We start from the raw sequence: 56713 nt of genomic DNA, 5'->3' as shown, positions 1-56713 counted from the left end.
GGACCTTCTGGGTTGAAGCCATAATGAACGGTTTCTTCCTCGATCTCTTCCTCATATAATGGGAATTCTGGTGTTACTTCTAATAGATCAGCTGTCGCATTCAGCAACGCATCTAATCCTTTACGAGTCACGCCAGAGATTGGGAATACTGGTATGTCGTCCGCAAATTCATCTTCTTTGTTTTTATTTAATTGCTCTTTGAACTTCACTAAGTTTTCTTCTGCATCTGGCATATCCATTTTATTGGCAACGATGATTTGTGGGCGTTCCAACAAGCGCAAGTTATGTGAAGACAATTCGTGGTTGATCGCCAAGTAATCTTCATAAGGGTCGCGGCCTTCCATGCCACTCATATCAATGACATGCAAAATCACGCGGGTACGCTCGATATGGCGTAAAAATTGTGTACCTAAGCCGACACCTTGAGAAGCGCCTTCGATCAAACCAGGAAGATCCGCCGCAGCAAAACTCCGTCCGTCACTTGTTGTGACCATCCCTAAATTGGGTACTAGTGTCGTAAAATGATACGCACCGATTTTTGGTCTGGCAGAAGAAATCACTGAAAGTAAGGTTGATTTTCCTACTGAAGGAAAGCCAACTAGACCTACGTCTGCTAAAACTTTTAATTCTAATTCGATTTTACGCTCTTGTCCCGGTTCTCCATTTTCTGCAATCTCTGGTGCAGGGTTTCTTGGAGAAGCAAAGCGGATATTTCCACGTCCGCCACGTCCACCTTTGGCAACTACTAACGTTTGGCCATCTTCAATCAGATCACCTAATAACGCACCTGTTTCGGCATCACGGACTGTTGTTCCTTGAGGCACTTTGACATACGTATCATCTGACCCACGTCCGTGCATCCCTTTACTCATACCATTTTCTCCTGGTTGAGCCTTAAAGTGACGGTTGAAACGGAAGTCCATCAACGTACGTAATCCTTCGTCAACGACTAAGATCACATCGCCGCCTTGACCACCATCGCCACCTGCAGGACCACCGTCAGGTACATATTTTTCTCTACGAAAGGCAACCATCCCGTCGCCGCCTTTACCAGCCTTCACGTCGATCGTTACTTGATCTAAAAACATGGACATATTTTCGTCCTCCTATTTCATTTATCTATTCTTACTATATGACTACCTGAATCTCCACAATAAACACAAGTCCTGTCTATTTTATCGGTGAATGGACCGTTTGTCCATCATTAAACTGAAAGTTTCACGGAAATTCCTGACTCTTTCTTTATTTTACTGCAAGAATGAATCAAGACAAAATAAAACGTTGTGACCAAACGTTTCAAAAAAGTTCTTTAAGAAACACTTTGGTCACAACCGCTATTTTACATATTTTTCTAAAAAACTGCTTACAGTTTGCTGATACTTCTCAGGATCAACCGAATATGCTTTGGCATGTTCTGCTCCTGGAACGACATATTTTTCTTTCGGTCCATTTGTCGCTTGATAAACTTTGTCTAACATTTCGTATGGAACGAATGTATCTGCATCGCCATGGATAAACAGCATTGGTAATTTATTTTTTTCTAGTTGTTTGATTGAATCAGCTTCTCCAAAGAAATAGCCTGCTCTGATTTTTGTCATCAGGCTAGTAACTTGGATCAATGGAAATGGCGGTAAACCAAACAGTTCATTCAGCTGATAGCTCAACTCTTCATTGACTGATGAATATCCGCAATCTTCGATGATCGCCTTAACATTTGCAGGCAGCGTTTCCCCACTAGTCATCATGACAGTTGCAGCCCCCATACTGATACCATAAAGGACGATCTCCTCCGATTGCCCATTTGTTTCGATCACTTGATCGATCCACTTCACGTAATCTTTACGTTCGTGCCAACCGAAACCGATATAATCTCCTTCGCTTTTCCCATGTCCACGCGCATCGGGTACTAATACATTGTAGCCAAGATCATGGAACATCTTCGCATAGTTTGCCATTGTTTCCGCATCCCCCATATACCCGTGAGCGACGATTGCTGTTTTGTGGCTGTATGAAGCGGGCAGATAAATTGCGGATAGCTCCAAACCATCTGCAGATGTCTGGTGCCACTCTTTACGATTTTCAGGGTTTGCAAACCACGATTGCGCCGCTGATTCTTCATTTGTTTTAGTTGTTCCTGGCGTATCGCCTTCCAAAAAATCTTTTTCTGAAGGAACAACAGCATAATTATAAAAATAATTTCCCGCAAAGACTAATACGACTGTTACGAGTAATGCTGCACCGATTAAAATCTTGATCCAAAGTTTCATTTTATACCTTCCTTGCTTTTACATTAACGTACTATCTGGAATTAGTATAAACAAAGAGTCCGTGTGATGCAATGTGGAATAAATAATAATTGTGATTGAAAAGAAGAGACCTGTTAAGCGATTGCGGCTTTACAGGTCTCTTTTGACTGACTATTTTAATCGTTCTAAACGTATTTATTTGCTTTCGATCAACTTGAAGTTTGACCATGGTTTTAAGAAATCAAGTAAGAACAACTCGTCATCTGAGATACGCCCCACTACATTCACTCGTCCATCATTCTTCATTTCTTTTAAAGCGATTTGCGTTTCGCCTTTGTATTGCCCGTAACCAACGTTATCGATCAATACATCCCCACGCGTCATATCTTTCGTGTTATGCGCTGGGAAAGGTTTGTCTTTGTAGTAGATACGTGTCATTGTTGAACGCAAGATATACTCTGAGCGGTCGCCACGATAACTATGAAGATTATCAAATAAACAAATGCGCTCGTCTTCTGTGATATCGTCTGCGACATCTACTTTCAATGTTGGATAGCTTGCAAAGAAGGCTTCTGACATCGCGCGCAACTCTTCTTCACTTGCGTAGGCATTCCCTACCGAAATATCATCGATCAAACCAGTTAACATCAAGTGTTTGACTTGTGTTGCGATTTCTAGATCGCGATGATCTTCTAATGAGCAAAGCCCGTCTTGTGTTGGCCATGGACCAAAATCCGCCGTTTGCGAATTGACGAAAGCCATTGTATTTAAATTATATTTACGGAATTTCTCCGAGCAAGCGACAAAATGATCGTATCCTAATCCAGAATAGCGATGAGGATAGAAGTTATGCGAACCTAACAAATTATCAGTATTTGGAGAATAGCTCATGATATTGTCTACATAATTCGTGCCAGAACTCATATTGATCTCGATTTTGATGTTATAAGGATTACGAGTCATTTTTGCTTCTTCTGCTCCAGTGAAACCAATATCAAGACGAATGCCATCAGCACCCATCTCCTCAAAGAAAGATAGATCATCATACGAGATTTCTAACTGTTCAAATAACGCCGGATTGATATCGACCATGACTTCCATCTCTAATTCATTAGCGTAATCAACTACTTTTTTAAATTCTGCCAGAACTTTTTCTTTGTCATCGGCAATTTGTAATAAACTTGTGAACACACGTTTGAATCCATATTTATGTGCTAAATCTAAATATTCTTTGTCCTTTTCAAATGTTGAACGTTCTGGATAAATTGAAATCCCTAATTTTCCCATGTAATGTTACCCTCCTGGATGTGCGTTTTTGTATCCACTTACATTATAACAAACCGCTTTCAAATGGTCTACACCTTTTAATGTTTATTAAATAATTTCGTTTATTATAAGAAAAAGTGTAGGTATTTATCTTATAATTTGCTATCATTAAAGATAACAACGAACAAAATCAGAAAGGAATTACTTATGAAACACAAAAAATTATTTTTAAGCATGAGTATGGCTGCAACGCTATTATTTGCAGCAGGTTGTACTTCGAATGGTTCAGATAACGCATCTTCAAGTACGAACGAAACAACAGAAAAAACAACAGAGACGAGCACTGTAGAAAGTATTGATCTAAATTCATTAGAATTACCTCAATTGAATACAGAAGTTGCTGATAACGAAGATCTAGTTGAAATGGTCACAAGTAAAGGAACGATCAAGATCAAATTGTTCCCAGAGCTTGCACCAAAAGCAGTAGAGAACTTTATGACTCACGCCAAAGATGGTTACTATGAAGGCGTTACTTTCCATCGTGTGATCCAAGACTTTATGATCCAAGGTGGCGACCCTGAAGGAAACGGTACTGGCGGAGAAAGTATTTGGGGAGAAGGCTTTGAAACAGAGATCTCAAACCAACTTTACAACATTCGCGGAGCTCTCTCAATGGCTCGTACACAAGATCCAAACAGTAACGGCAGTCAGTTCTTCATCGTCCAAAATTCAGATGATATGCATGATGGCCTATTAAAAGATGATTACCCACAAGCAATCATCGACGCTTATAAAGACGGTGGCTACCCTAGCTTAGATGGTGAATACACTGTCTTTGGGCAAGTAGTTGAAGGCATGGATGTCGTTGATGCGATTGCAGCTGTCGAAACAGATAGCTCAGACAAACCAACAGAAGATGTGAAGATTGAAAAAATCAATATCTTACAAGAAGCAAAATAGCAGTCGATTGTACGTTGACAGCTGAACTAAAAAAGAGATGCCTTAAAAGTAGATTACTTTTTGGGCGTCTCTTTTTTAGATTTCCCTGAATTTTCGAGATAAGACTATTTTTTATTTTTTTACGAAAAAAAGATTTATTATCATTTAAGTTTAAAAAAACTTAAACTTTTGTAGCAACCTTTAGAAAAGCGCAAAAAAGAATCATCCGCGAATAGAAACCTATCCGCAAGATGATTCTTTTTTTAAGGAAAATGATGGTCCACTTTCCTATCTTCATTTATTTTTTTCTTGAGGAAGCGATCTCTGCCTCCTTAAAGCGCAATACTGTCCTTAGGCTTGTTCGTTGACGATAAATGTAAACTCGCATTCACATACTTTTTTGTCATCGACAAAGGCTTCAGAAATAGCAGTCCCTACTGGACCTTTCATTTTGATGATCTCAAAATGACATTTCATCACATCACCAGGAACGACTTTTTGGCGGAATTTTGCTTTGTTGATCCCCCCGATATACGCACGTTTACCTAAGAACTCTTCTGATTTCAAGATCAAGATAGAGCCTGCTTGTGCAAGGGTTTCTAAGATCAAAGCCCCCGGCATGACAGGGTTGTCAGGAAAATGACCTTGGAAAAAATCTTCATTGATCGTTACATTTTTCGTTGCAATGATCTTCTTTCCAGAATCGATCGAATCAACGTAATCGATATAACAAATTGGATAACGGTTTGGAATAAGATCCATTACTTCCGTTGCTGATAGTGCGTATGACATAGTTTACTCCTTCTTTCAGGCAATTGCCGTAATCAATACTTTGATTATCAAAGTATCATATTCTTGATTATTTGGCAATCATTTTTTATTCATCAAAAAAATAGTTTGACAATCAAAGCATTTTACTTAATAATAAGAAATCAAGAAGTTATTTTTTTGCACTTATATTTTCGTCACACAAAACTTTTATTGAATCAAAGGAGTGTCTATATGTCTTTTTTAGAAGGAAAAAAAATCGTGATCATGGGCGTTGCGAATAAACGTAGTATTGCTTGGGGTTGTGCAGAAGCAATGATGCAACAAGGCGCGGAGATCATCTATACGTATCAAAATGAACGCATGAAGAAATCACTAGTCAAATTAGTCGGTGAAGATGCTTTCACAGTGGAATGCGATGTAGCAAGCGACGAGAGCATCGAAAAAGCAATGGATGCGATCGGTGAATATGCGGGCGAGATCCATGGCTTAGTCCACGCGATCGCCTATGCCAACAAAGAAGAGCTTTCAGGTAATGTGTCTGATATCTCTCGAGACGGCTATCAATTAGCGCAAGATATCAGCAGCTATTCTTTGATCGCTGTATCAAAATATGCACAAAAATACTTAGCACCTAACAGTGGGATCGTAAGTATGTCTTATCTTGGCTCACAACGAGCAATCCCTAACTACAACATGATGGGGATCGCAAAAGCATCACTAGAAGCAGCTATTCGCTACTTAGCTTCAGAATTTTCACCTAAAGGAATCCGTGTCAATGGAATTTCAGCTGGTGCGATCAAAACGTTAGCAGTAACTGGTGTGAAAGACTACCAAAAATTGATCGAACTATCTGAGTCACGTACACCTGATCAACAAGGAGTAACGATCGAAGAAGTCGGTAATACTTGTGCGTTCTTGATCAGCCCGTTATCAAGTGGGATCATCGGTGACATCATTTATGTCGATAAAGGTGTTCACTTGTCTTAATCAACGAACAAAAAATCAGCCCTCTATGATGAGAGCTGATTTTTTTATTGTATAAATCAAGTTGTTATTCAACCACTTCGATCCAACCTTCTGGTGCTTCGATATCACCGAACTGGATACCTGTCAATTCGTCATACAAGCGTTTAGTTACAGGTCCTACTTCTGTCTCGCTATAAAAGACATGTAAGTTGTTCTTATAATAGATTCCACCGATCGGCGAAATCACCGCTGCCGTGCCACACGCGCCAGCTTCAGAAAACTGATCGAGTTGATCGACATAGATGTCCCCTTCCACTGCTTTTAAGCCTAAACGTTCTTCAGCGATCTGTAACAAAGAATACTTCGTGATACTTGGTAAAATCGAAGGCGATTGTGGTGTGATAAACTGGTTATCTTTCGTAATACCAAAGAAATTCGCTGCCCCCACTTCTTCGATTTTTGTGTGAGTGGCTGGATCAAGGTAGACACAATCCGAATAGTTCAATTCCTTCGCTTCTGTTCCAGGCAATAGACTCGCTGCGTAGTTTCCTCCGACTTTCGCAGCGCCGGTTCCGTTAGGTGCTGCTCGATCATACTCAGATACAATAAAGTTCGTTGGTTTTAAGCCACCTTTGAAATAGGCACCAACTGGCGTACAGAAAACGACAAACAGATACTCAGGTGCTGGATGAACACCGATGTTTTCTCCTACACCGATCAAAAATGGACGTAGATACAAGGTTGCTCCAGAACCATACGGAGGAACAAATGCTTCATTTGCTTTTACGACTTCTTTCACTGCATCAATAAACATATTTTCTGGAACCATTGGCATCAATAAACGTCTCGCACTTTGATTCAAGCGACGACTATTTTGCTCTGGACGGAATAAATTGACTTTCCCATCTTTTCTGCGGTAAGCTTTTAATCCTTCAAAACACTGTTGACCATAATGAAGCGCAGGTGAGCCTTCATGAAGAGATAAATGATTATCCTCAGTCAGTTCGCCTTTTTCCCATTCTCCATCCTTCCATTTGGCAACAAAGCGCCAAGGTGTTTTGATGTAAGAAAATCCTAAGTTATCCCAATCTATTTGCATGTTCATACCACCAATCGTCAGTTTTGAAATATTTTAGCACTATCTCTCTCATTTGTCATCGTTTATTTTACTCCGTTGTTATTGCAAGTGTTCCTATGGACTTATGTAATGATTTATTTTGATTTTTGCGCTGTTCTTGTTACAATACAAAAAAGAAGATTTAGAAAAGGGGATTTTATGTTTTCATTCATTGCTACAGCAGAAACAACCAGCTCAACCGGAGAAACCTTGACAGATCAAGCAGTTAATCAAGTCAATGCTTTCCAACGGTTTTGGAATGATATTGATTGGGATGGCATCTTTTCTACGATGATCCAAAAAGGATTATATCTGATTTTTTTGGTTCTCCTATTTGGTCTTATCAATCGCATCGGTAAATACTTGATCGATAAGTCTTTTAAACAGTATTCAAAAAAAGCCGTCCTTAACGGCAGCCGTTTAAAGACATTACAAAGTCTTTTAAATACCATCTTCAATTATACGATTGGTTTCTTCTTTATTTACGCGATTCTTTCCGTCATCGGTGTGCCGATTGGTTCATTGTTAGCCGGTGCAGGGATTGCAGGTGTCGCGATTGGTTTAGGTGCACAAGGGTTTATGAGTGATGTGATCACTGGCTTCTTTATCATCATGGAACAACAAATGGACGTTGGCGATTACGTCAAGTTAACGAATTTGACCATTGAAGGAACAGTTGTATCAGTTGGTATCCGTACCTTGCAATTAAAAGGTGTCGATGGCACAGTCCACTTTATCCCAAACCGTAGCATCACAACGATCAGTAACCTTTCTCGTTCGAATATGCAAGTCGTTCTTGATATCCGTATCGTTCCAGAAGAAGGTTATGATAAGATCTATGAGATCATTCAAAAAGTCAATGAAACATTAGCTGTGAAATACGAAGAGGAATTACAAACAGAGCCAACGATTTTTGGTCTTGTCGATATCGGAAACAGTAACTTTGCGATCCGTACGATTTGTTACGTCTTGAACGGTAAGCAATTTGAGCTAAAAGAAGAATTTTTAAGTTCTTACGTCAAAGAACTGACAGCTGCTGGTTACAGCATTCCGAATACACCGATCGTGTTGAAATAGTTTTTATATCATTTTTGAAATAAAGATATATTAAAAAAAATAGTACCACTGTATTATTTGATCAGCTCCATCCATCTTTAAAAACCAAGCAACCTCCAAAATGATCATAAAGATCTAGCTTTTGGAGGTTGCTTAGTTTTTATTTAGTTAGTAAAATCGACTACTCTTTAACTAACAATATCGATTCTTTCTCTCAATTCATCTATTTTAGGTGACACGATATTTTGACGTTCTAATTCGTGTACCATATAATTGACTGCTTTCAATAATTCTTTTCGTGTGATGATTCCTTTGAAAACTTTATCCTCAGTGACAACTGGTAAGAATGACGCATCAACCAATAGATGAAGTACTTCTTCTAGGTCCCAATGCTCATCGATCGTTGGTACATCTGTTTCCATCACGTCAGCTACCGTCAAACCTTCTAATGGCTCCATACTGATTGTTTGCAAATCCATCATTTTGTTGACGACGTTCGACAGGCTGACTAAGCCGACAAAGCGATCATCTTTTCCTAAAACAGGGATTTTGGTATATCCCACTTTCGATAAAACTAATAATCCATGTGATAACGGATGTTGATACATAACATTTGCCACGTTTTCTGCTGGAACCAAAAAGGTCTCTTGATTTTGCAGTAATAATTCTCTTACGATTGGTCCAATCATTACACATTGGCCTCCATTTCAATTTCTTTCAACATCTCTATTTTACCGAAAACGGATGCAAAATCCAGACAAACATTTCTATTTTTAGCAAAAATTAGAGTTTGTTTCTCAACGTTTATACTCAAACGCCATGTTATCGATCTTTTGGTGTGATCGATTATAATATTGTACTGCAATTTTGTCTTTCGTACTATCGATCAGTGCATACGCAGGAATTTGGATCATGCCTCGCGGTTGAGAAATACTTCCCGGATTCAAGAACAAGACCCCTTGTTCAAATTCACAACCTAATTGATGCGTATGACCAAAAAGAGCGATCGTTGCTTGTTGTTCTTTTGCTTCAAGCGCTAACTGTGTCAGACCAAAGCGGACATTTGATAAATGTCCGTGTGTCATATATACGCGGTCGAGCCCTGTATCGACTACTCGTTTCGTTTCAAAATCGGTACCAAAATCACAATTTCCTTGAACGCCGATATAAGTTTCCCAAACTTCATCTTTTGCGTCAAGTTCTGAATCCCCGCAATGAAAGAAATAATCGACTTCATTTTGATAACGGGTAAGCAGTTCTTGCACGATTGCTCGATCCCCGTGATTGTCACTAACTACTAAATAACGCATCTACTCCACTCCTTCCAACCATGCTTGCCATTCTTGACTTAGTTTTGCCATTGCTAACCCTCGGTGACTATGCTCATTTTTTTCTTCACTTGAGATCTCTGCGGCTGTTTTATCGTAGCCGTCTGGAATGAATAATGGATCGTAACCAAAGCCATTTTCACCTTTAGGGATTCGCCCGATTCGACCAGGCCAGTCTGCTTCTACTACTAGACTTTCTTTGTCTGGCGCCGCAAAGACTAATGTACAGTGGAATTGTGCGGTGCGTTCTTCATCAGGTACATCTGTTAGCTCAAAAAGTAATTTCGCGTTATTGCCGGCATCACTTTTATGTTCCCCGGCAAAACGCGCAGAATAAACTCCTGGTCTGCCGCCTAAGGCATCGACTTTTAAGCCAGAGTCATCCGCCAGCACTGGCTGATTCAATACTCGTGCAATCGTTTCTGCTTTCAAACGCGCATTTTCTTCAAATGTCGTGCCTGTCTCTTCGACATCTGGTATCTCAGGATAGTCAAATAATGTTTTGACTGTATACCCTTCTTTTGCAAATAACGTGCGGAATTCTTCTGCCTTACCTGCGTTTCGAGTGGCAATGACGATCGTTTTCTCTTGTTGTACCTCCGTCGCCTCGGCAAATTCACTCAATAAAACATTTTTTTGTTCTAATATCAAGGATTCGATAGCTGTTTTTCCGTACACAAGCATTTCATTCAACTGTTCGCCATCAAAGGTTGCTTCTTCCCCAGTTCCTTGGATCTCTACAAATCTACCTGATTCAGTCATCACTAAGTTCATATCGACTGCTGCCGCAACATCTTCGTGATAATCTAAATCAGTGACACATGTCCCGTCTGCTAAAATACCGACGCTGATTGCAGCTAAATGTTCTTTGATTGGATCATTTGGCAACACTTTTGCTTGCAATAACTTCTCGATCGCTAATCTTAAAGCTACAAATGCACCTGTTATACTTGCTGTTCGGGTTCCACCATCTGCTTGGATCACATCACAATCAACGATGATACTCCGTTCACCCAATTTTTCTAAATCGACGACTGCCCGCAAGGAACGGCCGATCAGGCGTTGGATCTCCATCGTACGGCCACTTAGTTTTCCTTTACTGCTTTCACGACGATTTCTCGTGTTCGTTGCTCGTGGTAACATGCTGTATTCTGCTGTAACCCAGCCTTTGCCACTTCCTTTTAAAAAAGGTGGTACGGAATCTTCGATGGTTGCTGCACATATCACTTTTGTTTCGCCAAAGCTGATCAACACCGAACCTTCCGGATGTTTCAGCACGTTCGTTTCAATGGTGATTTCTCGTAAGTCTTGGACATTCCTTCCGTCGTGACGCATCATTGCACTTTCCCTCCTAAGTCGATCGATTCAACGATCAGTTCTTTTAATCCCAACCAATCTTGGGCAATCTCATGGAACATTTTAGCTGAGCCTGTTGTATAAAACCGGCATAACGTGCGACCATTTTTTGGTGAATTACTGATTTCAAAATAATCAAGCAACATGGACACCTCACCGATCGTTTCAGCACCTGAGTCGATCAGGGTGACTTTATCCCCCATGACATTTTGGATGATGGGGCGAAGTAACGGATAATGTGTACAGCCTAAAATCAATGTATCGATTCCTCTTAACTCTAACGGAGCCAATGTTTGAGCGACGATTTTTTTGGCGACTGATGAACGATATTCTTTGCTTTCGACAACAGAAACAAATTTTGGACAGGCTAAGCTCGTGACTTTTAGGTCAGGTGCTTTGTCCAACAAGGCTGTTTCATAGGCTGCGCTTTTGACTGTACCGAGCGTGCCGATCACACCGACTCGCTGATTTTTTGTTTGTTTTACTGCGGCTCTCGTCCCTGGCAAAATGACACCGATCACCGGGATCGATAGAGTTGCTTTGATTTCTTCTAAGGCCACGGCTGTTGCCGTGTTACAGGCAATCACGAGCATCTTGATGCCTTTTTCAACTAAATAATTCGTCATTTCCCATGTATAGGCGATCACTTGCTCTGCTGGTCTTGGACCATATGGACAACGTGCTGTGTCGCCAACGTATAATATGTTTTCATTCGGTAATTGCTTCAGTGCTTCTTTGACGACCGTTAGACCACCAACTCCTGAATCAATAAAACCGATCGGACGTTTATCTGTCAATCGAATCATCCTTTTTCAAAAAATTCTATCTTCTATATTGTGGACTTTTTGTGGTGATTTATCAAGTACTATCACCTTCTTTCCACGTCTTTTCCGACAATTCATTCGAACGTTTGCCCTGGAAAAATTTGTTTACTAACTCAAGAAGGAATCCACAAAAAATTTGAAGACCAAATTTCGTGGATTCCCTCTTACGAAGCGTTCACTATTCGATTTTTATGCTTTCCTGTTAATAACTGTACTTTCTTCTTTCCAAATATGAGGATAGTAGAGAAAGTGCGTAACATACGACAAAATACATGAAAGTCATCATTACGAACATCGGTAAGACGTAATTGGTATTTTGACCATAGACGATACGTGCTTGGTGCGTCAACTCTGGTAAAGAAATGATCACTGCTAACGATGTATCCTTGATCAATGAGATCAATTGACTCACAATGGCAGGGATCATCGACTTGAATGCTTGAGGTAAGATGATGGTCCGCATCGTCTCTACATAAGTAAGTCCTGTAGAGAGACCGGCTTCCATTTGCCCTTTAGGCAAAGCATTCAGACCGGCACGGAAAATCTCTGATAACATTGCAGATTCAAAAATAGTCAATGCCGCAACCGCGGACCAAAAAATATTCATTTGGATACCAATTTGCGGTAAAGCAAAATAGGTGAAAAAGATAATAAGCAATAAAGGCAGATTACGAATGATATCGATGATCAGACCTAGTATTTTTGATAAATACGGAATACTCGCGAAACGAAGAACACCTGTCAATCCACCGATCAGAAAACTGAAGATAATTGAGAATAACGAAACTTCGATCGTTACTTTTAAGCCTTCTAACAAAAAGCGAATATTCATCCATGAAAATGCACCACTAAAATCCATTGAGATTCTCCTTTCTATGAACGAACTGCCCATTTTTTCTCAAGATAAACCATCAAGTAAGACAATGGTAAGGTAATGATCAAATAAAACAACCCGACAATGATATACGTGTCAAAAGTGTTGAACGTTTCACTAGCGATCAAATCGCCTTGATACATTAGATCCAATCCAGCAACGATAGCTAAAATCGATGAATTTTTGACTAAATTGATGAATTGATTGCCTAATGGCGGGATCACGATTTTAAATGCTTGCGGCAACACGATGTAACGCATGGTTTCTGAGTACGTAAATCCTGAAGAAAGCCCTGCTTCCATCTGTCCTTTTGGCACGGTTTGGATTCCCGAACGAACCGTTTCTGCAATAAATGCTGAAGTATAGATCGTAAGACCAATCGTCCCTGCCTGAAATCCGTCAAAACTGATCCAGTAAAGCGGTAATACAACATAGAAGAACATCACGATGATCAGTAATGGGATATTTCTAAAAAACTCAACATAGGCTTTCGCAAAGCCTCTTATCCAACGATTGTGTGACAATTGAAAAATCGCCATCAACGTTCCGATGATCAAACTGAATAAAAGCGCCAAGACACTTGATAGGATCGTTACTTTGAATCCATCAAGGAAGGCTGGCCCATAAGTTTGTATCAAATCACTCATTGTATTCCCTCCTTAATCAATTTTTCCCTGAGTCGTATCTGGGAACCATTTTTCATAAATCTTATCATACGTACCGTCTTCAACCATTTCTTCTAATGCTTGATTGACGGCATTCAAAAAGTCTTCTTGTCCTTTATTGATGGCGATCCCATAAGGTTCTTCTGTAAAAGTCCCACCTGCTAATTCATAGTCAGGATTTTCTGCTGCCATCCCAAGTAAAATTGCATTATCCGTCGTCATGGCATCGCCTTGACCAGATTGTAAAGCAGTAAATGCTTCTGCATAGTTCTCTAATTCCAAGATTTGAGCATCCGGCGCATGTTTTCTGATATTTACGGCTGAAGTTGATCCTTTTACTGCTAGAATGGTCGTTTCGGCATTTAAGTCCTCTACGCTTTTGATCGGGCTTCCTTTTTTCACTAACAATGATTGCCCCGCATCAAAATAGACGGATGAGAAATCAACTTGCTTTTTACGTTCTTCAGTAATCGTCATCGTTGCGATGATGGCGTCGATATTTCCATTTTTCAATAATGGGATTCTTGTTTTTGAAGTAACTTCGACAAAGGATGCTTTTCCGTCATCACCTAAGATTTTTTTCGTGATTGCTTTGGCGATATCGATATCAAATCCTTGGACTGTTCGGCTTTCGATATCCATCATGCCGAACAAACGAGTATCATACTTGACGCCCCAAACGATCTCATTCGTTTCTTTACTGCGAGTCAAGATATCTTTTTCTGCTAAGCTACTGCCTTTACAGCCACTTAACACTAGAAATACTAGTCCAAAAAGAAAGAATAAACGAGTGAATGTTGTCTTTCGCATATTATGCCTCCTATCAATGGTTGATTACTTTACTGATAAATTGTTTTGCACGTTCTTCTTTTGGATCATCAAAGAAATTTCGTACATCGCGACTATCTTCTAATACTTGACCGTCAGCCATAAAGATGACACGATCAGCCACTTCTTTGGCAAAGCCCATCTCATGGGTCACGACGATCATTGACATCCCATCTCTTGCCAGTTTTTTCATTACGTCCAAAACATCACCGATCATTTCTGGGTCTAACGCAGATGTTGGCTCGTCAAATAACAGCATTTCAGGATTCATCGCTAAGCCGCGAGCAATCGCCACACGCTGTTGTTGTCCTCCAGATAACATTGATGGATACGAATCTTTTTTGTCTAACATGTTGACCGTTTTTAAAAATTTCTCTGCATTTTTCACAGCAGTCGCTTCATCTTGTTTTAACACTTTGATCGGTGCTAGGGTGATATTTTCCAGAACCGTTTTATTTGGGTAAAGATTGAAATGTTGAAATACCATCCCAACATTTTTTCTGATCTCCGTCAGTTTCGTTTTCTTGTCACGAATATCGACATCATTGATCAAAAGTTTTCCTGAAGTAATTGTTTCTAAGCCGTTGATACAGCGTAGCATCGTACTTTTCCCTGATCCTGATGGACCAATGACAACGACGACTTCTCCTTTTTCAAATTCAAGATTGATGTTTTTCAAAGCATGGAATTTGCCGTAATACTTTTCCACACTGTCAAATTTAATCATTGTCATATCATTACACTCCCATTATTATTTAGTAAGATTTCTTTTAAAGTAATATAATAGAACACATTATATCTGAAACTTTGGCAACTTGTAAAGTTTCCAAGAAAATTACCCATCCCTTTTCTTTTATAATTGGTATAAATAACGATTTTTCAGCTACTTTTTTCGATGATTTCCGTCTGGACTGTTGTCTATTCGGTAAAAAAACGGTAAGATATTAAGTATTAGTCTGACAAATTAAAAAGAGGTGTTCTTTTTTGAAAAATATTATTTTAACAGGAGACCGTCCTACTGGCAAACTACACTTAGGCCATTATGTCGGGTCATTAAAAAAACGTGTAGAAATGCAAGCAGATGAAGCGAATCAGTTATTTGTGATGATCGCGGATATGCAAGCATTGACTGATAATGCCAAAAATCCGGAAAAAGTATCTTCCAATGTATTAGAAGTTGCTTTAGATTACTTAGCGGTCGGGTTAGATCCTGCCAAATCAACATTGTTCATCCAATCGCAGATCCCTGAATTAGCAGAGTTGACAATGTATTACTTAAACTTAGTGAGTGTGGGTCGTGTCCGTCGTAACCCTACTGTAAAAACGGAGATCGAGCAAAAGAAATTTGGTGAAAGTGTCCCAACAGGTTTCTTCATCTACCCTGTCTCACAAGCTGCTGACATTACTGCGTTCAAAGCAAACCTCGTGCCAGTTGGTGAAGATCAAAAACCAATGTTAGAACAAACACAAGAAATCGTCCAAAGTTTCAATCATACGTATGGTGAAGTACTCGTTGAGCCTAAAGGCGTCTTTCCTCCTAAAGGAATGGGACGTTTACCAGGCATCGATGGTAACGGAAAAATGAGTAAATCATTAGGTAACGGCATCTACATTTCTGATCCTGCTGATGTCTTGCAGAAAAAAGTCATGAGTATGTATACCGACCCAAATCACATCCATGTCCAAGATCCAGGACAAGTGGAAGGCAATATGGTCTTTACTTACTTAGATGTTTTTGGTACAGATAAAGAAGCGATCGAAGAAATGAAAGCTCATTATCGTCGTGGCGGTCTAGGTGATGTGAAAATCAAACGTTACTTGATTGATGTGTTGGAGGCTGAGTTCGCGCCGATCCGCGCACGTCGTGAAGAGTTGGCGAAGGACCCACAAGCGGTGATGGATATCTTACGTCATGGTAGTGGAGAAGCTGCCAAAGTTGCCGCAGCTACACTTTCGGAAGTGAAAGCAGCAATGGGCATCAATTACTTCAACAAATAAAAAAATTGGAACAAGGTCATTCAATGACCTTGTTCCAATTTTTTTGTCGATTTAATATTAACGAATACTTGCATTGACTGTTTCTGCCAACGCCTTCTCAACTTTGCTCATCGCTTGATTGATTTCTTCGTCCGTTAGTGTTGCTTCTGGGTTTTCAAAACTTAATGTATACGCAACTGATTTGTGTCCTGCTTCGATGTTTGCACCTTGATATACATCGAATAGTTCAACATTTGTCAAGAAACGGCCAGCAGCTGATTGGATTGTGCGAACGATTTCTTGGTTCGTCACATTTTCAGCAACTAACATCGCAATGTCACGCGTCACACTTGGGAATTTTGTCACCGGTCGGAATGTGATCCCTTTTTGAGCTGCTTCAACGACGGTCGCTAAATCAAACTCAGCAACATATGTTTCTGGAATATCGTAAGCTTTTGCGGTCATCGGATGGACTTGACCAACAAAGCCGATCATTGTCTCCCCTAAATAAATTGCCGCAGTACGACCTGGATGAAGTTCTTTGATTGTTGTCAATGCTTGGTAACTGATGTCATCAGCCAATGAAAGCTGTTCAAAAACATTTGCCAAGATCCCTTTGACAGTAAAGAAGTCAACTGCTTGCGGCTTACTTTGCCAACTTTTCTCTGCCCATGTACCAGTTACTGCAAGAGCTACGTGAGTGACTTCTTGTGGTAGATGAGTCAATGGATCGTTTTCTTGATAGAATACGCGACCCACTTCATAAAATGCGATATCCGCATTTTTACGTGCCGTGTTATATTGGACGTTATCTAATAGACCACTGATCAAGTTCATGCGTAAGACAGAACGGTCTTCACTCATTGGCCAATCCAAGCGAGTGATTGCTGTTTCTTTCAACGCGAATTGACGAGATTTTTCTTCTGTGGTCAGCGCATAACTGATTGCTTCACTTAATCCGCTACCTTCCAGTAACGTACGGATCTTACGCGTAGTCGCTTGTTCTTGTGTCAAGCTTCCTGCAACTGTTTCGCCACTTGGTAACGTTGAAGGCAGACGATCGTAGCCATAGATACGTGCTACTTCTTCAATAATATCTGCTTCGATCTGGATATCCCAACGTCTTGGCGGCACGATGACTGTATATGCTTCACCTTCGACTTGATAGCCGAATCCTAATGCTTCAAAAATCTCACTGACTTCAGATACAGTCAATGCTGTACCTAAATAATGGTTGATACGATCCAATGTGATTTGCACTTTTACTTCTTCTGCTTGATACTCAGAGCCTTTGACAGCACCTTGTAACACTTCTCCGCCTGCTAAAGCAACGATCATTGCCGCAGCCACATCACTTGCTTCGCCTACAGTTGCTTTATTGATGCCTTTTTCAAAACGCGCAGATGATTCACTACGAAGATTGAAACGTTTCGCTGTTCGGCGAATCGAGATTGGGTCGAATAAAGCAGATTCTAATGCCACAGTTGTGGTTGTTTCTGTGATCTCTGAATCAAGTCCGCCCATGACACCAGCTAAAGCCACTGGTACTTGACCGTTCGTGATGACTAGATCTTCTGCTGTCAATGTGCGAGTTTCGCCATCCAACGTCACAAGGTTTTCTTCTTCTGCTGCGTGACGCACCACGATTTCTTCTGTGCCTAACTTATCATAGTCAAACGCATGTAATGGTTGGCCGAACAATAATAAGATATAGTTTGTGATATCCACGACATTGTTGATTGGGCGGATTCCTTCATTCATCAAAATATTTTGCAGCCATTGTGGACTCGATTGGATCTTGACGTTTTCAATGATGCGGATTTGATAAGCTGGTACCAATTCCTTGTCTTCCACTGTTACCGCAATTTTTTCTAAAGCTTTACGATCGACTTCTACTAATTCTTCCTCATTGAATGTCGGTGTTTGGCGATAGATTGCGCCGACTTCATAAGCCACACCTCTCATTGATAAGGCATCCGCACGGTTTGGTGTGATCGATAATTCGATGATCGCATCATCCATATCTAAATAAGAAAAGACTGGTTCACCGTTGACCGCTTCTTGTGGTAAATAGTAGATACCTTCTGAATATTCTTTAGGTACGACACTGTCAGAATAACCAATTTCTTGTAACGCACAGATCATCCCATTAGAGACTTGTCCGCGCATTTTTCCTTTTTTGATTTTGACATTGCCTGCAATCCGTGAATTTGGTAAAGCCACAATGACTTTGATTCCTGCTTTGACATTCGGCGCACCACAAACGATTTGTGATAATTCTTCCTCACCGATGTCTACTTGACAGATCGATAGGTGATCAGAATCAGGATGTGGGACACATTCCTTCACTTCTCCCACAACGATTTTCTTCAAGCCTTCTTCAGGTACAGTGACCCCTTCGACTTCGATTCCTGTGACCGACATTTTATCCGCAAGTTCTTGCGGTGTCACATTTGATAAATCAATGTATTGATTCAACCATTTATATGATACTAACATTCTTTTACTCCCCCTTGAACTGACTTAAGAAGCGCAAGTCATTTTGATAGAAATTACGAATATCGTTGACACCATAGCGTAACATTGCGACACGATCTGGTCCCAGTCCAAAAGCAAAACCGGAGTATTCTTCAGGATCGATCCCTGACATTTCCAAAACATTCGGATGAACCATCCCAGCGCCTAAAATTTCGATCCAGCCGGTGTGTTTGCAGACGTTACAGCCTGATCCACCGCATTTGAAACAGCTGACATCGACTTCAACAGAAGGCTCTGTGAACGGGAAATAACTTGGTCGTAAACGGATTTGGCGATCTTCACCGAACATCTTCTTCATCACGACTTCCAATGTGCCTTTCAGATCTCCCATCGTGACATTCTTATCGATCACTAATCCTTCGATCTGATGGAATTGATGACTATGCGTTGCATCATCTGTATCACGTCGGAAAACTTTCCCAGGTGAGATCATACGTAGCGCGCCTTTTGAAAAGTCATGTTTTTCCATTGTCCGTGCTTGGACAGGCGACGTATGCGTACGGATCAAAATTTCTTCTGAAATATAGAAGGTATCTTGCATATCACGAGCTGGATGATCTTTTGGTAAATTCATTCGTTCGAAGTTATAATGATCTGACTCCACTTCATAGCCTTCAACGATTTGATAGCCCATACCAACAAAAATATCTTCGATTTCTTCCATGATCTGTGTCAAGATGTGGCGTGTGCCTTGTTTGACTGAACGACCTGGCAGTGTCACGTCGATGGTTTCTTTTTCTAATGCTGCATTCATGGCAGCAGTTTCTAAGACTGCTTTTCTTTCCTCGATCTCTTGTGTCAATAGATCACGGATCTCATTGGCAAAGCTTCCCACTTTTGGACGCTCTTCCGGACTTAAATCTTTCATTCCTCGCAAGACCTCAGTGATTGGTCCTTTTTTTCCTAGTGTTTCGACACGGATCTGATTTAATTCTTTTAGATCCTGTACTTGCTTGATCTTGACGATCGTTGCTTCCTTCAAGCTTTCGAGTTGTGCTTGTAAAGACATGCGCAATTTCCTCCTTTAAAATTCAAATGCAAAAAAGACCTCATTCCTATCAAGGAACGAGGTCTTCGCGTTACCATCCTAATTTACGATCCAAACGACCGTACACTCATTTTATTAACGACAGACGTTCTGCCGGTCTGAAAAAAATCCAGACGAACTCGGAAAGTGAACTTCATTTTTCAAACACAGGATCTGCTTTCAGTCTATGACAGATCTCCCTTGACTGGTTCAACCAAACTACTCTTTTTCGTCATCGTTCTTTTTTGTTTATTCAACTAAAAACCAGTGTACAAGATTTTTGAGACAAAATCAACTGCATTCTTCGGGTGTGACCCATTTCTCACTCCAAAGTTGTAACTGGACCATCGCTTTTTGTAAATCTGCCCCTTTTTCAGTCAGCATATATTCAGAACGACTCGATTCATTGCATGAAAAATTACGCGTTACGATTTTTTCTTTTTCTAATTCTTTTAATCGTTCGACCAAGACACGGTCACTGACCATTGGGATTTTTGCAGAGAGATCAACAAAGCGCTGCGGACCATTTTCGAGTAATACATCGATAATCAATCCATTCCATTTTTTTCCTAAAATCGAGAATGTTTTTTCAAATTTGGGACACAGAATGAATTCTGTCTGTGTTAGCTCCATCTTACTCACCTCTTTTTATGAGTATAGCATATTACTTACAAAGTGTAAGTCCAGTTTGCTCAATTCTTATTCTTTATTAAGATTTATTATTTTCTTCGCTTGTAATAACACTAGAAAGACATCTTGTACGGGTTTATTCAACGCTTCGCTCAATGCTCGTTGGTAGAGGTTCAATTGACCACGGTATTTGCTGATGACCTTTTCTATTTCCTCAGGATCTTCTGGGTGCAAGATAAAATCGGTCTTGAAATCATAAAGCTGTACATACTCATCAAAGTCGAGATACCCGTCCACGATCCCATGGACTAATAATTCGTCTTGATCATTTGGATATTCTTTGAATACTTTTTCTGCTTGGAGAAGCATTGAAAATGGTTGTTCTCGTTTGACTTTTTCTGAATGTTCGATCAATGATTGGCCAAGAAATGATTCATAGAACCAAAGAATAGCTGCAATCGGTACTCTTTTATCAACTTTCTCATCCACCAAGCGTTTTTTGACCAGTATCGCTAATTCTTTTTCGACTCGCTCTTTCGTCAAGTTTTCCAATGGTAATAACTGTAACAGAAAGTGTGTCGCAGTCCCCACTGCTGCGGCAGAAACTTTACGCTCTTTTTGTAAAAAACGGGGTTCTGCCAACTGATCTTGTGTATACCTGAACGGTTGTGCAAATGCTTTTTTATCACTTCTTTCCCAGGTCAATCGTGCATCTGGTGAATCATCCGGGTCTTCAAAAAGACGTTTGATCTCAGAAACAGATTGATAACTAGTCGTTTGCGAAGAAGCTTCATAAGGATAAGCAAACGCTAAACGAGTTTTTAGATCTGCGGACAATGGTGTTTGATCGCTTACCTGCTCTTCTGCTTGTTCTTCTTTTGTTGCTAACGCTTGGCGTTGTGCGATGACCTCTTCTTGATTCATCCAAGTGATCGTAAAGTCTCCAGGCGAAGCTTTTAGTTGTGGCAACGGTGTAGCTTCTGGGAAGTATTCAGTCATTTTCGGATGGCGGATCAAACTATAGCCGATCCAATTCATCAAACTACTCATACTTTTCAGACGAATCACTGGATCTAGCACTAAGTCAGGTTGTTCGCTTGCTTCTGACCAAGCTTTGAACGTGTCTTCTTTGCTTTTATAGGAACCGACAATAAACAATTTTTGCTCTGCTCGTGTCAAGCCCACGTATAATTTACGCATTTCTTCCGAGAGCAGTTTTTTCTGTTTCGCTAATTTGATGGCTTGATAAGGCAAGGTATCATATAAGACCCGAGTATCTGGCTCCATATAGCGGACCCCTGCACCGAGTTTTTCTTCAAAAGCATAGCGGTTTTTTAAGTCTTGCAAATTGAATTGCTTCGTCATATCTAATAAAAAGACGATTGGGAACTCTAATCCTTTACTGGCATGGATAGTCATGACACGAACGGCATTGTCACTGGAAGCAAGGACAGGTTCAGCTAAATCTTTGTCTTTTTCCTGCATTTTTTCAATAAAGCGGACAAACTGGTAAAGTCCGCGAAAAGAGCTTTGTTCGTAAGCTTTCGCACGATCCACTAACGCATAAAGATTCGCTTGACGCTGCGCACCAGCTGATAACCCTACGACGTATTCCAAATAGCCCGTTTGGTAATAGATTTCCCATAACAGATCAGTGATTGAAGAACGACGTGCTAACTCCCGCCATTGTTGTAATTGCTCGTTAAAATGAAGGAGTTTAGCCGACAACTCGTCTTCGTTATTATTTTGATAAGCTAGCACTGCATCATAGTAAGTATGCGCCTGATCTGCTAAGCGAATACGCGCTAATTCTGGTTCGATCAAGCCGACGATCGGCGAACGAAGGACAGAAGCCAACGGGATATCCTGATAAGGATTGTCGATCAGTTGCAGCAAGGAGATCATCGTGCGGATCTCGGTTGCTTGGAAATAATTTTGAGCATCATTTAACTCTAAGGGAATATCAAAGGTTTTGAACACTTCTAAGATTGTCAGATTGTTTTTCTTCGTCGGCGTCAGCAAAACGATATCTTTGTATTCGATTGGCCGTTCTTCTTGCCTTTTTTTATCGTAGATCATGAACTGTGAATCGATCAGCTGACGGATCTTTAATCCTGTCATAAACAATTCGCCTTCTGTTTTATCTTCCAATACTTCATCCATGGGTAGTTCGATTTCTGATGTTTCTTGGGCTTTTTCATAAATCAGAATCTCTGGTGAAAATCGCTCATTCTCTGGGAAACCAGAAAAACCAAGGACAAGTCTAGCCGCTTCATCGTAGGCGATCTGTCCGACTGTCGGGTCCATCAATTGTTCAAAGATCAAATTGGTAAATGCCAAAACTTCTTGCCGTGAGCGGAAATTTTCAGCTAAGACGATCCGTCGTCCGCCTCTTTCTTCCGAAAATTTCTCATATTTATTGATAAAAAGGGTGGGATCAGCTAAACGGAACGAATAGATCGACTGTTTGACATCCCCTACCATAAAGAGATTGCCTTTTTCTTCATCCGGTTCTCTGACCCAATAAAGTAATTCTTCTTGTAGCTGGTTGACGTCTTGGTATTCATCGACCATCACTTCTTTGAACTTCCTGCGATAATAATCCGAGGCTTCACTTGGTTGCCACGCTTCTTCTTGCTGTTTCGTCAGTATTTGTAGCGCTAAGTGTTCCAAATCGTTAAAATCCAGTACGCCTTTTTCGCGTTTGCGCGCACTGAATCCTTCCATGAAAAGTTTAGTGACTTCCGTCATTTGTTCAACGAGAGGTAACGCTTTTTGGCTTAACTCTTCGATTTGTGCGGGTGAAACTGGGAAATAGCTTTTACCGATTTGTTGCAAGATTTTTTTGGCACGATCTCTTAACGCCTTGACTTCAGCCGAACGCTCTTTCAACTCCGCTTTGCGACTGCTTTTGAATGTTGAGAAGGTCAAATTTTCTAATCCTTGATAAGCATTCTCTAATTCATCACTGACGAATCCTTCATAGATTTGTTGGATACTTGCCTGCTCTTGGGCAACTTGTTCCAACATTTTTTCTAGCCCTTCCTCTTGTGCCAAAACAACCATTTCTTCATAGAGTTGTGTGCAATGAAGTAAGTCAGCTAAAACCAATGGCCGGATCTGTTCTTGATACAACGTAGAAGCTGCTAACCCACCTTCTAAGCGATAGGCTTCAGATAAACGGTCCAACCAAGCGATAGGATCAGGATTTGCACGGGCAAAATCATAGAGAGAAAACACGAGATTCGTCAACCCATCATCTGAACGATCATTTGAGAAGTTCATCGTCAAGCGAAAGAAGTTTTCTTGGTTTTCAGCGTACAGCTGTTCTCTGATTTCATCCCACACATCTTCTTTCATCAAGATCGTCTCTGTTTCATCTGTCAACATTCGAAACACTGGATCGATATCGATCAAATAATAATATTTACGGATGACAGTCAAACAAAACGCATGGAGTGTTGAGATGTTTGCTGTTGGGAGCAACACAAGCTGTTTCGTAAAATGTTTTTGCCAAACCGGATCACTTTCACTATTGACTGCTTCTTGTAACGCAGACTGGATGCGTTCTTTCATTTCTCTTGCAGCGGCTTCCGTAAACGTGACGATCAACAGCTCATCGATGTTGACCCCCATTTTTAGTTTCTCGATCACTCGGCGAACTAAAACAGTTGTTTTACCTGAACCAGCCGATGCCGAAACAAGAAGATTATCTCCTTGATCAAAAATAGCTTGCCACTGTTCATCGGTAAAGCGCTCATTTTCTGGTTTTAAAGGAATTGAGGTCACTCTTCTTCACTCCTTTTCAATATTCTGCGTAGTGCTTCTTCTTTATCAAGCTTTTCTAAACGATGGTAATTGTTTTCTTTCAGCATGACATCGAACGTACAGATACTTCGGAACGGGCAATATTCACAAGCGATTCTTTGTTTGTCTTTATAGGCTGGATTCAGTTTGATCTCTCCGGATGTGATTGCCTCACCAGCTAAACGCATATTCTCGCGATTATGATTCATGAACAATTGCAGTTCTTCTTCTGTATAAAATTTTTCTTTGCTATAACTGCCTTTTTGCAGCTCGTCTTTGGCATTTTTCTTCACCGGATAGATCAGTGAACTTTCTTTCGCTTCCAATGAATGATCGAGTACTTCTAATAAGCCTGGATCATCGACAAAAACCCCATCATAGCTGAATTTCTTTAACGTGTTTTTCTCGACATTTGTCGTATCCGTCAGCACTGGATTATGCACATGCAAGTAATAAGAGCCTGCCGGTTTGACTGCTGCCTTGCCGGTTAAACGTACGGCATCCATCAACGCCACATCAAGATAGGTCAATAGCTGCATCGCCATCCCATAATATGCTTCTGTCACGTCAAAGGAACGGCCACTTGATTTATAGTCCACGACACTCAACCACGTATCACTTTGTTCAGTTGCGACATCGATCCGATCGATTTTTCCACGTACATGGAGCTTCCCGCCCTTATCCAAAGGGATCTCAAGCCCAGGAATCCCTCGAGCACCAGCAATCTGTCCAAATAAAATCTCTGTTTGTAAGGGTTTCATACCAGTGTTCTTACTTTGTTTTTGTAACGCCCACGCCACTTTTTGAATCGTTTGTCCTAATTGGTAACGGATATAGTTCATTCGTGCAGAACTATCTAAAATCTCAAAACGCAATTCACCGAACACTTCTTGTAACACTTTTTCAGTAAATTCTTGACGCTCTTTCTCAGACATTGCTACGAGTGAAAGTTGATTGGAGAATAACAACTTGAAAAAACGATCGAGTGACTCATGATAAAAATCACCGGTAGCAGCTGGTGTCAAACCATAAATATTACGTTCTTTCAGCTTCAAGCCAAATTGAACAAAATACTTATATTCACAATTATAGAAGTTTTCCATCCGTGAGATCGACGTATAGATTTCTTTACCGTATAAAGCCTCTGCCATCTCTTCTGACAAAGATACAGGAACATTCAGGTGATCTTGACTTTCAAAGATCGTCAACGCAAAATTCCGTTCGTTAGAACGAAGCACCAAATCTTTTAATTGTTGCCAATAAAGCGGCACAGCCTGTTTTGCTTCTTTTGCTAAACGGTAGACGCGATTGATCGTATTGATGCCACTACGGTATGTTCCCACGTAGCAATCGGGTTCACTCGTCAACTGCAACTGGCATTTTGCTTCGACCGGAATACCCAGATAATCGACGACTCGTTTCAAATAAGGAGACATTTTCAAGCGATTTGTATCATAGCTTTGCGCATAGCTCAAGTACAACCGTTCAGTTCCCGAGGCAAACACTAAATAAGCTTGAAAAGGTTCAAATGACATACTCTCCTTTGCGGGATCAAATAAAAATTGATCATCAGCCAGCCCTTGATTCAACGCTTCTCGTTCTTCGCTAGATAATAAGCCTTTCGTTTCATGGCGATCTGGGAACACCTGATCATTCAAGCCAACTGCAAATGTGACCTTCGCTTGATTCGCACGTACAAGTTCCAAACGGTTGATCCGTACTTGATCGATTGCCGTAGGGATCTTCCCATAGCTAAGATTTTCTAAGCCACTAGTGATGATCTCTTGAAACAAGGACCAGTCAAATGGTGTTTCTCCATAGATCAATGAATATTCATCCAAAAGATCCATCAAAGCACCCCAGGTTTGTTCATGGTTTCTAGCCGCAGCTAAGTTTCCTCTGGCTACTTCTTGGTCACGCCAGAAAAGTAATTGTTGTTGCACGCCACTTTCGATCAAGAACTGATAAAACAACGTGACTGCTTCTTGTCCTGTTTGACATTTCTTGATTTCCCCAATAAATACAGGCACCAGCGCACGAAATAGTCTGCGGATTGTATTTGATTGCTCTTCCAACTGTTTGACGTCTTCTAGCTGTTCTGCTTCAAAATCATAGGCGACAAACTGCCAATCTTTTTCTCGAAGCCAATAATTGCCTTGATAGTTGTATGCTAAAGCAACATTTTCTGTGATATCCAGATCCGTGCGAAACTGGTTTCTGGCCGTCTGCCACGTATCAAGATCTAGTTCATCGGTTGGTGTACCGATCGTTAACTCAGTTTTAAAGAAACGCATGATATCGTTTAAACGATACTGGTAACGATCCAAAGCAAATAGGCTATTGATCCATTCGATCAATGGATGGTTTTCCATCAGTTGTTCTTCGTCCAAATAAAAAGGGATCGCCATTTCTTGGAAAATCGGTCGCAATAGATTTCCGTATAGCGTCATATCCTTTGTCAATACTTGGATGTCTTTATAACGAAACCCTTCTTGGCTGACCAAACGCCGGATCTCCACCGCTAATTGGCGAACTTCTTCCGTTGGATTTTCTGCTTCCCATAGATGTAGTGTCTCTTGCGCACCAATCTTTGTTGGTGTGCTTTTCTGGTGACTGGAAGTTTCTTCCCACATTTGTTGTAACGATTGAAGTTCATTTTTATATGCTCGTGCCGGTGCATAATGATCGACTCCCACAGGGACACTTTGTTCTCGTGCAGCGTTCAGTAGTTGAAAATAAACCTTACCTGTGTTGTAAAACAAGGTCAATGGATCAGGCAAGTCGGATTTATAAGGACGATCCAATAAGAGATCAACGACAAGCTGACCCTTTTCCATCATTTTTTGCATCAATTGGAATTCTTGCGCATTGATTCGCGCAAATCCACTGACTAAAAATTTTATGTTTCGATAATCCTGAGTTGCCATATAATTTGCTAATACGGTTAACGCATCTTCCGATTGGAGCGCTCGTTGAAGCAACTCCTCTTCAAAAGCGGTGAAGATCAATTGCAGATCCTTCATTTTTAATTGACGATCCTCATCTCTTGGTGACTCGCCTGTCACAGATGTCAGCAAGTCAGTTGGTGCTATCTTCCCTACCTGTAATTCGCTATATAATTCTTGCAACTGACGAATGAAGCCTTTTTTTCTGATTTCTCCTCGAAAAATCGTCAGTTCCTCTTGTTTCTTTTCTAAAATCTGACGTAGGATCATCGCTGAACCAGCTTCCGTCAATTCATTTCCTGAAAGCAACGTGGTTTGTTGCAGTAAGTACCAAGCTAAACGATAGAAACTGAATACTTGCATATTCGTTGTGCTAAAAGAGCTTTTTCCGCTTTTTTTACGCATCTCGGCTAATAATTCCTGCTCTTGCTCAAATTTATTATAGTTAGGTACAAGGAAAAATACCTGATGTGTTTCATCTTTTTCAAGCCAAGCGGCTGCTTCATCAATTAGTGCTTTACGGTGGTCTTTTTGACCATTCCCCAAGATAAATTGTAACGACACCTTGCTTCCTCCTTTTTTCCCAATTGATATACGTCATCATTATAACAAAAACAACTGAACATTTGTTCTATTATCGCCTAAATTTCGGAAATAAAAAAAGCCGGAGATGGACAATCGTCCTCTCCGACAAAAACATGGCTTAATGGATCGAACCCATTAATTTTTTGATTGGTTCTTTGATTGCAAACAAGATCACTGCACCTACGATCGCCACGACCCCAATGATCCCGAAGTAAGCTGATTCGGTACCCGGTGTGTAAAAACGAGCGATTTGTGCGTTGATGGCTTGTGAAGAAGCATCCGCTAAGAACCAGATCGCAATCGTTTGTGACTCAAAAGCTCTTGGTGCTAATTTCGTCGTCACAGATAGTCCAACTGGTGACAAGCAAAGTTCAGCAAGCACAATAATGAAGAAGCTTCCGATCAACCAAAGCGGACTTACTTTGCCAGCTGTTCCATATAACATACCTGGTAACATCAATAATAGATAAGATAGCCCTGCAAATAGTAAACCTAGCGAGAATTTCACTACTGTCGAAGGTTGACGTTTGCCTAAGCGAGTCCACAATGTCACGAATACCGGTGTCAAAATAAAGATAAAAATCGGATTCAATGATTGATACCAGCTAGCTTGGATCGGTATGCCCATCAAAGTCGATCGTGTCCGTTCACTTGCAAATAAAGCAAGGATCGATGAGCCTTGTTCTTGTAATGACCAAAAGATGATTGCTGCTAAGAATAACGGGATATATGCCCATACTCTTGGTTTTTCTTCCGTCGATACATCTTTTGATGTCAACATTTTAATAAAGTAATAAAGTGGTAAAACGATCCCCAAGACACTGATTGTATTGACGAAGAAATCGATCGTCAAATGTCCAGTTAGTTGTGCCCCGCCAAAAATAATGGCAAATACGATCAAAGCGATCACAACATTGCGGATAAATCCTTTACGTTCTTGTTGTGTCAATGGATTAGGTGCTGTCATCCCTACACCATCCAACGTCTTACGTCCTTGGATCACATACTGCAACAATCCGAAGAACATACCAATCGCTGCTAATGAGAACCCTAAATGATAGTTATACTCTTGCCCAATCGTGCCGACGATCAACGGTGCGAGTAATGCCCCAAGATTGACCCCCATATAAAAGATTGAAAATCCTGCATCTCTTCGTAGATCGGTTTTAGTGTACAAATGTCCAACCATGCCAGAAACATTCGGTTTTAAAAAGGCGGTACCAATGATGATCAATGCCATCGAGATAAATAAAGTTGAGACACCAAACGGCAATGCTAGAACGATATGTCCAATCATGATGAAGACCCCACCAATAAAGACAGTCCGTTTTGCTCCTAACACCCGGTCAGAAAACCAACCGCCGACGATACTTGACATGTAGATCAACGAACCATAGATCGACATGATCGACAAGGCTGTTGCTCGAGGTAAGCCAAGACCTCCATTCGCTACTGTATCGTACATATAGTAGATCAGTAAGGCGCGCATTCCATAATAGCTGAATCGTTCCCACATTTCTGTAAAGAACAATGTAGACAATCCCTTCGGCTGACCGAAGAACCCTTTGTCTTGTTTTTCCATTTTCCATACCCCAATTCTTTTTAATTTTCAGAAAATAATACACACATTTACCGAAAATTCGTGTGAAAATATATATCTAAGAAATATATACCTATTTTCTATAAATACAACAAAATTTCAATGGGAAAACGATAAGAAAAAACATAGGTTATTTTTAATAATTATATAGTTCGTTTCTCGCAACTTCTAAGAAATATCGCTAGATCCGTCATGTAAACGGTCTTATATCAAGGCCTTTAAATCATATCTAAAATTATTATATTTAAAAAAGTTTTTTTGAGCATTTCATTTTACTTACTTTTTGTAAGGTGATATACTTCATTTTGTCATCAAGAAAAAAACGCAGAAAAGCGATTTAAAGGAGAACTGATTTATGACTGAATTTACAAATAGCTTAAAAAACCGCCGTTCGATTTATGATTTAGGACGCAACGTTTCACAATCAAATGAAGAACTAACTGCTTTGATCCAAGAAGCAATCAAAGAAAGCCCTACTGCTTTCAATGCGCAATCAACACGTGCTGTGATCCTATTCGGCGATGCACACGAAAAATTATGGGAAATGACAGAAGAAGCATTACGTCCATTGACTCCTGCTGAAGCTTTCCCTAATACACAAAACAAATTAGCAAGCTTTAAAAAAGGCTATGGTACTGTCTTATTCTTTAAAGACACAGATATTATCAAAAACTTGCAAGAACAATTTGCATTGTATGCAGACAATTTCCCAGATTGGTCAGAACAATCAAATGGGATCGCAACAGCAAACACTTGGGTAGCATTAAGCGAAGAAGGCTTAGGCGCCAACTTACAACACTACAACCCAGTAATCGATGAAGCTGTAGCAAACGAATGGTCAATTCCTGCAAACTGGAAATTGCGTGCACAATTAGTCTTTGGTTCACCTGAATCTCCAGCTGGCGAAAAAGAATATATGAACGATGCAGATCGTTTCCGTGTCTTTGGTGCATAGTTCGTCAATGACAAAAAACAGCTCCCTATTCTAAAATAGGGAGCTGTTTTTCATTTTAGTATTTATTCGTCTTCATGCTCAATCATGATATCAAGTTCTGCATCATCATTTAAATGCTTCGCTAAAAAAGGAATCAGTTCTTCTAATGAAACAGAAAACTTCAATAACGGTCCACGCCAACCATTTCGGAAAAAATTCATTTTGACTTCTTTCGAATCTTTCGGTTGGTAAAGAACAATTTTATTTATTTCAGAAAAAGGCACGCCTCGACGGTCAAAACTATTCAGTACTAACCCTTCTGTTGTCAGACCTCGACTGTCTAGTAAGAAACTCAATAAGACAAGCGAAGCTAAGACCCCTTTCACTAACTCATCTAAAGTTGGTTGACTAACCAATGTATACCATAGAACAAGTATAGCTAGAAAAGGAACAACTAAATAGACCCAGCGATTCCGCACCGTTTTATACACGATTTCTCGGCGCACCAGCCAAAGAAATAAACACATGACGATGACAAATAGAAAAAGAACTATTGCTAAAAAGGAAACCATCTTATCGATCCACACCTCTATTTTCAACTCTTAGAAAATCCAAGGGGTAAATCCTGTCCCCTTCTTTAACTAAACGATCGGTGATCCAAAAGTTGACCTGCAATGCTAAGATCAGATCACTTTTTTCACGACCTAGATAATCGGTATTCAAGGAGCAACACTTCGGTCATAGGACGTGTTAAACGCTTCTTTCATAACCTTAAAAGGACCTGCAACATTACTTATTCGATGTTGCATGTCCAGATCTTCTTATTCAAATGTATCATACTTAGCTACTACCATGCTAGCTTTTTCTTCTAATAATTCTTGATCTTCTATAGCGCATTGGGCAACTTTGACTACGGCGCAATTTGTCATTTTTGAAACAACTTCTCCAACAACTGCTTTGGTAAAACCAATGGGCCTACATGAATATTGTTCTCCTAAATTAATCATTTCTTCCGTCATCAAAATCCTCCTAAACTACTCAAACAGTTTGCCACAGAAAATCATCGATTATTTATCTGTGTGTGTCGTTAGTGATGATTTGATCAAAAACTTATTTGATCTATCCGCATTATAGCGTACTGTTTTCGTTTTCACAAATTTAAACAGCTGAATCTGTCAAAAAGTAGTTTTTTTGGATAATTTTCGTTTTTTTATACGCATCAAAAAAGTTTACAGTAGTTTTTTACAGAAAAACAATTATAATAGAAAACAGTCTGGGGGAGAATTCCATGTCAAAACAAAAAGGTAAAAAACGATTCTTACTCGTTGGGACAGCACTCGTGTTGATTTCAAGCGTCTTTTACTTTACTCATAAACAAATAGAAGATAAAAAATCGTTATCCTCATCTGCTGAAAAAGTTGAGCAAACGATCAAAAGCGAAGAAAAACAAGTACTTCTCGATGTGCCAATTGAAAATCAGTTCGATGAACCTGCCCTGGAGAACGGTTGCGAAGTGACTGCATTATCGATGTTGTTACGCTTCTATGGCTATGAAACTACAAAAAATCAATTAGCCGAACAGTTGAATTATGTTCTAGTTTTCAATGAGGATGGTACTCATGGCGATCCAAACGAAGGTTTCGTCGGTGAGATCTGGGGTGGCGATTGGGCAATGGGCGTCTATGTGCCACCTATCGCTACATTAGCTCAAGAAATCGTGCAAACCGATTACCATACCGAACCGCAAACAGATGCTCGTTTGGCAGATATCAAATCTGCGCTCAGAGATGGCAAACCGGTCTGGACTTCTGTCACGATCGACTTTCAAGTGCCAACAGAATATGACTTCATGACTTGGGCGACTGCAAACGGTGAAGTACAAGTCACTCCATTAGTCCACGCCTGTGTCGTCACTGGCTTTGATGAGCAGTCGATCTATGTCAACGATCCTTACGGTGAAAAAAATCGGGCGGTACCCATCGATGACTTCGAGCAAGTGTTTGAAGCAATGGGTGGTCAAATGCTCACTTTAGAAAAGAACTAGTAATTCCTAGAAAAATAGCTTATACTCAAGCTAACAACGCATGGAAGGAGTGAGATGCTGTGGAACGATTTATTCATAAAAAGGCTGATCCGAATGAGATCCCAATCATTTTCGTCCGTGATACTTCAGGGAACATCCAAAAAAAAGTGTCAGTCAATGAATGGACAAATCGATACAGCCCTGCTTCCCTTGATTTACTAGAAATCAAACTATATCGGCAAGCACTAGCTTATTATTCTGAGCAAGACTATGAAAAAGCGATCGATTTGTTAAAATTTTTGATCATTCAAACTGGTTATACCCATTTTGAATACATTGAGCGCCTAGCGACTATCTACCGTAAAATCCATGCAGAAGCACTTGAATATCAATTGCTTTCTTCTGTCTTAGCATCAGCAGAAATCATCGGCTTACCTAGTGGATTGATCAAAAAAATCGAACGGCGGATCGACCAATTGAAACTGAATATTGAGAAAAACGAAGAAAAATAAAATAAGCCTAAGAACGAAAGATTACGTAACGAATCGATCATTCTTAGGCTTGTTTTTTTGAGTATGGTGCCGTTTTATTTCGTAGTTTACATAATAAAAATATAATTAACCAATAACTGATAATACTTTTTCAGGAACCGCTTCTCTTGAAACTTCTTCGTACGTTTCAACATGGGCGCCTTTATTTGTTAGTTTCAAGTAACGATCTTCTTTTAAAACGGAGATACCATTAAACTCGATCTCACGTTCATTTCCATTCGCATCAACTGCTTTTTGAATGTATTTTGCTGTACCATATGAATTGACTTCATCTGGTTGTTTTGTTTTCACATAAACTTCTCCCTTTGTGACCAATGGATTTAACTGATCAATCACTGCTGGCAATTCTCCACTTGCCCCTTGCGTGTAAAACTTTAAACCAAATAACGCCAAACCACTAAATACTGCAATACTTACTAAAACTTTGATTATTTTCATTTTCCTACCTCCTATTTACTCTTTGAGTATATCCTGTGGGTAAATTTCTAACATCCGTCTGTGGATTGAGTTTTTTATCAGACTTTCGCACAGAAGTTATTTTTACAAAATCTCTTTTATTTCTGCTATTATTATAAGAAAGAAAGGATGTGTTTCATTATGAATAAAGAAGAAATACTTCAGAAAATCAAAGATCTGGTCCAAAGTGGAAATTTTACTGAAGCCAAAACATTTTTCGAAGAGCATAAAGAACAACTAGGTCCTTATAAAGAAAAAGTCCAAGAATTTTTGCAAAATGTCGACTTTCAAGGAATAACTGACAAATTTAAAAATCTATTCAAATAAAGTTGTGTCGCTATCTCATGATTAAAGTTCACACGACAGAAGCTAAAAAAAAACCTCAACAATCAATGATTGTTGAGGTTTTTTTAGAGTTTCTTTGACTTTTTTTGCGAAAAGTCGATGTTCAAAAAAGGCATCCTTCTGCCCTATCCTACTATCAAAATAGTCTTGTAGGGTCATAGTGATAAGTCACAGAGCCATTCAATTGGGCTTTACCGACCACAAACTTGCGATTTTCAAGCTTTAACCACGCCTCGCGAAAAGCCATGACTTCCTCACGCTTGACCTCTATTTTATCGATTTTTCCATCAATTAAATCTTGGATCATTTGCTCATAGGGATTCATCTCAGATAACCTCCAGCTTCTTTCAGTATTCAGTGAATATCGGTGCATGTACTTCTTTCGTGTCTAGATCTTTGCGCACATTCACTTTTGTATAAATCACTTTTTCAACCGGAATGCTGTAGTAACTCTCTTCCCCATCTGTAAATTGATGAAAATCCGTTTTTGACAAAATACCATCGATTTTGTTCATCAAAACGCGCGGTTCCACACTATTGCTAACTATATAGTAGTAAATACGGATATTATTCACTAAATGTAGATCTACTTCTAAAATTACTTGGTCCATGAAACATTACACCCTTTCCTTAAAAGGATTATAACAATAAGTGAACTAAGAATCAAAAAAACGACTTTTTTATAAAATCAAGAAATTTTATAACATCTACCCTTGTGTAAAAACATACAAAATGTTATTTTTAATTATGGATTTCATTTCCTTGGAGGCGTATATAATATGGACACTTTGGGACAATTAGTCTTTTATGTTCCTTTTTTTCTAATGACAGCTTTAGCGATCTACTACACAAAGTGGACCAAACGTAAGGTTACCGTTTTGATTGCACTTCTTCCTGTAGCGTATTTCTCTTACAGGATCTTTTCCTTGCGGCATTGGGAGTCCACTCGAAAATTGCTCTCTCATGAATTTGGTTTGATTGTTTCAATGATTCTATTGATCTTATGGATCTTTTATCTTTACAAACATCCGAAGTAAACTATCTAGCTGTTTACACTAAAAAAGCCACGTTGAATTTGAACAACGCAGCTTTCATTCTTACTATTTATTTTACTACTAATACATTACATGGCGCATGTGTCACTACATAAGAAGCTGTTGATCCTACCAATGCTTGTTGGATCGATCCTTTACCAGTTGCACCCATCACGATCAAATCGATCGACTCTTGTTTTGGCAATACTGTAGCGATCAATGTTCTCGGATCACCAGTTTCGACGATTGCATGGATCGTTTCGATACCAAATTCTTTTGCATCATTGATTCTCTTCAATAATTCTACTTCCGTTTTTTGCTTTTCTTCTGCATAGATTTTTGAGAATGCATAGGCGCTATGCGTCAATTCAATTTTATTGATGATCGAAACGATCAATAACTCCGCCTGGTTATCCCTCGCTAACTCTAAAGCTTCAGCAAAAGCCTTCTCTGCTTTCGCTGAACCATCAATTGCCACCATTATTTTATTATACATTTTACCCATTAGTACCGCCTCCTTATATCTTTTAGTGTATCATTTTGTACGAATTTTATAAAAAATTCACTTTTTTCTTGGTTCGTGAAAAATAATTTGCGTCTTTTTCGTTTTTTCATTTTTGAATCTTTCTAATAAAAAACAAATGTCAGAAGCGCATGATTATCCATTTATGATTTTTTTCTAATTAAAACGCACATTATTTAAACATACATTTGTTACATAAAATGCACTTTTGTCACAAACTGTCACGTATCTTTCACCTATGAAATATGATCGCGTGTTAAAGTATTACTCGTTAGCGAAACAGCTAATCAAATAACTTTTTAAAACACGAAGGAGATCTTTCATGAAATCACTTAAAACAATTCTTTTTGGAACAACTTTGGCTGCCGGCGCTGCTTTATTTATGGGTACTTCTGCACATGCAGACGAAGCCTACACTGTTCAATCAGGTGATACTTTATCAACGATTTCTCAAAAATACGTTGGTGACAACTCCTTGATCCAAACAATTGCCGAAGCAAACTCAATCTCAAACATTCACCTGATCTTTTCAGGTCAAGAACTAACAATTCCTACTGGCGAACAAAAAACAGCTCCTGTAGCTACTCAAGCTCCTGCTGCTCCTGTTCAAGAAACTACTCCAGTTGTGGAAACACCTGTAGTGGAACAAACTCCAGTAGTCGAACAAGCACCAGTTGTTGAACAAGCTCCTGCTGCTGAAGTGGCAGTTTCGACTGGTACAAACGATGCGAAAGAATGGATCGCACAAAAAGAATCTAGCGGTTCTTACACAGCAACAAACGGACGCTACATCGGCCGTTACCAATTAGACTCTTCTTACTTGAATGGTGACTACTCAGCTGCCAACCAAGAAAGAGTTGCAGAACAATATGTTGCCTCTCGTTATGGCTCTTGGGACGCAGCAAAAGCTTTCTGGTTAGCTAACGGTTGGTACTAAAAAGAGCGAGTTTGAAAAATGGGAATCTTATAGATTCCTATTTTTTTTGCTCTTTTTCTGCGTTAACTGCCTTTGTTTTTTGCTTCTGCTTTTGACTTTGTTTGATTTTTTTGATTGCCCAATCATAGTGACTCGATGTAGAAGATACAAAATAACTGCCTAGCGTCGTATTCCCCACCCAAGGATATTGATTTTTTTGGAATAGCTGATCATTATCGAAGCTTTGAACCAATCGCATCACTTCTTCATGACTATTCTTGAACCAGTCAGTCGCTTGTTCTAAGGTAGTAGACTTATGCTTTTTAGTAAACCCACGATTCATTTCAGGAATCGTTCGCCAATTATATGGTTCTGGTATAAAAGAAATTGCTTCGTCTAGTTGATTATGTGTCACCCATTTCAATAGCAAACAATGCCATTCATAGAGATGGATCAACACATCTTTGATCGTTTGATCCCTTCGCCAATGCGTTTCTTTTTTCTTTTCTAGAAATGCTTCATCGAAATCGAAGGTTGCTTCTCTTTGTTCAATCGGTACTGACTCAATCAACTGATTTAACTTCTCATAATTTTCAGCTGCGAGTGTCAATAATTCCTCTCTTGACTTTGGTCTCATAAACTTCTCCTTATCAAAAAATCACATTCGTTTTAAAACGTTTCCAATCAAACTATAATTCTAGTATGCCTGATTTCTCAAAAAAAGACGAGTAATATCCTAGAATGAACTACCATTCTCTGATACTACTCGTTTGATTCAACGATTTGTATTCTGTTTTGTGACAGCGATCCACACTTCACTATAGGCCTCTTCTTGATCAAGCCATTTGGTAAATGAGATCTCGGGTGCTTCAACCAACTCATATCCAGAGGTTGGCAGCCATTCTGAGAAAATATTTGCCATCGTCGTCTGTAAGACTTCTGGAAAAGGTCCTTGATTTGGAAAAATAGCCCATGTGTGTGCAGGAATGATCCGTTGCTGTAAACTTTCACAATGGTCGATTTTTGAGGTTAAGAAACCGATCATGTGTGTCAAATCGCCCTTTTCTTCCAAGCGTCTTTCATCGAATTGAAAGGAAGCATTCACCACTTGATAAGGTGCGAGATCACCCAACGCGTGCATTTCCTCTTTTTGTTCTTCTGTGATTGATTTTGCTAATTCGATAATTGCTTGGTTGACTCCTTCAAATTGGATCGGTACACGTTTTGATACTCCGACAATTGCAAAGGCATCTTTTTCTTCAATTCGGTAATCCATTGAGTTTCCTCCCTTGATTTCTAAGTGAAAGGCAAGTTTAGGATAAGATTTATAAACTCCTGCTTTTTTGACTTCTGAAGGCAAGTAGCCTGTCCAGTCACGAAACGCTCTCGAAAAACCTTCTAACGTTTGATAGCCATATTTAAAAGCTGTAACTGTTGCACTTTCACCTTTAGCAAGATCTTCATTGGCACAAGCAAGTCGCCGATTCTTGATATACTCCGACAAAGATATCCCCGCAACAAACGAGAAAGTCCGTTTCAAATGATATTCTGAAATACCCAATCGTCGTGCCACTTCTTCTAACTTGATCTCACTTGTTAAGCGTTCTTCGATGTAAGCGATCAGTTCGTTCAATTCTTTCATCCTCTCACCTCACTACTTAGTTTACAAGGTTCGTACAATCATCACTTGATTTTTCTTAGACCACAATAATCAATACACCCTAGGCTTTGTTAGCAACAGCCTTGATCTTGTCTTTGATGATTTCGCGAGTTTTTCTAAATTCAGCGATAATCTCTTCTTCTGTCCCAGTAGCTTTCGCTGGATCTTCTAGATCCCAATGTTCATGGCGAATATGAGCAGGAATCACCGGGCATTTATCCAACGCATCTCCGCACAGTGTGATAATTAAATCTGCATCGTTAAAATAATCCGGATCAATCAAGTCGGATGTTTGACTTGTAATATCGACTCCATCTTCTGCCATCACTTTGACTGCTCGTGGATTCAAGCCGTGTGTCTCCACTCCAGCACTCCGAACTTCAAATTGATCCGTCAAATATTCATGCCCGTACCCTTCGGCAATCTGACTTCTGCAAGAATTACCTGTACATAAAAAATAGAGTTTCTTTTTCACATCTGTTGTTTTGTCCAAAACCATTCCTCCATTCCGCTTTTCCTTTAAGGATTAAGTTTATGATATCATAAACTTAGACGCAGATTGCTCTTAACGACAAAAAAGAGACAGTTCACGAAAAAAATAGTCATAATCTTACATAAAATTAGAAAACGAAAAAGATTGATTTATCAGCATTTACAAACATGTCAAAGACTTTTTACACGTTGATTTCGCCAATGACAAAAACCTTTGATCGTTGATTTTTGCCTTTTCATTTATGCTGAGATCAGAAGGAGCGGATACGATGGACTTAAGTCATCAAATCAAAAAATATCGTAAACAGTTAGCTTTCTCCCAAGAAGAATTAGCAGAAAAGTTATATGTTTCAAGACAAACGATTTCAAACTGGGAGAATGAGCGCAGCTATCCCGATATTCATAATCTACTATTGATGAGTGTCTTATTTGACGTTTCTTTAGATGAATTAGTCAAAGGAGATGTAGAAAAGATGAAAGAAAATATACCACTTTCTGAAATAAACAAATATACCAAGGTCATGTTAGGCTTTATGCTTCTCACCTTGATTTCAGTAGGACCATCCTTGTTTTTACCTGGGATTTGGCGACTTATGCTTCCCTTGCTTTTTTGGACCATCAGCATGTACGGTGCAATAAAAGTCGATCGACTCAAAAAACAAGAAAATATCAAAACCTACAAAGAAATCGTTGCTTTCATGGAGAACAAAGATGTCGAACCTCTTCGTAAACAAAGATACAAGACCAGAAGTCTAATTGAAAAGGCAGGAATCGTCATTTTGTTTGCGCTCGTCTGTGGAGTGATCGCATTACTCGCAAGTTTGCCATTTATACTTTTCAATCGCTAGTAATCAAGCAAAAAAACAAGATCTGCCTTCAAGGATGGATCTTGTTTTTTTACTATTTGGAATCGGAGCAAGCGATTTTTGTACTCATTAAATCTGTTCAGTTCTCTCCCAGACCATGAGATATTCCTTTTCATTCGTTGATTCATCGATTTGTTCAGCCACTTTTCTAAAGCCATTTCTATCGTAAAAGCGTATCGCTCGTTGATTCTTATGATAAACATGTAAGGCTATTCGTTCCTTTTCTTTTTTCGCTGCTTCAATCAATTTTTGGCCGATTTTTTTATTCTGAAACATTGAATCGACAAAAATACCAGCTAAATAAGATTCATCTATGATTCCCATAAAACCAACGATCTGACCTTCAATTTCATAATAATAGATTTCTGCTTTCGGCAACTCTTTTTTTAGCAAAACTTTTTTCTCATGCCAATAGGTCGCATCAATAAAATCATGTGTTTCGACATTGGTCTTTAACCAAATAGTAAGTAGTCGATCCATCATCTGTTGGTCTAGCTTTTGCACTTTTTTGATCATACCATTGCTCCTAAACTTTTAGTTATTCTTCATACTTCTTCAGACGATCAGCTAAATTCCCCGCATGAAGTTCAAACAAATGATCATCGTCATCATAAAAATAAATCGATTCCCCTTCTCCTGATACGCGCGAACGACCTTCTTCAATTTTGAGATCCAGCTGATAAAGTTTTTCTTTATACAATGGAATTTGTTCAGGAGCAATCTCAAAAGCGATATGGTTATAAGTTTTCGGAAGTTTCACTTGCTGATCTTCCATCAGTGCGACCCATAGATCATCGATCAAAAAGAATTTTTCTGGAAATAAAGAATATTGCTTTTCCTTACTTGAATACACTTCTTTTGCAGCAAAAATCTCCGTAAATATTTCCGTCGAACGACTTAGATCACGTACGATAAATGTCATATGTGAGAGTTTCATCTTTGTCCCCTTTTCTAGTTAAGACTTTTGATCATTACCAAGCATGGATTCCATGCATCCCATAGCGTAGGGAATACTTCTAATTCAACAAAGCCCATTGTTCGGTAAAATCGAATCGTTTGATCATAAGTATCATATGTTCCTTCAGCGACTGTTTTTACTTGTAAGAACTTATAATGTTCCTTGGCATACGATTGTAGTTCCTGTAGCAATCGCTTTCCTATTCCTTGATGATGATAGGCCTTTTTGACACCCATACAATAGACCTCACCGGTGGCTTTGCTTGTTTCTTTCAAACTGATAAACCCAATCGATTGACCATTTTCTTTAAGAACCCACAACAGGAACTTCTGGCATTCCTCGACATATTCTTTTATTGAATCAGGTAAACCAAACCATTCTGGCAAGTCATCCAAGATTTCTTGAACGATTTTTTTCTTTTCTACTACTTCTTCTACTAAATAAATTCGCATTTATCTCTCCTTACTCATTCGGCTGATATCGATCAACTAGTCTGAATCGTTCAAAGACGATTTTCGTTTCTTCATTGAGCAAGAGTCCATGTTCTTCATAATAAGGTTTGAAATACTTGTAATGCCCCTTTTGCCAATAAGCAAGAGATAGATCGCCTTCCCCCTCCGTAGCTGCCTGTTCTTCGGTGATTTCTTTCCAAGGTACGATCGCTACTTCGACCGTTTGAATAATCCCCATCGGTACATCAGACCCATTCACAACTACAGAGTAATCACCAACTTTAGGTAGTGGTTCATTATCTATCTGGTACAATTCATAACCCGAGCTTGTCCCCGTTTTCTTTCCAGCTAAAACCAGATCAGCTAATTCATCTGCGTGTTCTTTCGTATTGCCAAAAGCAAGAATTTCATAGAGTGACGCGTGCGCCACACCGTTTTTTGAGCAAAAATGTTCCCAATATTCTTGTGCTTTTAGATTCATACAGTCACCTTCTTTCTGATAGATCGTAAATCAAGTGTAACAAATAATAAGAGTCTAAGCGAACCAAGATCAAACGCTTGCAAAGCGTACATTTGGATTGATGCAGTATCATTTTTTTAGAGAAAAGAAAAACCAGCTCCTCTTTTTGTTAGAAGCTGGTTTTAGTCTCAGGATTCAATTGGAGATTAGACGTACAATACAATCAATCATAAAAAAGGAGACCATCCATGGAACTTCATTTCAAAGAATTTTTATTGATCACTCAAAAACTAAACGAGCACCAGATCACTCCATTATTACTAGGTTCTTTAGGTTTATCGTATCGACTGGCAAGCAAAAGATATCGATATCCACGTTCCTGGAGACCCACGTGGTTGGGTTGGGCTGCGCCTGATAAAGATCGCTTATATAATTGGCAAACCAACAAGTTTTATGTAATCAAAAAAATTCGTCTACAAGAAAGAACCTATCATAAAAATGCTATACTCTTAATTAATTTATTTCCAAGCGTTCTCTTATCAATCTAATGAGTTAGGCATTGAAAGCACCATCAACTGTAGCTCTTGTCCAATTTGTGATGTAAATGTTTCTCCAATTTCACGGAATCCAAATTGTTTATATAAATCCATCACCTTTGGAATACAAATACTATCAAGTATGATTAATTTTCCACCAATTGATTTTCTAACATCGTCAACAATTAATAAAGCTTCTTCAATGATTTTTTCTCCTGAAAATTCTTGAGAAAAATAATCATTCTTTGCGACATGAGCAATTAGATAAGAGGGTGCAACGCCCACTTTACTCGGTGATTTCCCGTTAAAAACTAATTTCTTTTTCTCTTTTATCTCAAGCTTGCTAATATCTAAATCTTTGATTGCTAACGTAAAAAAACCTAAGAGATGTTCTTGTATTTCATCTTTAAAAATCAAATACGTCCTTGTCGCATGATAAAGCTCTTTTTGTATGGCATCATGTTTTAAAAATTCAGTCATTTCTGAATTATTTTCACAAAAAAAGAAGCTTCTACAAAGTTCGAAAAGCGTTCTCTTACCTTTTTTCTAAGAGCTTTATTTCCAATCTCAGTTTCCTCTTCTTTAATAACTTCAACCAGCATTTTGATCTGTCTACTTAATGAAATCACAGTATAGTCCATATTATTTTTTTCTCATCCAATTAGGCACTTGATCCTTGTTGCTACTATGATCACTAGATTTCTTTTCTAATAAGTCATAGTATTTTTTTGTGGGGTGCGTATTTTCAATAATTTTGACATCTTCTTTAGATAAAATAATTGGACGTTCTAAACTTATGTTTGCCATAAATACCGACTCCTTATTATTATTAACTACATGATAGATTATATCATTTCTTCGCAGTAATTTAAATACGTTACATAGAAAGTACACACGTTATCCCTAACGATACTTAAAATTTTAAACTAAAATCAAGATTTATGATTGTTCTATTGATTTTAATATATTTAGCAATTTCCAGCCTGTTCTTAATATAGCTCACTCATATCGAATGTTTAAATTTATAGTTGTATTTAAACAAAGTACTCCCAGTATTGTAGCGGATCAATAAGAATCAGTTTCACTCTTTCTGCATACCTCTCTTTCAAAGAATACAAAGTTTCATTGAGCGAGTAGCCATTTCTGTCATCTTACGTTCAAAATTTGGTTGTCTCCAAGCTAAAAAGCATCGCATGACTACAAAAAAAGCAAAAAGATTTTTATTTGAACTGTTTTATTCACTTTCATCCATATAGTAGCGCTGTCTAAGATAAAAAAAACTCCCCTATCAACTTTTCAAAAAAAGTTAATAAAAGAGTTCAACGTTTACTTCATCATTAGTTATACTACAGGTTTGATCTACCTTCTAAAGAACCTATTACCTAACGAATCCCTAGCGCAATTCGTGCATAACGACTCATCTTATCAGTCGTCCATGCGGGATACCAAACTAGTTTGACTTCTGCCTTAGTTACTTCTGGCACTTCTTTTAAGGCATCGTGGATTGATTCGGTCAAGATGTCGGCTAATGGACAGCCCATTGTTGTTAGGGTCATTTTAACGACAGTATCTCCAGTTTCAGGGTCAAATTCGATTTCATAGATCAAGCCTAGGTTCACGATATCGATTCCTAGTTCGGGGTCAATCACCATTTCTAACGCGGTGAGAATTCGCTCTTTGATTTCATCTACTTCTTCAGCAGACCATTTTGATTCACTCATTCTTCGGATTCTCCTTCTCACAAGTTTTGTTTATCATACCTTTTTTTAAGGTATTTGTAAATATTCATTTCCGGTCTCTCTCTTGAGACAGAAATTTTGTTTATTTAGTTTTTACCTTTTTTGAAGTTTGTTTGATTTCAGGAAAAACGCCCGTTGAACGATACATTCTTTGTTCATTTTCATTGGCAAAACGACCGAAGACGGAGTGTGTTGGTAAAATATTGATAAATGCATCTTCGTCGATCTCATGGACGATCTGATCAAGGTCATACATTTCATAGCGTGTGATAACCATCATGATCATTTTTCCTTCACGTTTGGAATATCCACCTACTGAAGGTAACAAAGTCATTCCACGCACCATCCGTTGCGAAATTGCAGCTGTGACTTCTTCTGGTTTTACTGTCACGATCATGGCAGTCACTTTTTGATGACTCGTATGGATCGCATCGATGACTTGGGTCATCGCATAGATCGAGATGATCGTATATAAGGCACTTTCCCAATTAAAGAGGAAACCTGCTGCGACGACGATGATCCCATTTAAAATCAGCATGTAGTTTCCTACAGTTTTTCCTGTTGTTTGAGAAAGAACTAATGAAATGATATCCATCCCACCAGTCGTAAAACCCATTTTTAGTGAAATACCGACACCCACACCAAGTAAAACACCACCGACTAATGCGTTCATCAAAATATTATCTGTCACTTGTCCTGTCGGTAACACCGTTGTCATGACTGACACACAAACAACGTTGATGAAACTAAGTACAGTTGCACGTTTTCCGACTTTTAAAAAGCCTAATATAAATACAGGAATATTCAATAGAAAAATAAATGTTCCAGTATCGACATCTATATGAACCCATTCAGATAATAGTGAAGCAATGATTTGGGCGATCCCGTTCATTCCTGCAGAAAAGACGTTGGCTGGAATCAGAAAATAATTCAATGCCACCGCTGCAGTCAAACCGGTCATCAAGATAACCACTATTTTCTTAAGATTTTCGTTTCTTTGATAGACAGTCATGAATCTGCTCACAAGCACCTCTCCTTTTCAAGTTTATTTCAAATGTAAGAATAACAGTTTATTCCAGAAAATAAAATAGTCCCTACTTAAATGAGAAGAATTTTAGTAAAGAGGTCACAAAAAAATAAGCCTATGCTACAATAAAAGAAAACGAATGTACGAGGAGGACCTTATGGCAAAAGATGCAAGCTTTGATATCATTTCAGAAGTATCTGTCGAAGAAGTAAAAAATGCAATCCAACAAACAACTAAAGAATTGACTAATCGCTTTGATTTCAAAGATTCAACAGTTGAGATCAAGTTAGAGAATACAAATAAACTGGTCGTACTAAGTGACGATGAATTTAAAATCGAGCAAATCAAAGATGTTTTGTTTGGAAAATTGAATAAACGCAATGTACCGATCAAAAATATCCACTTTTCTGAAACGGAACATGCTTTAGGTGGGAAAGCACGTCAATCCGCTGATCTAGTCAATGGGATCGACCGAGATAACGGTAAAAAGATCACCACAGCGATCAAAAATGAAAAACTGAAAGTAAAAACACAGATCCAAGAAGATCAAATCCGCGTGACTGGTAAAAGTCGTGACGACCTACAAGCAGTGATCGCACTTTTAAGAAAATTAGACTTGCCGATCGAATTGCAATTTACAAACTACCGTTAGTCAATAAGTACTTATTGAGCGCACATCAAAAAAGGACAAGCTTTACGCTTCGTCCTTTTTTAGTGGTCTTGCCAAAATTCTTGGATCGTGCGTGACAATGCCTCTACCGTTCGAACTTCTTTCGCTTGTTGCCAATGCGGTGGGAAGAGTTTGCGATAGTTCGGTGAGGAGAACCGTTGATCTGCTAAAACGACGATTCCTTGATCATCCATGTCACGGATCACACGTCCTGCCGCTTGTAATACTTTGTTCATCCCTGGCAACTGATAGGCGTAAGCAAATCCTAGATTTTCTTTTTCATCAAAGTAGGATTTGATCAATTCCTGTTCGTGATTCATTTGTGGTAATCCGACTCCAACGATCATGCTACCGATCAATCGTGATCCTCGTAAATCGATCCCTTCAGAAAAAATCCCGCCAAGTACACAAAAAGCGACTAATGTTTCTTGCGGTTCAACCATGAATTTTGCTAAGAATTCTTCTCTTTCTTCTTCATTCATATTTGTTCCTTGAATGAGCGTCTTTCTCTCAGGATATGTCTCTTTAAACAGTTCTGCGACTTGATCCAAATACTGATACGAGGGAAAGAAGATCATATAATTCCCTGTTTTCCCTTCAATGAATCGTTGGATCGTTTCAACTAATCGTGGCAAACTTTGTTCTCTTTTTCGATACGTCGTTTCGAGGTAACTTGCTACGAGTACTTGTTGATTATCAACTGGAAAAGGACTTGGTAAGCAATAGGCTAGGCTTTCCTTTCCTCCTAATGTTTCTTGATAATAGGATAACGGTGAAAAACTAGCAGAAAATAAGAGGCTACTACGTCCTTTATTCAGCGATTGCTCTAAGAATGAACTAGGATCGATACAAAATTGCTTCACCACTAAATCGTGATAGCTTTTCTCCACAGTCGTTTCATAGTGATCATCATAGAAATCACTGATTTTTAAAAAGTGCAGCAAATCGAAATAAAAGCCTAAAACTTGTTCTTGTACTGGATGTTCTGGAAATTCAGCCAACCATTCTTGGATGAATTCACCGAGTTGAAATCCTGCTTTGATCAAGGAATCCGCTGGTGCTTTTTGATGATGATAGTTCCAGCCTTCTTCAAGGGCAATTTCTTGGATCTGATCAAAAGCTTTTAAAAGACGGTTCCAACGACGCCGTAGTTTTTTAAATTCTTTAGGGATCTCTTTATAGACTTTGCGTGCTTTTCCATAAGATAGTTCGGCGGAATACATTTCCCTGGAACGATTGACTAGATTATGGGCTTCATCGATCAAGAAAAGATGATTTTCATTTTTCTCTTCTTCAAAGAAACGTCTTAAATAAACCGTCGGATCAAAAAGATAATTATAATCTCCGATGATCACATCACACCATAAGCTGACATCTAAAGAAAGTTCAAATGGACATAAAGTATGCTTCTTTGCATATTTTTCAATGATTTCACGAGTGATCTGATTCTCATGATTCAATAAATCCCATAATCCTTCATTGATACGGTTATAATAGCCATTTGCATATGGGCATTGATCTGGATTACAGGTCGTTTCATCTAAAAAACAAATCTTATCTTTCGCTGTCAATGTTACGCTTTTTGTTTCAGCGCCGACATCCTTCAACGCTTCTAACGCATCTTCTGCCACCTGTCTCGTAATGGTCTTCGCTGTTAAATAAAAAATCCGTTCTCCTTCATTTTCCCCAATCGCTTTTAACGCTGGGAATAATGTAGAGATCGTTTTCCCTGTACCCGTTGGTGCTTCCGCAAACAGTTTTTGTTTTGTGCGAATCGTTTTATACGCCGCCACAGCTAACTCCCTTTGCCCTTTACGATACTTTTCATAAGGAAACTTCAGTGCCATCAATGAGGCATTACGGAGAGTCCGCCAATTTTCCTGAAAAATCAACCACTCTTGGTAATCCTCAGTCAGTTTTTTAAAAAACACTTCCAGTTGCTCTTTCGTCTGATGCTCAACTCTTCGTGTGATCACTTCTTCCGTTGTTTGGTAATACGTCAATTGAAGATTGATTTCCTCCAAGTTGTTTTCCTGACTGTAAATGTAGGCGTAGACTCTCGCTTGATGAAAAAATAGCTCGACTTGTTCTGGTTCTAAGTCTTCAAACCGTGGTTCTGACGTTTTGATTTCATCAATGTAATACACACCATCTTGTTTAAAGATCCCATCTGCTCGTCCTTCAACGATCAATTCATAGGGATCAAGTGGTACGTTGATTTGTAAAAATACTTCTTTTTGGTACTCTTCTCCTGCTTCTTTTTGGAGCTTGCGATGGATTTTAGCACCTTCTAAGGCGGTATGATTACTTTTCTTTCGGTTATCGATACTGCCGCGACGCAAGATGAACTCGACTAAATGACGGACAGAGATTTTAGATTTTTTCACCATGGTCGCCTCCTTCTTGTAATAGAGTACCGCAAAATAGTAGCTTTCGCAAAAAACAAAAACACCCTGCTCGGATAAGCAGGGATATAGGATATAGAATTTGGATTTTTGGATACATTCAATGTAACAATGATAAATGAAATTTCCATGAAAAAATTCTATTCTTACGTTTAAAATCTTTAGACAGTTTTCATATAATCTGATAATTCAGATAAGTCCTGTTATATTAAGTAGACACCTTTGTTTCAAGCCAATATTTGCGTTATACTTATATCGAACGATAGAAACTAGAAAGAATTTTTTAAAAGTTGGAGGTTTCTTTTATGCATGTTTTACAATTAAAAACCGGAACAATCGAGGAAAACTGTTACCTTGTCTACAATGATGAAGCGCTTTTGATCGTCGATCCAGGCGCAGATGCTGAGATGATCCAAGAACAAATCGAAAAAACGCAGCAGCAACCAGTCGCTATCTTGTTGACGCATACACATTACGACCATATTGGCGCTGTCGAAGCATTAAGAAAAACATATGATATCCCTGTTTATGTCAGTCCATTAGAACAAGAATGGCTTGGCGACCCGATCTTGAATCTTTCAGGACTTGGACGACATGATGATATGGAAAATATCATTGTTTCTCCAGCAGAATATGAATTTGAAATGAAACAGTATCATCTTGGCAATATGTCCTTTGAAGTCGTACCAACTCCAGGACATTCTGCGGGTAGTGTCAGCTTTATTTTTGATGATTTTGTTATCTCTGGTGATGCCCTTTTCAAAGGAAGTATTGGCCGCACAGATCTTTATACAGGCAATTTAGAGCAGTTACTTTATAGTATTACCACACAGCTTTTTGTTTTACCGAACGAATTTGTGGTCTACCCTGGCCATGGAGAGCCAACAACCATTGAACACGAGAAAAAAACTAATCCATTTTTTAATGCTTAATCAAACTTAGGAGGTCGTTCAAAATGAGTGAAACAACCCTATATATCGTCCGTCATGGTAAAACCATGTTCAATACAATTGAACGTGTGCAAGGCTGGTGTGACACCCCATTGACGAAACAAGGTCAAGAAGGTATCCACTTTCTAGGAAAAGGTCTAAAAGACATCGATTTTTCTTATGCCTATTCAAGCGACAGTGGTCGAGCAATCGAAACAGCACGTATCATTTTAGGCGAACATAACAAAGGTAAAGAAATCCCTTATTTTATCGATAAGCGGATTCGCGAGTGGTGCTTTGGTTCTTTAGAAGGTGGCTACGATATGGAAATGTGGGGTGTCATTCCTCGCGTACTAAACTTTCAAACGTACGATGAAATGTTCACCACAGATGTTACTTTTGAACAAATCGCCAATGCCATCTATGAAACGGACACTGCCGGATGGGCACAGCCTTATGCAGAGTTAAAAGAACGTGTCTGGTCAGGTTTTGAGGATATCGCACACCAATGTGAGAAAAACAACGGCGGCAATGTATTGGTTGTTTCTCATGGACTAACGATTGCTTTTCTGCTAAGTCTGATCGATCCTAGTCAACCGGTACGCGCAGGTTTGTTGAATGGAAGTGTCACAAAAGTAACCTATAAAAATGGTCGTTTTTCAATTGAAAGTGTCAATGACACAAGCTATATCGAGCAAGGAAAGCAACAAACAAGAGAATCATTTATGTAGAAAGTTAGCGAATAAACGCACTGAAGTCTTCGGATTTCAGTGTGCTTATTTTTTTCACGTCTTTAGTTTTGCTTTAAGTTTGAAGAAACAATTTGGCTTTAGAAACAAAGAACGGTATACTAATTGTTGTATTTTAATTGGGAAGGAAGGAATTTATGTTTTTTTCAAATATCATAAAAGCAGCGATTCTAGGAATCATTGAAGGAATCACAGAATGGCTGCCCATCAGTAGTACAGGACATTTGATCTTAGCCGATGAATTCATCAAGCTTGATGCGAGTTCACAATTCATGTCAATGTTCAATGTCGTGATCCAATTAGGCGCGATTTTAGCCGTCGTTGTTTTATATTTCCACAAGTTGAATCCTTTTGCACCGAGTAAATCCTCGATCGAGAAAAAAGATACTTGGGTTTTATGGTCAAAAGTACTCGTTGCTTGTATTCCAGCAGCCATTATTGGTTTATTATTGGACGATTGGTTAGACGCTCATTTTTATAAATTTTTACCAGTAGCGATCGCTTTGATCGTTTACGGTATCGGCTTTATCATTGTTGAAAAACGAAACAAAAACAAAACACCTCGTTGGTCGACTTTGAATGATTTGACTTTTCAAGCAGCGATTTTGATTGGTGCTTTCCAAGTCTTAGCATTGATTCCTGGTACTTCTCGCTCTGGTGCGACGATCCTCGGAGCAATTCTTATCGGGGCTTCTCGCTTTGTCGCAACGGAGTTTTCATTTTTCCTTGGTATTCCAGTGATGTTTGGAGCCAGTGGATTAAAAATCGTGAAATACCTTGCAGATGGGAATAGTTTCCAAATGGAAGAAGTAGTTATTCTGTTAGTTGGTACTGTTGTTTCATTCGTTGTATCGATTTTTGCAATCAAGTTCTTGATCAACTACTTGAAACGTAATGACTTTACTGTTTTTGGATGGTATCGCATCATTTTAGGGGTTATCTTGATCGGTTACTGGTTTATCGCAATGTAAGATACAATGATACACTTATCGTTGACCAGTTAAATCATCGCTCCGTGCAACAAGTATGAAAAAAGTAGTAAGCTCATAACCTATGAGCCTACTACTTTTTTTATTACTTCTTCCTTCTAAAGCGACCGATCCTCATACAACAGCTTTTCGATTTTTTCATTTTCTAACAACAATATCTGATCGAAATTCTTTCGTAAGAAATAACGATCATGCGTAACCGCTAAAATTGTCCCCGTAAACGAAGCCAGCAATTCTTCGATTTCTTCTCTGACATAGATATCTAAGTGATTTGTAGGTTCATCTAAGATCAACACATTGATTTTTTTCTGGAACAGTTTCAAAAGGTACAGCCTTACTTGTTCTCCTCCGGAAAGATCTTTGATTCTTTTAGCGACATCCCCACTAAAGAATCCAAAATTTGCTAAGACTTGTCTCGCTTTCTGCTCATCAGATATCAAGTACTTCGTATAATGTAATATCGTCTGTTCAGGGCGGTCAAACGACAATCGCTGAGGCAAATAACCAATGGAGATACTTGCGCCAGTTTTAATTGACCCTTCCTCTACTTCGGTTTCGCCTATCACTACTTTTAGAAGTGTGGATTTACCAGAGCCATTTTTACCCAATAGTGCGATCCGTTCGCCACGATAGACCATAAAAGAACTATCTGAAAACAAGCATTTGTTACCTATTGTTTTCTTGATATTTTTGGCAATCAGCACTTCCTTACCAGAAAGATTTTCCTGACGGATCTTCGTTAGCTTTTTACGCGGTACGGCTGGTGCATGGATGATCGTCATTTTCTCTAGTCTTCGCTCGATTTCTTTCGCTTTTTTTAAGTATGCTTCGTTGTCCCCTTCAGTTCCCCATTGACGATACCGGCGAATCATTAACTTCAATCGTTTGATTTCTTTTTGTTGAAGTTCATGATTCTTTTGGAGTTCTTGTACTCGTAATTGTTTCAACGTCATGTAACGACTATAATTCCCTGGATATTCGATTATCTGACCGTCCTCGATCTCCAATATTTTTTTGACTACATTGTCGAGAAAAGCCCGATCATGGGAAATCACGAGAAAGGCACAACTTGTTAGCCTCAGATATTCTTCCAGCCATTGAACAGAGTCAAGATCAAGATGATTCGTTGGTTCATCTAATAGAAGAACATCATTTTCTTGTATCAATACTTTGGCTAACTCTACTCGGATACGTTCGCCTCCACTCAACTGATCCAGTGGTGTTAAAAGCTGTCTATCAAGTCCTAAGCCTTTTAGAATACTAGTTATCCGATCTTCTAAGCCATAGCCGCCCATCGTCTCAAATCGTTGCTGCAAGTCACCATAGACTTTCATGATACGGTCCAGATCTTCAGTTGGGCTACACATTTTTTCTTCATAATAATGAAGTTGCTTTTGCAAATCATGGATCTCTTTAAAGCTTTGATAGACATAGTCAAAAGTAGCGATTGAGCCATTTTCCAGTTTTTGTGGAATGTAGCCGATCGATAGTCCTTTTTTTCTACTAGTTGTTCCTTCATCTACCCCTTCAGTTCCCATCAGAATTTGAAGAAGTGTAGTTTTTCCGGTTCCATTTTGTCCAATCAATCCGATTTTATCTTGTTGATTGATCACACAACTTAAATTTTCAAAAAGTGGGACCCCACTATAATTTTTACTGATCTTATTTGCTTGAATATACATTTTCTCGCTCCTCAAGACCAATCAAAAAAGCCATGAAAAATTCATGACCTTTTGTTATTTCATTTATTCGTTGAGTAGCTACAAATGGAATAAACATATTGAATGGTCATTTATTTTTGATTGATTTTTCTATTTTTAAGCGCACTGGTGCCTTGAATAGAAAATACAAAAATAATTGCATGACTAAAGCTGATATGATATCTAGAAAAATTATTGGCTTCTGTTATTTTAGTCAAGCTTTCCATTTAATATGTCCCTCCCTTTCACTATCTATTTGTTCAATTGTATCAAATCAAAAATCAAAGTTCAAATGAAACCCTTACCAAAAATAGCCAACCTTGTCTCAAGTCTATTCTTCTTGTGTTCACCTACACTTTCTCTAAAAAACAAAACTAGGACCTGAGACTGAATTGTAAATAATTTATTTTATTTACTTTACCTGTCGTAGTAATTGTTTTATAATTATTACGACAGATGGAGTAATTACAAAGGAGGCGATCAAGTGATATCAAGTGATGCAATTCGTGGGTATAATGATGCCATCATCTTATCAATTCTTTCCAAAGAAGACTCCTATGGATACGAAATCTCAAAACAGATTCGTGAAGGAACTGATTCAATGTATGTCATCAAGGAAACAACCTTATACTCCGCTTTTACACGCTTAGAAAAGCAAGGACTGATCCTTTCTTATCCTGGCGAAGTCACCCATGGAAAGAAGCGAACCTATTATCGAATCAGTAGTGCTGGGAAGAAATTATTAGAAGAAAAAAAAGACGAGTGGCAGCAAACAAAGATCGTTGTTGACCGTTTTCTACAAGGAGGAGCAACATGAAAACCATTAAAGATTATTTAGATAGTTTATTTTTGAATGTACCGATCACACCTGAAACGAAAAAAGCCAAAGAAGATCTATTAGCAATCATGGAAGATCAGTATCATGGATTATTAGAAGAAGGCAAATCAGAACATGAAGCAATTGGTGCAGTCATCAGCGAATTTGGCTCGATTGATGAATTATTGCAAGAATTGGAACTTTCACGTTCAGCTTTTGATGAAGAAATCTGGGAAAATGAAATCGAACTCGATGAAGCTCTTTCTTTTTGGGATAAGGTCCGCAACTTTTCTCTATTCCTTTCAGCTGGTATTGCTCTCTGTATTTTAGGTTTAGGTATGATGCTGTTTCTCGCGAATAGCTTGAATGAAATGATTGGACTATTAATCATGTTTATCCTGATTGCTCTTGGTGTTGGTCTAATCATTACTTCAAGTTTGAGTTATTCAGCAACAAAGAAGAAGTTAAATGATCGTCCTTACTCTCAACAAGTAAAAATAGAGGCAAGTCAACAAGCAGAGAATTACGCGAAAAGTTTCCGTGTAGGTTTAGTTTTGGGTATCATTTTATGTATTCTTTCCGTGACACCTTTTTTTGTCAAAATAGCGATAGGTCTACCGACGGGCTTGTCTTTCTTGCTTTTCTTCGCTTCTGTTGCACTAGGCGTATTCTTTATCGTTTATGTCAGCATCATCTATACTTGGTTCACAAAAGTGGCAGAAGGCACTTTCTTTATCTCAGATGAAGATGAGCCAGGACCACGAGCTTCACAACACATGTACGGTGACTCAGCTGAATCGATTCGTTTATTTGAACGCCTATACTGGCCAAGTATTTTCGTCATTTATATGGTTTGGTCCTTCTTGACCCGAAGCTGGGGTTACTCTTGGCTCATCTTTGTGTTAGGTGGCATCTTTGAAGATTATTTCCTTGAAAAATTAAAACGTAAATAACTGCTCTTTTCGTCGAATCACTCGAGATTTTCGGGTCGATTCGACTTTTTTATTGAGAGGTTTTTTCTAACTAAAAGATTCTGTAATATTTTGCACCACATTAGTTGCCTTATCTACCCATTCCCCTTTTGCAGAATCAGTCAAACGATCGCTGTATTGTTTCGTCAGCTCTTTTAGTTCTTGATTCGTGAGGTCTCTCGTGACTTGGATGGTGTTCTTTTTTGTATCTGAACTAACGCGGGCCCTTCTAGCGGTAAACAAAGTAATCAGTGCTTTTTCTAACTCTTGTCTTTGCTCATCAAACATTGTTTTCATTCCTTTCCATTTAAAAATTTTTATGGTTGGATTTTGCTGAATGATAGTTTTGTTGATTTTCTGCTAATTCGTCCTCGATTTTATGTAATGCTTTGCGTACAAGATATTGTCCTTCCTCTCTTGTATCATTGATCAAACGATACGCAACACGAGGATCGATACTTTCTTCATTTGAAAATAGTCGCTGAATCATTGGAATTTTTTCTGCTAATTGATCCAAATAGCGATTAAATGAACGTTTTTCTGCTTCAAGATCCGCCATTTTATTATCTAATTCTAATTTTTTTAGCCAATAAATCTCTTCGATTTGTTTCATTTCTTTCGATTCATTATCAGTCATCACTAGAATGTTCCTTTCTTAAATTGGCTTGCTAGTTCACTATCCAATTGTATCTGGCGCTCGATCGTTCGATTGATTTGGTAAATCAGATCTTCATAACTTGATTTGATCGAGCGAAGTTGATTCAACGACGCTTCATAATCAGTGACTGGTTCGATCAATACTTGTTGTCGAGTGACTCCCCCTTGCTCTAATGCTTCTATTTGTTCCATTTCTGTAAGGTTGCTTCCAAATGAACGAGCACTAGCTATTGTCGCTTGCCACAGTTCGTTTGCCTGATCGATACCCGTTTGATAGACCGTCATCAGATCAGTGATTTTTTCATCAATCACTGATTTCATTCCCGAGACAATACTTTTAGCTTGAACTGCATCAAGGTAGACTTCTTTAATTGTCGACATTCCTCCTGCTTGACTCCCCCAAGTACCCATAAGACCAGCAAACGATCTTTCCTTCAATCGTCTCTGATATTCGATTAATACATTGCCACTACCATTCGTTGTTAATAAATCACCATCTTCATCAAATTGGTAACCGCCCCACATATGTTGATCGATCGTTCCCATCAAGCCCAGCGGTTCAGATAATGGATAAACGATCTGTCCAACTGCCTTTTTGCCGTTCCCGTAACCAATCGTAACTAAATCTTTTGAATCAATGTAATTCAACACACGATACTCTTCGGTCAAATAATCCGCTTGCTGTTTTTGTTCAGGTGTTAATACTTCATAGATATTCGGCCCCTGATACACATAGCCATAGACTCGATCAGCATCACTTGAACTGATACTAGCCAACGCATATTGCGCATTCATTGATCCTAAAGAGTGCCCATATACATTGAATTCAGCATTTGGATAAGCTTTCAATGTTTTTTGAAGCGTAACAGCAGAAGACTGGAGCTGAGGCATTCCAGTTGACCCACCACCATTGATCACCTGAAAAGCTGTATAAAAATTGTTGTATATCCAATCTAATTTAGTATCCAATGAAGAATCAAACGACGAACCACGATACAAAACAGTAACTTCTTTTACATTTTCCCTTTCGCTGAGAGGTGCGGATAACGGTACATATTTGGTATCGGTGATGATAAAGGATTGTTCTCCGGTGAATTTGCTATTGATGTGGGAGACGTAGCCGATATTTATTTTATTATTATTTATTGAAAAAGGACTGTCCCTATCTAATTGTTCGTATTGCTTCTTTGCTATTTCAACCTTATCCTTTTCAGTATTCTTCACTGTCATCCATCCCTTCTTTTAATAATTTATCAAGTGCATTAGACCAACCTCCACCACCATTTTCTAGTTCACCAAGTTGCCCGTTTATCATATAGCGGTTTAAAATATTATAAGCAAGTAGTTCATCATTATCATTGATAATCAGTTGCACGCTTATACCGCCCATCGGATTCCTCTTAATACTTTCATAATCAATTTTATAACTTTTTATGACGCCTTCAGATGTCAGCGCCTTTGGTTCTATATTTTTCAGCCCTGCTTCAAAAACGATTTTTGCTTCTTCACTTTCGACTATCTTAATCATTTCTTCTTCTAACTTTAAATGGTTCATGTACATCGTTCCTCCTATCCATAATAGGCATATGCCAGCGATGATCAATACGATTTGGCGCTTTTTGATCGGTTTTCGCTTCATAAATGACCTCCTTTTTCTTTAATGTTTTTATGTTATCTCTTTTTTAAGAGTTTTTTTCAGCCTATACTTATTTCTATGTACACATCTTCTGTCTATAAAGGAGACAAAAAAATCATCTTTCAAAAGATTGATTGCCGCCAACCCAATTTAGTATCCAATGAAGAATCAAACGACGAACCACGATACAAAACAGTAACTTCTTTTACATTTTCCCTTTCGCTGAGAGGTGCGGATAACGGTACATATTTGCTATCGGTGATGATAAAGGATTGTTCTCCGGTGAATTTGCAGTTGATGTGGGAGACGTAGCCAATCAAGTTTTTATTCCCATTTATAAATATCTCCCCTTTCAGATGTAAATCTTCATATTGTTGCTTTGCTATTTCAACCTTTGCTTCTTCATTATTCCTCACTATCTTCCACTCCTTCTTTCAACAATTCACCTAGTTCATAGGTAGTATTTGCGCTACCAATTTTAAGATTACCTAGCTCGCCATCTATCGAATTACGACTTAGTAGGTTGGAAATAACTAGTTTATAATTACCATTGATAATTAGGGGTACACTAATACCTCCCATTGGATTGCTCTTAATATTTTCATAATCGATTTTATAACTTTTAATCACTCCTTCAGCTGTCAACGCATTAGGATCCAAGTTTTTTAATCCTGTTTCCAAAACGTTTTTTGCTTCTTCACTTTTGACTACCTTGATCATTTCTTCTTCTAACTTTAAATGGTCCATATACATCGTTCCTCCAATCCACAATAGGCATATGCCAGTGATGATCAATACGATTTGGCGCTTTTTGATCCATTTTCGCTTCATAAATGACCTCCTTTTTAAATATGTCTATCATTGTTCAATCGT

At 38.9% G+C, this 56713-nt stretch carries 62 protein-coding genes and 1 pseudogene (1 of these 63 only partly in view); 18 read left to right on the top strand and 45 right to left on the bottom strand.

The window, feature by feature from the left end:
* The 3 genes from obgE to DOK79_RS12515 form a co-directional block, all read right to left on the bottom strand.
* Positions 1-1094, bottom strand: the 5' portion of a protein-coding gene (gene obgE / locus DOK79_RS12525; protein ID WP_034689254.1) for a GTPase ObgE. 220 nt of this gene lie to the left of the window's left edge; the window shows 1094 of its 1314 coding nt (coding positions 1-1094); its start codon is at positions 1092-1094; the stop codon falls past the left edge of the window.
* 240 nt (positions 1095-1334) lie between these two features.
* Positions 1335-2267 carry an alpha/beta hydrolase gene (locus DOK79_RS12520; protein ID WP_206858805.1) on the bottom strand — a complete coding sequence of 311 codons (933 nt, stop codon included), beginning with the start codon at positions 2265-2267 and terminating at the stop codon, positions 1335-1337.
* Positions 2268-2441: 174 nt separating this feature from the next.
* A complete protein-coding gene (locus DOK79_RS12515; RefSeq protein ID WP_206858804.1) occupies positions 2442-3533 on the bottom strand; it encodes a DUF871 domain-containing protein in 1092 nt (363 codons plus the stop codon).
* A gap of 186 nt (positions 3534-3719) precedes the next feature.
* Here DOK79_RS12515 and DOK79_RS12510 point away from each other — a divergent pair, with 186 nt between their 5' ends.
* Positions 3720-4472, top strand: coding sequence for a peptidylprolyl isomerase (locus DOK79_RS12510; RefSeq protein WP_206858803.1), 753 nt, complete (start codon positions 3720-3722; stop codon positions 4470-4472).
* 330 nt (positions 4473-4802) lie between these two features.
* Here the strand turns inward: DOK79_RS12510 and fabZ are convergent, their stop codons facing one another.
* The gene (gene fabZ, locus DOK79_RS12505) at positions 4803-5243 is read right to left on the bottom strand and encodes a 3-hydroxyacyl-ACP dehydratase FabZ (protein WP_010735583.1); all 441 of its coding nucleotides are present in this window, start codon (positions 5241-5243) and stop codon (positions 4803-4805) included.
* A 210-nt stretch (positions 5244-5453) separates the two neighbouring features.
* On the opposite strand from fabZ, the gene fabI reads away from it, so the two are divergent.
* Positions 5454-6209 (top strand): enoyl-ACP reductase FabI, encoded by a 756-nt coding sequence (gene fabI / locus DOK79_RS12500; protein ID WP_206858802.1) that lies wholly within the window; start codon positions 5454-5456, stop codon positions 6207-6209.
* A gap of 64 nt (positions 6210-6273) precedes the next feature.
* On the opposite strand, the gene DOK79_RS12495 is transcribed toward fabI, so the two are convergent.
* On the bottom strand, positions 6274-7287 hold the full coding sequence (locus tag DOK79_RS12495) for a branched-chain amino acid aminotransferase (protein ID WP_206858801.1): 1014 nt from the start codon (positions 7285-7287) through the stop codon (positions 6274-6276).
* Positions 7288-7464: 177 nt separating this feature from the next.
* On the opposite strand from DOK79_RS12495, the gene DOK79_RS12490 reads away from it, so the two are divergent.
* On the top strand, positions 7465-8382 hold the full coding sequence (locus tag DOK79_RS12490; protein WP_206858800.1) for a mechanosensitive ion channel family protein: 918 nt from the start codon (positions 7465-7467) through the stop codon (positions 8380-8382).
* 167 nt (positions 8383-8549) lie between these two features.
* Here the strand turns inward: DOK79_RS12490 and cbpB are convergent, their stop codons facing one another.
* From cbpB to DOK79_RS12450, 8 genes are all read right to left on the bottom strand, one after another.
* Entirely contained in the window at positions 8550-9050 is a 501-nt protein-coding gene (gene cbpB / locus DOK79_RS12485) for a cyclic-di-AMP-binding protein CbpB (RefSeq protein WP_206858799.1), read from the bottom strand.
* A gap of 108 nt (positions 9051-9158) precedes the next feature.
* The gene (locus tag DOK79_RS12480) at positions 9159-9671 is read right to left on the bottom strand and encodes a metallophosphoesterase (RefSeq protein ID WP_206858797.1); all 513 of its coding nucleotides are present in this window, start codon (positions 9669-9671) and stop codon (positions 9159-9161) included.
* The gene (gene rph, locus DOK79_RS12475) at positions 9672-11024 is read right to left on the bottom strand and encodes a ribonuclease PH (protein WP_206858818.1); all 1353 of its coding nucleotides are present in this window, start codon (positions 11022-11024) and stop codon (positions 9672-9674) included.
* Positions 11024-11851, bottom strand: coding sequence for a glutamate racemase (racE, locus tag DOK79_RS12470; RefSeq protein ID WP_206858796.1), 828 nt, complete (start codon positions 11849-11851; stop codon positions 11024-11026). The genes rph and racE overlap by 1 nt, the downstream gene beginning before the upstream one ends.
* 220 nt (positions 11852-12071) lie before the next feature.
* Positions 12072-12728 carry an amino acid ABC transporter permease gene (locus DOK79_RS12465; RefSeq protein ID WP_206858794.1) on the bottom strand — a complete coding sequence of 219 codons (657 nt, stop codon included), beginning with the start codon at positions 12726-12728 and terminating at the stop codon, positions 12072-12074.
* A gap of 14 nt (positions 12729-12742) precedes the next feature.
* Positions 12743-13390 (bottom strand): amino acid ABC transporter permease, encoded by a 648-nt coding sequence (locus tag DOK79_RS12460; RefSeq protein WP_206858793.1) that lies wholly within the window; start codon positions 13388-13390, stop codon positions 12743-12745.
* 12 nt (positions 13391-13402) lie between these two features.
* Positions 13403-14218 (bottom strand): transporter substrate-binding domain-containing protein, encoded by an 816-nt coding sequence (locus DOK79_RS12455; protein WP_206858791.1) that lies wholly within the window; start codon positions 14216-14218, stop codon positions 13403-13405.
* A 13-nt stretch (positions 14219-14231) separates the two neighbouring features.
* Entirely contained in the window at positions 14232-14969 is a 738-nt protein-coding gene (locus DOK79_RS12450; RefSeq protein WP_206858790.1) for an amino acid ABC transporter ATP-binding protein, read from the bottom strand.
* A gap of 251 nt (positions 14970-15220) precedes the next feature.
* On the opposite strand from DOK79_RS12450, the gene trpS reads away from it, so the two are divergent.
* Positions 15221-16234, top strand: coding sequence for a tryptophan--tRNA ligase (gene trpS / locus DOK79_RS12445; protein ID WP_206858789.1), 1014 nt, complete (start codon positions 15221-15223; stop codon positions 16232-16234).
* A gap of 57 nt (positions 16235-16291) precedes the next feature.
* Here the strand turns inward: trpS and pheT are convergent, their stop codons facing one another.
* The 6 genes from pheT to DOK79_RS12415 form a co-directional block, all read right to left on the bottom strand.
* On the bottom strand, positions 16292-18712 hold the full coding sequence (gene pheT / locus DOK79_RS12440; protein WP_206859406.1) for a phenylalanine--tRNA ligase subunit beta: 2421 nt from the start codon (positions 18710-18712) through the stop codon (positions 16292-16294).
* 4 nt (positions 18713-18716) lie between these two features.
* Positions 18717-19760 carry a phenylalanine--tRNA ligase subunit alpha gene (pheS, locus tag DOK79_RS12435; protein WP_206859408.1) on the bottom strand — a complete coding sequence of 348 codons (1044 nt, stop codon included), beginning with the start codon at positions 19758-19760 and terminating at the stop codon, positions 18717-18719.
* Positions 19761-20069: 309 nt separating this feature from the next.
* A complete protein-coding gene (locus DOK79_RS12430) occupies positions 20070-20411 on the bottom strand; it encodes a winged helix-turn-helix transcriptional regulator (protein ID WP_019724054.1) in 342 nt (113 codons plus the stop codon).
* A gap of 66 nt (positions 20412-20477) precedes the next feature.
* Positions 20478-24197 carry a helicase-exonuclease AddAB subunit AddA gene (gene addA / locus DOK79_RS12425; protein WP_206859410.1) on the bottom strand — a complete coding sequence of 1240 codons (3720 nt, stop codon included), beginning with the start codon at positions 24195-24197 and terminating at the stop codon, positions 20478-20480.
* A complete protein-coding gene (locus DOK79_RS12420) occupies positions 24194-27724 on the bottom strand; it encodes a PD-(D/E)XK nuclease family protein (RefSeq protein ID WP_206859413.1) in 3531 nt (1176 codons plus the stop codon). Before DOK79_RS12420 ends, addA begins: the two co-directional genes overlap by 4 nt.
* Before the next feature lie 139 nt (positions 27725-27863).
* A complete protein-coding gene (locus DOK79_RS12415) occupies positions 27864-29327 on the bottom strand; it encodes a peptide MFS transporter (protein ID WP_206859415.1) in 1464 nt (487 codons plus the stop codon).
* A gap of 373 nt (positions 29328-29700) precedes the next feature.
* Between DOK79_RS12415 and DOK79_RS12410 the strand changes: the two genes are divergently transcribed.
* The gene (locus DOK79_RS12410) at positions 29701-30300 is read left to right on the top strand and encodes a nitroreductase family protein (protein ID WP_206859417.1); all 600 of its coding nucleotides are present in this window, start codon (positions 29701-29703) and stop codon (positions 30298-30300) included.
* Positions 30301-30362: 62 nt separating this feature from the next.
* On the opposite strand, the gene DOK79_RS12405 is transcribed toward DOK79_RS12410, so the two are convergent.
* Both DOK79_RS12405 and DOK79_RS12400 read right to left on the bottom strand, forming a co-directional pair.
* Entirely contained in the window at positions 30363-30851 is a 489-nt protein-coding gene (locus DOK79_RS12405; RefSeq protein ID WP_206859435.1) for a hypothetical protein, read from the bottom strand.
* A 249-nt stretch (positions 30852-31100) separates the two neighbouring features.
* Positions 31101-31298, bottom strand: a complete 198-nt coding sequence (locus tag DOK79_RS12400; RefSeq protein ID WP_206859419.1) for a hypothetical protein — start codon at positions 31296-31298, stop codon at positions 31101-31103.
* A gap of 269 nt (positions 31299-31567) precedes the next feature.
* Here DOK79_RS12400 and DOK79_RS12395 point away from each other — a divergent pair, with 269 nt between their 5' ends.
* Complete coding sequence (locus DOK79_RS12395; RefSeq protein WP_206859421.1) at positions 31568-32323, top strand: C39 family peptidase; 756 nt, start codon at positions 31568-31570, stop codon at positions 32321-32323.
* A 59-nt stretch (positions 32324-32382) separates the two neighbouring features.
* Positions 32383-32814 (top strand): hypothetical protein, encoded by a 432-nt coding sequence (locus DOK79_RS12390; protein WP_206859423.1) that lies wholly within the window; start codon positions 32383-32385, stop codon positions 32812-32814.
* A 105-nt stretch (positions 32815-32919) separates the two neighbouring features.
* Here the strand turns inward: DOK79_RS12390 and DOK79_RS12385 are convergent, their stop codons facing one another.
* Positions 32920-33291 carry a YxeA family protein gene (locus DOK79_RS12385; protein ID WP_206859424.1) on the bottom strand — a complete coding sequence of 124 codons (372 nt, stop codon included), beginning with the start codon at positions 33289-33291 and terminating at the stop codon, positions 32920-32922.
* Between the two features lie 159 nt (positions 33292-33450).
* Here DOK79_RS12385 and DOK79_RS12380 point away from each other — a divergent pair, with 159 nt between their 5' ends.
* On the top strand, positions 33451-33636 hold the full coding sequence (locus DOK79_RS12380; RefSeq protein WP_206859426.1) for a hypothetical protein: 186 nt from the start codon (positions 33451-33453) through the stop codon (positions 33634-33636).
* 154 nt (positions 33637-33790) lie between these two features.
* On the opposite strand, the gene DOK79_RS12375 is transcribed toward DOK79_RS12380, so the two are convergent.
* A complete protein-coding gene (locus DOK79_RS12375; RefSeq protein WP_206859428.1) occupies positions 33791-33979 on the bottom strand; it encodes a hypothetical protein in 189 nt (62 codons plus the stop codon).
* 22 nt (positions 33980-34001) lie between these two features.
* Positions 34002-34265, bottom strand: a complete 264-nt coding sequence (locus tag DOK79_RS12370) for a hypothetical protein (RefSeq protein ID WP_206859432.1) — start codon at positions 34263-34265, stop codon at positions 34002-34004.
* A gap of 168 nt (positions 34266-34433) precedes the next feature.
* Between DOK79_RS12370 and DOK79_RS12365 the strand changes: the two genes are divergently transcribed.
* Positions 34434-34691, top strand: a complete 258-nt coding sequence (locus DOK79_RS12365) for a glucose uptake protein (protein WP_206859433.1) — start codon at positions 34434-34436, stop codon at positions 34689-34691.
* A 67-nt stretch (positions 34692-34758) separates the two neighbouring features.
* Here DOK79_RS12365 and DOK79_RS12360 read toward each other — a convergent pair whose 3' ends face one another.
* Positions 34759-35193 (bottom strand): universal stress protein, encoded by a 435-nt coding sequence (locus DOK79_RS12360; RefSeq protein WP_206859434.1) that lies wholly within the window; start codon positions 35191-35193, stop codon positions 34759-34761.
* Positions 35194-35533: 340 nt separating this feature from the next.
* Between DOK79_RS12360 and DOK79_RS12355 the strand changes: the two genes are divergently transcribed.
* Positions 35534-36148 (top strand): LysM peptidoglycan-binding domain-containing protein, encoded by a 615-nt coding sequence (locus DOK79_RS12355; protein ID WP_207699347.1) that lies wholly within the window; start codon positions 35534-35536, stop codon positions 36146-36148.
* Between the two features lie 37 nt (positions 36149-36185).
* Here the strand turns inward: DOK79_RS12355 and DOK79_RS12350 are convergent, their stop codons facing one another.
* The 3 genes from DOK79_RS12350 to arsC form a co-directional block, all read right to left on the bottom strand.
* A complete protein-coding gene (locus DOK79_RS12350; protein ID WP_206857750.1) occupies positions 36186-36764 on the bottom strand; it encodes a ClbS/DfsB family four-helix bundle protein in 579 nt (192 codons plus the stop codon).
* 138 nt (positions 36765-36902) lie between these two features.
* Positions 36903-37769, bottom strand: coding sequence for an AraC family transcriptional regulator (locus DOK79_RS12345; protein WP_206857752.1), 867 nt, complete (start codon positions 37767-37769; stop codon positions 36903-36905).
* Positions 37770-37848: 79 nt separating this feature from the next.
* Entirely contained in the window at positions 37849-38280 is a 432-nt protein-coding gene (gene arsC, locus DOK79_RS12340) for an arsenate reductase (thioredoxin) (RefSeq protein ID WP_242542342.1), read from the bottom strand.
* 268 nt (positions 38281-38548) lie between these two features.
* Here arsC and DOK79_RS12335 point away from each other — a divergent pair, with 268 nt between their 5' ends.
* A complete protein-coding gene (locus tag DOK79_RS12335) occupies positions 38549-39127 on the top strand; it encodes a helix-turn-helix transcriptional regulator (RefSeq protein ID WP_206857764.1) in 579 nt (192 codons plus the stop codon).
* Positions 39128-39214: 87 nt separating this feature from the next.
* Here the strand turns inward: DOK79_RS12335 and DOK79_RS12330 are convergent, their stop codons facing one another.
* Genes DOK79_RS12330 through DOK79_RS12315 form a run of 4 tightly spaced genes read right to left on the bottom strand, consistent with a single transcriptional unit; the run spans position 39215 to position 41036 of the window.
* Complete coding sequence (locus DOK79_RS12330; protein ID WP_206857766.1) at positions 39215-39661, bottom strand: GNAT family N-acetyltransferase; 447 nt, start codon at positions 39659-39661, stop codon at positions 39215-39217.
* Positions 39662-39683: 22 nt separating this feature from the next.
* A complete protein-coding gene (gene fosX / locus DOK79_RS12325) occupies positions 39684-40082 on the bottom strand; it encodes a FosX/FosE/FosI family fosfomycin resistance hydrolase (protein ID WP_206857781.1) in 399 nt (132 codons plus the stop codon).
* A 14-nt stretch (positions 40083-40096) separates the two neighbouring features.
* Positions 40097-40555 (bottom strand): GNAT family N-acetyltransferase, encoded by a 459-nt coding sequence (locus tag DOK79_RS12320; protein WP_206857784.1) that lies wholly within the window; start codon positions 40553-40555, stop codon positions 40097-40099.
* 10 nt (positions 40556-40565) lie between these two features.
* Positions 40566-41036 (bottom strand): ASCH domain-containing protein, encoded by a 471-nt coding sequence (locus DOK79_RS12315; protein WP_206857786.1) that lies wholly within the window; start codon positions 41034-41036, stop codon positions 40566-40568.
* Positions 41037-41263: 227 nt separating this feature from the next.
* On the opposite strand from DOK79_RS12315, the pseudogene DOK79_RS12310 reads away from it, so the two are divergent.
* A pseudogene (locus DOK79_RS12310) lies at positions 41264-41414 on the top strand (phosphoribosylanthranilate isomerase); the annotation flags it as partial.
* Positions 41415-41554: 140 nt separating this feature from the next.
* Here the strand turns inward: DOK79_RS12310 and DOK79_RS12305 are convergent.
* The 4 genes from DOK79_RS12305 to DOK79_RS12290 all read right to left on the bottom strand — a co-directional run bounded on the left by DOK79_RS12305 (position 41555) and on the right by DOK79_RS12290 (position 44320).
* Complete coding sequence (locus tag DOK79_RS12305; RefSeq protein ID WP_206857789.1) at positions 41555-42031, bottom strand: hypothetical protein; 477 nt, start codon at positions 42029-42031, stop codon at positions 41555-41557.
* Positions 42032-42193: 162 nt separating this feature from the next.
* Positions 42194-42358 carry a hypothetical protein gene (locus DOK79_RS12300; RefSeq protein ID WP_206857797.1) on the bottom strand — a complete coding sequence of 55 codons (165 nt, stop codon included), beginning with the start codon at positions 42356-42358 and terminating at the stop codon, positions 42194-42196.
* A gap of 575 nt (positions 42359-42933) precedes the next feature.
* Complete coding sequence (locus DOK79_RS12295) at positions 42934-43272, bottom strand: metal-sulfur cluster assembly factor (RefSeq protein WP_206857799.1); 339 nt, start codon at positions 43270-43272, stop codon at positions 42934-42936.
* 100 nt (positions 43273-43372) lie between these two features.
* Positions 43373-44320 (bottom strand): YitT family protein, encoded by a 948-nt coding sequence (locus DOK79_RS12290; RefSeq protein WP_206857800.1) that lies wholly within the window; start codon positions 44318-44320, stop codon positions 43373-43375.
* A 154-nt stretch (positions 44321-44474) separates the two neighbouring features.
* Between DOK79_RS12290 and DOK79_RS12285 the strand changes: the two genes are divergently transcribed.
* Positions 44475-44969, top strand: a complete 495-nt coding sequence (locus tag DOK79_RS12285) for a YajQ family cyclic di-GMP-binding protein (RefSeq protein ID WP_206857801.1) — start codon at positions 44475-44477, stop codon at positions 44967-44969.
* A 59-nt stretch (positions 44970-45028) separates the two neighbouring features.
* Here the strand turns inward: DOK79_RS12285 and DOK79_RS12280 are convergent, their stop codons facing one another.
* Positions 45029-47377 carry an ATP-dependent DNA helicase gene (locus tag DOK79_RS12280; protein ID WP_206857802.1) on the bottom strand — a complete coding sequence of 783 codons (2349 nt, stop codon included), beginning with the start codon at positions 47375-47377 and terminating at the stop codon, positions 45029-45031.
* A gap of 320 nt (positions 47378-47697) precedes the next feature.
* Here DOK79_RS12280 and DOK79_RS12275 point away from each other — a divergent pair, with 320 nt between their 5' ends.
* The 3 genes from DOK79_RS12275 (at position 47698) to DOK79_RS12265 (ending at position 50041) form a co-directional block, all read left to right on the top strand.
* Positions 47698-48324, top strand: coding sequence for an MBL fold metallo-hydrolase (locus tag DOK79_RS12275; RefSeq protein WP_206857803.1), 627 nt, complete (start codon positions 47698-47700; stop codon positions 48322-48324).
* A 23-nt stretch (positions 48325-48347) separates the two neighbouring features.
* Positions 48348-49052 carry a histidine phosphatase family protein gene (locus tag DOK79_RS12270; protein ID WP_206857804.1) on the top strand — a complete coding sequence of 235 codons (705 nt, stop codon included), beginning with the start codon at positions 48348-48350 and terminating at the stop codon, positions 49050-49052.
* Positions 49053-49207: 155 nt separating this feature from the next.
* Entirely contained in the window at positions 49208-50041 is an 834-nt protein-coding gene (locus tag DOK79_RS12265; protein ID WP_206857805.1) for an undecaprenyl-diphosphate phosphatase, read from the top strand.
* Positions 50042-50157: 116 nt separating this feature from the next.
* On the opposite strand, the gene abc-f is transcribed toward DOK79_RS12265, so the two are convergent.
* Both abc-f and DOK79_RS12255 read right to left on the bottom strand, forming a co-directional pair.
* Positions 50158-51741: a ribosomal protection-like ABC-F family protein gene (gene abc-f, locus DOK79_RS12260; protein WP_206857806.1), complete on the bottom strand. Its 1584-nt coding sequence runs from the start codon at positions 51739-51741 to the stop codon at positions 50158-50160.
* 110 nt (positions 51742-51851) lie between these two features.
* Positions 51852-51986 (bottom strand): hypothetical protein, encoded by a 135-nt coding sequence (locus DOK79_RS12255; RefSeq protein ID WP_277989385.1) that lies wholly within the window; start codon positions 51984-51986, stop codon positions 51852-51854.
* Positions 51987-52243: 257 nt separating this feature from the next.
* Here DOK79_RS12255 and DOK79_RS12250 point away from each other — a divergent pair, with 257 nt between their 5' ends.
* Positions 52244-52576 carry a helix-turn-helix transcriptional regulator gene (locus tag DOK79_RS12250; protein ID WP_206857808.1) on the top strand — a complete coding sequence of 111 codons (333 nt, stop codon included), beginning with the start codon at positions 52244-52246 and terminating at the stop codon, positions 52574-52576.
* The gene (locus DOK79_RS12245) at positions 52573-53529 is read left to right on the top strand and encodes a permease prefix domain 1-containing protein (protein ID WP_206857816.1); all 957 of its coding nucleotides are present in this window, start codon (positions 52573-52575) and stop codon (positions 53527-53529) included. Before DOK79_RS12250 ends, DOK79_RS12245 begins: the two co-directional genes overlap by 4 nt.
* Positions 53530-53595: 66 nt before the next feature.
* Here the strand turns inward: DOK79_RS12245 and DOK79_RS12240 are convergent, their stop codons facing one another.
* From DOK79_RS12240 to DOK79_RS12215, 6 genes are all read right to left on the bottom strand, one after another.
* Positions 53596-53835: a hypothetical protein gene (locus DOK79_RS12240; RefSeq protein ID WP_206857818.1), complete on the bottom strand. Its 240-nt coding sequence runs from the start codon at positions 53833-53835 to the stop codon at positions 53596-53598.
* A gap of 19 nt (positions 53836-53854) precedes the next feature.
* The gene (locus DOK79_RS12235) at positions 53855-54184 is read right to left on the bottom strand and encodes a hypothetical protein (RefSeq protein WP_206857820.1); all 330 of its coding nucleotides are present in this window, start codon (positions 54182-54184) and stop codon (positions 53855-53857) included.
* 2 nt (positions 54185-54186) lie between these two features.
* Positions 54187-55434 carry a hypothetical protein gene (locus tag DOK79_RS12230; protein WP_206857823.1) on the bottom strand — a complete coding sequence of 416 codons (1248 nt, stop codon included), beginning with the start codon at positions 55432-55434 and terminating at the stop codon, positions 54187-54189.
* Entirely contained in the window at positions 55415-55843 is a 429-nt protein-coding gene (locus DOK79_RS12225) for a DUF1310 family protein (protein WP_206857825.1), read from the bottom strand. The genes DOK79_RS12230 and DOK79_RS12225 overlap by 20 nt, the downstream gene beginning before the upstream one ends.
* Positions 55844-55962: 119 nt before the next feature.
* The gene (locus tag DOK79_RS12220) at positions 55963-56256 is read right to left on the bottom strand and encodes a hypothetical protein (RefSeq protein WP_206857827.1); all 294 of its coding nucleotides are present in this window, start codon (positions 56254-56256) and stop codon (positions 55963-55965) included.
* Entirely contained in the window at positions 56246-56671 is a 426-nt protein-coding gene (locus tag DOK79_RS12215) for a DUF1310 family protein (protein WP_206857829.1), read from the bottom strand. The genes DOK79_RS12220 and DOK79_RS12215 overlap by 11 nt, the downstream gene beginning before the upstream one ends.
* Positions 56672-56713: the final 42 nt, after the last annotated feature.

This window comes from Enterococcus sp. DIV1094 (genome assembly GCF_017316305.2).
GTDB classification, from domain to species: Bacteria; Bacillota; Bacilli; order Lactobacillales; family Enterococcaceae; genus Enterococcus_B; species Enterococcus_B mangumiae.
The sequence above is the reverse complement of the archived record's forward strand: the minus strand, read 5'-3'. Positions and strand labels throughout refer to the sequence as shown.

Bases quoted from the DNA above. Each gene is read 5' to 3' on its own strand.
- DOK79_RS12520 (WP_206858805.1), bottom strand. From the start codon at position 2,267: ATGAAACTTTGGATCAAGATTTTAATCGGTGCAGCATTACTCGTAACA.
- DOK79_RS12515 (WP_206858804.1), bottom strand. From the start codon at position 3,533: ATGGGAAAATTAGGGATTTCAATTTATCCAGAACGTTCAACATTTGAA.
- DOK79_RS12510 (WP_206858803.1), top strand. From the start codon at position 3,720: ATGAAACACAAAAAATTATTTTTAAGCATGAGTATGGCTGCAACGCTA.
- fabZ (WP_010735583.1), bottom strand. From the start codon at position 5,243: ATGTCATACGCACTATCAGCAACGGAAGTAATGGATCTTATTCCAAAC.
- fabI (WP_206858802.1), top strand. From the start codon at position 5,454: ATGTCTTTTTTAGAAGGAAAAAAAATCGTGATCATGGGCGTTGCGAAT.
- DOK79_RS12495 (WP_206858801.1), bottom strand. From the start codon at position 7,287: ATGCAAATAGATTGGGATAACTTAGGATTTTCTTACATCAAAACACCT.
- DOK79_RS12490 (WP_206858800.1), top strand. From the start codon at position 7,465: ATGTTTTCATTCATTGCTACAGCAGAAACAACCAGCTCAACCGGAGAA.
- cbpB (WP_206858799.1), bottom strand. From the start codon at position 9,050: ATGATTGGACCAATCGTAAGAGAATTATTACTGCAAAATCAAGAGACC.
- DOK79_RS12480 (WP_206858797.1), bottom strand. From the start codon at position 9,671: ATGCGTTATTTAGTAGTTAGTGACAATCACGGGGATCGAGCAATCGTG.
- rph (WP_206858818.1), bottom strand. From the start codon at position 11,024: ATGCGTCACGACGGAAGGAATGTCCAAGACTTACGAGAAATCACCATT.
- racE (WP_206858796.1), bottom strand. From the start codon at position 11,851: ATGATTCGATTGACAGATAAACGTCCGATCGGTTTTATTGATTCAGGA.
- DOK79_RS12465 (WP_206858794.1), bottom strand. From the start codon at position 12,728: ATGGATTTTAGTGGTGCATTTTCATGGATGAATATTCGCTTTTTGTTA.
- DOK79_RS12460 (WP_206858793.1), bottom strand. From the start codon at position 13,390: ATGAGTGATTTGATACAAACTTATGGGCCAGCCTTCCTTGATGGATTC.
- DOK79_RS12455 (WP_206858791.1), bottom strand. From the start codon at position 14,218: ATGCGAAAGACAACATTCACTCGTTTATTCTTTCTTTTTGGACTAGTA.
- DOK79_RS12450 (WP_206858790.1), bottom strand. From the start codon at position 14,969: ATGACAATGATTAAATTTGACAGTGTGGAAAAGTATTACGGCAAATTC.
- pheT (WP_206859406.1), bottom strand. From the start codon at position 18,712: ATGTTAGTATCATATAAATGGTTGAATCAATACATTGATTTATCAAAT.
- pheS (WP_206859408.1), bottom strand. From the start codon at position 19,760: ATGTCTTTACAAGCACAACTCGAAAGCTTGAAGGAAGCAACGATCGTC.
- DOK79_RS12430 (WP_019724054.1), bottom strand. From the start codon at position 20,411: ATGGAGCTAACACAGACAGAATTCATTCTGTGTCCCAAATTTGAAAAA.
- DOK79_RS12415 (WP_206859415.1), bottom strand. From the start codon at position 29,327: ATGGAAAAACAAGACAAAGGGTTCTTCGGTCAGCCGAAGGGATTGTCT.
- DOK79_RS12410 (WP_206859417.1), top strand. From the start codon at position 29,701: ATGACTGAATTTACAAATAGCTTAAAAAACCGCCGTTCGATTTATGAT.
- DOK79_RS12405 (WP_206859435.1), bottom strand. From the start codon at position 30,851: ATGGTTTCCTTTTTAGCAATAGTTCTTTTTCTATTTGTCATCGTCATG.
- DOK79_RS12400 (WP_206859419.1), bottom strand. From the start codon at position 31,298: ATGACGGAAGAAATGATTAATTTAGGAGAACAATATTCATGTAGGCCC.
- DOK79_RS12395 (WP_206859421.1), top strand. From the start codon at position 31,568: ATGTCAAAACAAAAAGGTAAAAAACGATTCTTACTCGTTGGGACAGCA.
- DOK79_RS12385 (WP_206859424.1), bottom strand. From the start codon at position 33,291: ATGAAAATAATCAAAGTTTTAGTAAGTATTGCAGTATTTAGTGGTTTG.
- DOK79_RS12380 (WP_206859426.1), top strand. From the start codon at position 33,451: ATGAATAAAGAAGAAATACTTCAGAAAATCAAAGATCTGGTCCAAAGT.
- DOK79_RS12375 (WP_206859428.1), bottom strand. From the start codon at position 33,979: ATGAATCCCTATGAGCAAATGATCCAAGATTTAATTGATGGAAAAATC.
- DOK79_RS12370 (WP_206859432.1), bottom strand. From the start codon at position 34,265: ATGGACCAAGTAATTTTAGAAGTAGATCTACATTTAGTGAATAATATC.
- DOK79_RS12365 (WP_206859433.1), top strand. From the start codon at position 34,434: ATGGACACTTTGGGACAATTAGTCTTTTATGTTCCTTTTTTTCTAATG.
- DOK79_RS12360 (WP_206859434.1), bottom strand. From the start codon at position 35,193: ATGGGTAAAATGTATAATAAAATAATGGTGGCAATTGATGGTTCAGCG.
- DOK79_RS12355 (WP_207699347.1), top strand. From the start codon at position 35,534: ATGAAATCACTTAAAACAATTCTTTTTGGAACAACTTTGGCTGCCGGC.
- DOK79_RS12350 (WP_206857750.1), bottom strand. From the start codon at position 36,764: ATGAGACCAAAGTCAAGAGAGGAATTATTGACACTCGCAGCTGAAAAT.
- DOK79_RS12345 (WP_206857752.1), bottom strand. From the start codon at position 37,769: ATGAAAGAATTGAACGAACTGATCGCTTACATCGAAGAACGCTTAACA.
- DOK79_RS12335 (WP_206857764.1), top strand. From the start codon at position 38,549: ATGGACTTAAGTCATCAAATCAAAAAATATCGTAAACAGTTAGCTTTC.
- DOK79_RS12330 (WP_206857766.1), bottom strand. From the start codon at position 39,661: ATGATCAAAAAAGTGCAAAAGCTAGACCAACAGATGATGGATCGACTA.
- fosX (WP_206857781.1), bottom strand. From the start codon at position 40,082: ATGAAACTCTCACATATGACATTTATCGTACGTGATCTAAGTCGTTCG.
- DOK79_RS12320 (WP_206857784.1), bottom strand. From the start codon at position 40,555: ATGCGAATTTATTTAGTAGAAGAAGTAGTAGAAAAGAAAAAAATCGTT.
- DOK79_RS12315 (WP_206857786.1), bottom strand. From the start codon at position 41,036: ATGAATCTAAAAGCACAAGAATATTGGGAACATTTTTGCTCAAAAAAC.
- DOK79_RS12305 (WP_206857789.1), bottom strand. From the start codon at position 42,031: ATGACTGAATTTTTAAAACATGATGCCATACAAAAAGAGCTTTATCAT.
- DOK79_RS12300 (WP_206857797.1), bottom strand. From the start codon at position 42,358: ATGGCAAACATAAGTTTAGAACGTCCAATTATTTTATCTAAAGAAGAT.
- DOK79_RS12295 (WP_206857799.1), bottom strand. From the start codon at position 43,272: ATGAGTGAATCAAAATGGTCTGCTGAAGAAGTAGATGAAATCAAAGAG.
- DOK79_RS12285 (WP_206857801.1), top strand. From the start codon at position 44,475: ATGGCAAAAGATGCAAGCTTTGATATCATTTCAGAAGTATCTGTCGAA.
- DOK79_RS12280 (WP_206857802.1), bottom strand. From the start codon at position 47,377: ATGGTGAAAAAATCTAAAATCTCTGTCCGTCATTTAGTCGAGTTCATC.
- DOK79_RS12275 (WP_206857803.1), top strand. From the start codon at position 47,698: ATGCATGTTTTACAATTAAAAACCGGAACAATCGAGGAAAACTGTTAC.
- DOK79_RS12270 (WP_206857804.1), top strand. From the start codon at position 48,348: ATGAGTGAAACAACCCTATATATCGTCCGTCATGGTAAAACCATGTTC.
- DOK79_RS12265 (WP_206857805.1), top strand. From the start codon at position 49,208: ATGTTTTTTTCAAATATCATAAAAGCAGCGATTCTAGGAATCATTGAA.
- abc-f (WP_206857806.1), bottom strand. From the start codon at position 51,741: ATGTATATTCAAGCAAATAAGATCAGTAAAAATTATAGTGGGGTCCCA.
- DOK79_RS12255 (WP_277989385.1), bottom strand. From the start codon at position 51,986: ATGGAAAGCTTGACTAAAATAACAGAAGCCAATAATTTTTCTAGATAT.
- DOK79_RS12245 (WP_206857816.1), top strand. From the start codon at position 52,573: ATGAAAACCATTAAAGATTATTTAGATAGTTTATTTTTGAATGTACCG.
- DOK79_RS12240 (WP_206857818.1), bottom strand. From the start codon at position 53,835: ATGTTTGATGAGCAAAGACAAGAGTTAGAAAAAGCACTGATTACTTTG.
- DOK79_RS12235 (WP_206857820.1), bottom strand. From the start codon at position 54,184: ATGACTGATAATGAATCGAAAGAAATGAAACAAATCGAAGAGATTTAT.
- DOK79_RS12230 (WP_206857823.1), bottom strand. From the start codon at position 55,434: ATGACAGTGAAGAATACTGAAAAGGATAAGGTTGAAATAGCAAAGAAG.
- DOK79_RS12225 (WP_206857825.1), bottom strand. From the start codon at position 55,843: ATGAAGCGAAAACCGATCAAAAAGCGCCAAATCGTATTGATCATCGCT.
- DOK79_RS12215 (WP_206857829.1), bottom strand. From the start codon at position 56,671: ATGAAGCGAAAATGGATCAAAAAGCGCCAAATCGTATTGATCATCACT.